This window comes from Pseudomonas sp. RIT-PI-q, assembly GCF_001297125.1.
Taxonomy (GTDB): domain Bacteria; phylum Pseudomonadota; class Gammaproteobacteria; order Pseudomonadales; family Pseudomonadaceae; genus Aquipseudomonas.
Window position 1 is genome coordinate 57,672 of record NZ_LHPC01000023.1, and the last position, 57,348, is coordinate 115,019.

The following is a 57,348-nucleotide window of genomic DNA, read 5'->3' on the forward strand; positions in this document are numbered from 1 at the left end:
ATAAGCGAGGCCGGTGACCAGTGAAAACGCAATCAGCAGCGTAAACGCCGGACGCAGCAGAGATGCCATGACAGTGCTCCCTCAAGTCAGACCGACAGCGGATAACGCCATGTCGATCACCTTGATGCCAATGAATGGAACGATGACCCCACCCAGCCCATAGATCAACAGGTTACGCCGCAACAGCAGGGCGGCACCGACCGGGCGGTACTTCACGCCTTTGAGCGCCAGGGGGATCAGGAAAATGATAATCAGCGCATTGAAAATCACCGCCGACAGCACGGCGGAATTCGGGCTCGCCAGGCCCATGATGTTAAGCGCCGCGAGTTGCGGGTAGGTGGTGACAAAGGCCGCCGGGACGATCGCGAAATACTTGGCGATGTCGTTGGCGATCGAAAAGGTGGTCAGCGAGCCTCGGGTCATCAGCATCTGTTTGCCGGTTTCGACCACCTCGATCAACTTCGTCGGGTTGCTGTCGAGGTCGACCATGTTGCCGGCCTCCTTGGCCGCCTGAGTGCCCGAGTTCATCGCCACGGCGACATCCGCCTGCGCCAGCGCCGGGGCGTCGTTGGTGCCGTCGCCGGTCATGGCCACCAGCCGGCCTTCGCCCTGGTAGGTGCGGATCAGTTCGAGTTTTTGTTCGGGTGTGGCCTCGGCCAGAAAGTCATCGACACCCGCTTCGGCGGCAATGGCGGCGGCGGTTACGCGGTTGTCGCCGGTCACCATGACCGTCTTGATGCCCATGCGGCGCAGTTCGACGAAGCGCTCCTTGATTCCGCCTTTGACGATGTCCTTGAGTTCGATGACCCCCAGCACTTTGGCGCCGTCGGCGACCACCAGCGGCGTGCTGCCCCGGCGTGCCACCTCTTCGATGCTGGTCTGCACGGCTTCCGGAAATTGCCCGCCCAGGCTCTGCACGTGCTTGAGAATGGCCTCGCCAGCGCCCTTGCGAATTTGCCGCTCGCCCAGGTTGACCCCGCTCATGCGCGTTTGCGCCGAGAAATGCACGAAGTGCGCATCAAGTGCGGCGATGTCGCGTTCGCGCAGATTGAACCGCTGTTTGGCCAGGACCACGATGCTGCGGCCCTCAGGCGTTTCGTCGGCCAGCGACGCGAGCTGCGCGACGTCCACCAGTTCCGCTTCCTTGACACCGGGCGCGGGTAGAAACGCCGAGGCGTGACGGTTGCCGAGGGTGATGGTCCCGGTCTTGTCGAGCAGCAGCACATCCACATCACCGGCAGCCTCTACAGCGCGGCCGGACGTGGCGATGACATTGGCCTCCATCATACGGCTCATGCCCGCCACACCGACGGCGGACAGCAGGCCGGCAATGGTCGTGGGAATCAGGCACACCAGCAACGAGATCAGCACGGTGATCGAGACCGGCGCCCCGGAGTTGGCCACCGCGACCCCGAACAGCGAGAAGGGCAGCAGCGTCACGGTCACGCCGAGGAATACGATCGTCAGCGCCACCAACAAAATCGACAGGGCAATTTCATTCGGGGTCTTTTGCCGCTTGGCGTTTTCAACCATGGCGATCATCCGGTCGACGAAGGTTTCGCCAGGGTTGGTAGTCACGCGGATGACGATCCAGTCCGACAGCACCCGGGTGCCGCCGGTCACGGCGGAGAAGTCGCCGCCACATTCGCGAATCACCGGGGCCGCTTCGCCGGTAATGGCCGACTCATCCACCGAGGCGGCACCTTCGATGACTTCGCCGTCGGCGGGGATCAACGAGTCCCCAAGGTCGCCGGCTTCAACCACCACCACATCGCCTTTGCACAGACCACTCGACTGCGCCAATTGCCATTCGGAGCCGTAGTGAGGCTCGCGGAGTTTTTTCGCCCAGGTTTCCTTTTTCAGGTTGCGCAGGGACGCCGCCTGGGCCTTGCTGCGACCTTCGGCCAGGGCCTCGGCAAAATTGGCGAACAGCACGGTGAACCACAACCACAAGGCGATGGCGAGGATGAACCCGCTGCCGGCCTCACCCTGGCCACGCAGGGCCTGGCCCCAGAGCGCGGTGGTGATAATCGCACCGATGTAGACGACGAACATCACCGGGTTACGCCACTGGATCCTCGGGCTGAGTTTGCGCACGGACTCGCCGATGGCGGGCGCTATCAGTTTGGGATCGAACAAGGAGAACGCTTTGCGGGTCATGTTCGTGGTCTCACTTGATCAGGACGAGGTGTTCGACGACGGGCCCCAGGGCGAGCGCCGGGACATAGTTGAGCAAGCCGACCAGCAACACCGTGCCGATCAGCAGCACAACGAACAGCATCCCGTGGGTGGGCATCGTGCCGCCGGTCACGGCCAGGCGTTTCTTCGCGGCCAGGCTGCCGGCGACGGCGAGCACCGGGACGATCACGCCGAAGCGGCCAAACCAGGCGACGATCGCCAGCATCGTGTTGTAGAACGGCGTGTTCGCCGACAGTCCGGCGAATGCACTGCCGTTGTTATTGGCGGCCGAGGAGAAGGCGTAGAGGATTTCCGTAAACCCATGGGCACCCGGGTTGGCAATCCCCAGCCTGCCGGCCTCGGCCATGACAGCGATAGCAGTACCAAACAACACCAGCAATGGCGTCACCAGAATCGCGATGGCGACCATTTTCATCTCGTAGGCTTCGATCTTCTTGCCGAGATATTCAGGCGTGCGCCCGATCATTAGGCCGGCGATAAACACCGCCAGGAGGGCAAACACCAGCATGCCGTACAGACCTGAGCCGGTGCCGCCGAACACCACCTCGCCGAGTTGCATCAGCACCAGCGGCACCGCGCCGCCCATTGGCGTGAACGAGTCGTGCATCGCATTGACCGCGCCGCATGACGCCGCGGTGGTCACGGCGGCGAACAGGCTCGATGCGCTGATGCCGAAACGCAGCTCCTTGCCTTCCATGTTGCCCGCTGCCGTGTCGATGCCCAGCGCTGAAAACTGTGGGTTGCCCAGTTGTTCGTAGTGGGTGACGGCAACCACCGCGATCACGAAGATGATCGTCATCGCCGCCAGCAGCGCCCAACCTTGGCGCATGTCACCAACGATGGGGCCGAAGACGAAACACAGCGCGGCGGGGATCAGGAAGATCGCGATCAACTGAAGGCAGTTGGTGACGGCGGTAGGGTTCTCGGAGGGGTGCGCCGAGTTGGCGTTGAAGAATCCACCGCCGTTGGTGCCGAGCATCTTGATCGCCTCTTGCGAGGCAACGGGGCCCATGGCGATGGTCTGTTTGTGGGTAGTGCTGGCCTGGGTCACTGGCGCACCCTGGGCATCGAGGGTCGGCTGGCCGGCGTCGTTTTGCACCGGGGCCTGGTACTGCATGACCTCCATCGTGGTGATTTCTTTATAGGGGTCAAGATTCTGGATCGCACCCTGGCTGACGAAGAACAACGCGAATATCAGCGACAGCGGCAGCAGCACCCACAAGGTGATGCGCGTCAGGTCGGTCCAGGCATTGCCGATGCTGGCGGCACTGTGGCGGGCGAACCCGCGAATCAGGGCCACGGCCACCACGATGCCGGTGGCGGCTGACAGGAAGTTCTGCACCGTCAGCGCAAGCATCTGCGTCAGGTAACTCATCGTCGACTCACCGCCATAGCCTTGCCAGTCGGTGTTGGTGACGAAACTGGCCGCGGTATTGAACGAAGAATCGGGCGACACGGCGCCGAACCCTTGCGGGTTGAACGGCAGAACACCTTGCAGCCGTTGCAGCGCGTAGACGGCGAGTAACCCCAGCGCGTTGAACAGGATCAGGGCGAGGGCGTATTGCAGCCAGCTCATTTGCGCTTCAGGCGTGACGCCGGCCAGGCGATACAGCGGCGACTCGATGCGTGAGCCGAAGCTAAATCGACCCTCCATCACCAAGGTCAGCCAACGTCCAAGCGGCCAGGCCAACACACCCAGCACCAGCAGAAAGGCCCCGAGGAGAACCCAGGCTTGAGTCGTCATAGGAAGTCCTCCGGAAACAGCAGCGCGGCGACCAGGTAAACCAGCAAGCCGACAGCAATGAGGCTGCCGAACAAATAGAAGCCCGTCATGACCGTCTACTGTTCAGCGCCGCACAGCCGCGCGCCAGGCCGACCAGGCTGATGAAAAACACGGCACCGAGCACCAAAAAGATGAAGTCCATGGCATTTCCTCCCGCGATGAGGAAAGCCTAAGTGGATGCCTGGAAAGTTGTTAACAGGATTGGGGGCAAGAGAATAAAGATCTTATAAAGAGTCCTGCACGGCTGCTGTCGCTGCTCCTGGCCGGGGATCCCGATTCGGGCCTGAATGCCAGTCGGAGGTGCCGATAGGTTGTTTACTTCGCTTACTCAGATACAAGCATCTGAGATTGGGGATGTTAGGTATTTTTACTCCGTTCTAATAATGAGCCACCGCCGCTCAGAGGATTCATGAGTCGCTGTCGACCCCGTATAGACGGTTGAAAAATTCCAAATAGAACTGATTCCTGAGTGGAGGGTTTTCTGGGGAAGTGTGCCTGACAAAAAACAAGCCTCGATAGATAATTATAATCTGACTTGTTTCGGTTTCACTATTTGCATTCTGCTTAGCTGGATAATAAAAGCGGCGCCTAAGTAACTTTAAATTATTGGGCGTTATAAAATCTTCTATAGCTCAGAGTCTAAAAATGAACCTTTACGAAATAATCGGTTATGACCGCGATGGAACTGTTCGCGAGTTGAATACGGCTCTTAACAAGGCAACGCTCAATACCAGGGATGTCACTTTTTCGGCGCTTGGATTCAATGCGCCAGGCTGGATCGCGGCGTCTTCGATGTCGATTCTTTACTCCATATCCGGCCACCATGCGCCGTTGGCTATTTTGATTGCGTATTTCTTTCCGATGTTGGTAATGGCCTTCTGCATGATCTCGCTTACTCGACAGGCGCCGTCAGCGGGTGGGATTTTCACATTTACCACGCGATTCCTACACCCCGGTGTCGGCACTGTTCTCGGCTGGGCGTATGCGGTTGCCTGCACGGCGGTAATGGCAATGTGCGCAATCATAGGAACGGAATATATACAGGCGCTGATCCCGGCAGTGGGGGGATCGCTTAACTCTAAAATGATCGGGACGGGCCTGATCCTGATCTTCCTGGTCATTTCCTGTAAGGGCGTCAATGCCACCGCCAAAGTGGCCAGCGTCTTCCTGGTCTTTGAAATCAGCGTTGTCGCGGGACTCGGGTTGATGGGGCTGATCAATCCACACGTGCAGGATTTATCAATCACCTCCATGTATTCGCTGGAGGGCGCCGGAGGCTTGTCGGCGATTGGACCGGGTGTGCTGTTCGGCGTATGGATGCTCGCCAACTTCGACTCGGCGATCAACTATATTGAAGAGTCGCGCATTCCCGTTCGCACTGTGCAACGCTCTATGTTGCTCGTTCTGACTTCAGCATTCCTCATTTACAGCCTCGCGGCTATCGGCTGGCAGTTCGCAGTGCCCGTAGAGACATTGGCGGCGATCATCGAGGACGGTAATGGTGGACCGATCGCCGCTGTCGCCAATGTCTACTTGCCCCCGGCTATGGCCTGGATCGCCTTGTTCGTGGTAATCACATCGGCATGCGCCGGATTGCAGATTTCCTCTAGTGCGGCGGCTCGTACGCTTTACCGAATGAGCGAGGAAGGGCATCTGCCTGTAGCGCTGCGATCAGTCAACAAGTCGAGATCTCCCTGGCTGGCCAGCGTTATCGTTTCGGCCGTCGCCATTGCGCTGCTCTGGTGGAAACCGCTGGACAAGATCTCGTGGTACTACGACGTAGTGACCATCACGTTGGTGATGTCCTACATGGCCGCCATCGCAGCGTTCATTGCGATGACCTGGCGACGTCACAGTTTCGGATTGTCATTGGCACTGTCGATCCCGGCGTCTCTTGCAATCCTTGTGCTGGGATATATCGGTTATACCGCTGGGGCGAATCCGGTTTCTCCGGAAGATCAGTACACCGCTTGGTATCTTGGAGCGCTGACGATCTTGTCTGGCGTATTGATCCTGATATGGCGCTCGACTATCTCCAAGCGAACTGTGCTTGCTCAGGCGCAAGACCCATCGTGATGCTGAGGTTAATCAGGCATTTAATTTCACGATCAGCATTAGTTACTTACTTTGATACTAAGTCTTCGCACAGAACATGGGTGGCTTTAGTTATGCCCGCTATTAGCAGGTCACTTTAATTAAAGATAGGTGAGCTTATGAAGCGTGTTGTAGTCATCACTGGGGCCGGGAAGGGTATCGGGCTGGCAACCGCCAAGCGCTTTGCTGCAAATGGCGATCATTTGGTACTGAACTACTTCGATTCCGATGATCAACTGGAAGCGGTGATCGCAATTGCGCAAGAGAACGGTGGAGATGGATTCACTGTTCAAGCGGATGTCAGTAACCCTGAGGCCGCAGCCGGAATCATCCGGGAGGCAGAGCGTCGGTATGGGCGGGTCGACATTCTTGTCAACAATGCCGGGCGGCTGGTTTCGGCCACAGTTGCACAGACCACCTGGGCCCAGTGGGAGCAGATGATCAGCACCAATCTGGGAGGTACGTGGGCGTGTATGCAGGCGGTATTGCCCGGCATGCTGGCGCGCGGTCAAGGGCGGATTATCAACATCAGCTCTGAGTTGGGGCTGATTGGATTTCCTACCTACGCAGCCTATTGCGCATCCAAGGGCGGGGTGATTGCGCTCACAAAAGCGGTCGCAAAAGAGGTCGCTTCGTCAGGCGTGTTGGTCAACTCGGTGGCGCCGGGCCCGATCGAGACGGACATGTTGATCAAGGACACCATCGAATACAACGATGAGACGCGCGAGACGGTTCCGTTAAAGCGCTTTGGAAAGCCGGATGAAATTGCGGCCATGGTTGAAGCACTGGCCGGACCCGCGGGCGATTACATGGTGGGACAGGTGGTCAGCCCCAATGGCGGAACCGCGATCTAAGAGATTGAGTTTCAGCGAGCCCACAGTTCTCCCGATTAAATAAGCGACGCTACTATAACTACAACAAGAGGAATGCTATATGAGCGCTGTAATGATTACCGGCGGCCTGGGTTATGTGGGGCGCTACCTCACTCAGAAACTCAGTGAGCAGGGTGTTCACGTGGTGAGTTATAACCGTGACTACTCAGAGGCCAAGTCAGAATTCATGACGGCCGTACAAGGTGAGTTGTTCGATATTCCGAAAATCGTCAGAACCATCCAGAAGTTCGGGGTTGATCGTGTCATTCATACGGCGGCCATGTCGCATCCCGATTTGTCCATAGAACTTCCAATCACTACGGTGGCGGCGAATATCGACGGCACCATTCATTTGCTTGAAGCGATGCGTATGGCGGGGATTAAAAAGCTGGTTAATTTCTCTTCCGAGGCTGTCTATGGACATGTCGAAGGTGTGGTAAATGAACAGGCCCCAGCCAACCCGACGACACCTTACGGTGTCACCAAACTTGCCACCGAACATTTTGGCAGGGTTTATAACGAGCTCTATGGTATGGAAGTGGTCTCGTTGCGGATTGCGGAAGTGTATGGCCCTGAAAACAAAATGCCGCAAATTCTCAGGGATATCCTTAAAACGGTTCATCGTGGTGAGAAGTTCACGCTGTCCAGCGGGGGAGATCACCGCTTTCATTATATTCATGTGGAAGACGTTGTACGTGCGGTACTGATAGCGGCTGAAGCCAAGGATATCAAAGGCAGTGTATTCAATATTGCCGGTGATCGTCCCTGGAGGCTGCATGAGGCCGTGGATATCATCAGAAAACTGATACCGGGTGCCCATATTGAAATCGGCGGTGGGTATTGGCATTTGGATCGGCAGGGGGGGGGGGGTCTCAGTGCGGCGGGGGGGGGATTGGGGTATCGAGCGGGGGGGACGCTTGAACGAGGCATGTCACATTATTCCGATTGGCTAATCGATCACGAATATTGATATCGGTGTCAGGTAACTGTTGCATACGCCTTATTGGTAATTAATGCAGGCAGGAGTGATCAAGCATGATTAGCAACCCGATTGTTTGGCCAAACGGCGCACGCTGTGCCGTAGCTTTTACTTTTGATATGGACGCGGACAGTATTCTGCATGTGGCACACCCCAAAGACTCAGCGACACGTGTTGCCAGCATTTCAATGCTGCAATACGGTCCTGACGTGGCGGTTCCAAGGATTGTGGAAACGTATCGACGTTTTGAGATCAAACAAACGTTCTTTATCCCGGCCTGGTGTATCGAGCAGTACCCCAAAGCCATTGAGGCCATCGTCGAAGGTGGTCATGAGATTGCCCATCATGGCTACATACATGAACATCCAAACGAACTGAGCCGAGAAGAGGAGGCCTATTGGCTTGATCGCGGTTGCGACACCATCAAGCGCTTTACTGGCCAGGCTCCTCGGGGATGGCGGGCGCCGCTCTACAACATGTCAGAGCACTCTGCTGACTTGTTGATTGAACGAGGCTTCAGTTACGACGCTTCTTTGATGGGGGATGATATTCCTTATGTGTTGCGTACCTCTGCTGGCGAGTTGGTAGAACTGCCTTCAAGCTGGGCCCTGGATGACTGGCCGCAGTATATGCACAGTATCGACCTTGATTTTCAGATGCCGATTCAATCGCCTCAGCGCGCTGTCGAGGTTTTTAAGGCCGAGTTTGATGCGGCATGGGAGTACGGCGGTCTATTCATACCGGTTTGGCACCCATTCCTTTCCGGTCGTCTGGCACGATGGCATGAGGTTACCAAACTGATCGAATACATGATGTCGAAAGGCGGTGTCTGGTTTGCTCGCATGGACGAGATCGCGGCTCATGTTCAGAAAAGTGTCGCTAAGGGTGACTACAAACCGCGTATTGATAATCTGCCTTACTATCAAGGGGCGGTGAGCGCGAATAAATAGCCTGTTCCAAGAACAGGTTGTTCTGGTGTTGAAGGGTTGTATTAGTTCATTAATTTGCGATTCAAGTGTATTGAGAGCGGCCATCTTTGGATGGCCGCTACTCGTGCGATGAAATCCCGGAAGTAATAACAAGGGTTGGTGATAGCTGCATGTCGAAGGGCTGCAATAAGCGGTCATCGAGAAGGGACCGATGGGATACGCTAAACCTGTTCGCGCTGCGTCCGTCCCTGGAGTGCTCAATGCCGCCCATCACCACGCGCCCGGTGGCGCTGTTTGTTCTTTGCCTGACGCTTGTAATGGCCGCCCGGGCCAGCGCCTGCCCGGCGGGTGAAAAAGAAATCTGCCTGGACAGTTGCATCTGCCTGCCCGACCTGGGACAGGTGCTCGGCGGCCCGCTGCCTGATGGCCTCTACCAGATCGCGGCACCTGCCTTGGCGCTTTGGCTGACCCAGGCCCGCGCTGAAGCCGCCAGTGCCGGCATCCAACCGATTCCCCCGCACATCCGGGAGCAACTGCTGCGCTGGTACGCCCCCAGCGTCCTCGATACCGCGCGCTACAAAGTGAGCGACAGCAGCCAGTTCAGCGCCGCCACGGCCATGCTGCAAAACCCCGATGTCGGTGCCGTGACGCTGATCGACATCATCCTCTTCCGGGACGCTCAAAGTGCAGAGCAGGACACCGCGCTCTGGGCTCACGAACTCAAGCATGTGCAGCAGTATCAGGAATGGGGGGTAGAAGGTTTTGCCCAGCGCTATACGCAAGATTTCAATGCTGTGGAGGCACCGGCTTACGCCATACAGGCTGAGGTCAGACGGTGGGTGCGGGAAGGGACTGACTGAGGGGTAACTGCCTGTGATGACAGGCAGTTAGCCTTCGTTTTATTGAGAAACCATCGTCAGGCATCGAATCCGGCCTAGTCCAGGAAGGTATTGGCTTGCAGCACGAAGTCGTTGGCATATTGGAATAATGCACCGTGCCCCGAGTTTGGATAGATGAGCAACTTGGCGTTCGGAATATGCTGTTGCAGCGTGTACGAATTCTCGGTGGGCACCATCACGTCATTGCTGCCGTTAACCACCAAGGTTGGCTGGGTAATCTTGCTCAATTGCGAAAAAGTGCCATCACCGGGAGCGCTCCACTTGCCCCGTGCCGTGCCTTGGGCCGCGATGACCTTCATCGAACTAAGCTTATCGAGGCCTTCCGTGCGCTGGTGGCGCCTTTCCCAGAATTCCCGGGCGGCCAATTGGCTTGACGGCGCCGGATCGAAGAACAGGTAAGCGGTCTCTTCCTGCGTGGCGATCGATTCGCGCAACGCGATCCCGGGCACCCGTGGATCATGTCCCGAGACACCGCCGCGCGGCGATGTTCCTGCCAGGATCAGCCGACGCACCAGTTGCGGATGGCGCAACGCAACTTCCTGCGCCACCATGCCGCCGATTGAAAAGCCCAGCACGTCGACCTGTGTCAACCCGCGGGCTCGGGCAAATGCGGCAACGTGGTCGGCCATGCGTTCGAACGTATCGGGTGTTTCGCCGCTGCTAAGGCCCACGCCAGCATTGTCGAACAGGTAGACCGGCCGCTGCTTTGCCAGGCCATCGGTCACTGCCGGGTCCCAGTAATCCATATTGCCGCGAAAGTGCTGTAGCAAGATGACAGGAACGCCTGTCTGCGCCCCGAACTGGCGATAGGCATAACGCACGCCGTCAGCTTCCACGAATTGATTGGGGGCGCTGTTATGCGTGGCCGCCGGGGCCGCGATGGCGCCGCTTACTGCGATGACTGAGAAGGCAGCCCCGAGGGCCAGTCGCTGGAAGAAGTTCATGGTGTGCTCCTTATGCGACGGCTTCGGGATTCAGATAAGCCGCTTGCTCAGTAGACAGGCTGGCTTTTATGGCGCGTGTGCCTTTGTCTGCGAGCACCTCTTTGAGGTCCGCTTCCACGCCGTCCAGCGACTGGATCACGACTTCGGATGGCTGGACTTTCGGCACGTCAAAACCATGGGTCAGGTCGGTGTCGATAAAGCCCACGTGCAACCCTTGCACGCTGGTGCCCTGGCCCTGGAGTTCGATTCGCAGCGAATTGGTAAAACTCCACGCCGCCGCTTTCGATGCCGCATACGCGGACACGAAGGGCAAGGCAACCCAAGTCGCATCCGACAGTACATTGACAATCGCGCCGCCGCCGTTGGCTTTAAGTACAGGTGCAAAGGCCAGGCTGACGTGCATGACGCCGTAATAATTGGTTTCGAAGATTTCGCGGGCGATTTCCACCAGGCCAGGTTCAAGCATGGAGGGCAGCAAGCGGGCAATGCCTGCATTGTTGACCAGTAGCGTCACGTCGCCCGCCTGGGCCACCGCAGCGGCGACCGACGCCGGGTCGCTGACATCAAGGCGAATGGCGATCACGCCTGGAATGTCGACGCCTTCGGGATTGCGCACTCCTGCGTAGACCTTGCTCGCGCCACGCGCCACAAGTTCTTTTGCGAAAGCAAGGCCGAGACCACGGTTGGCGCCGGTTACAAATGCTACGGAATTTTTTATTTTCATGGGGGTGTGCTCTGGTTGGGTGTGCGAATCGTGGTTTTATGATTGCGACCGCAATCATGGAATTAATAATGGTGGTGACAATTATTAAAGTCAAGACAAAATAAAATGTAAACTGGATGCCAGTGGTGATATGGCTTATCATTGATTGTGATCGCAACTATATTATGCAAGATGCAACGCGAAGGAGCTTCACTATGAAAATCTCGAAAGAAAAAGCAGAAGCCAATCGCGCCGCACTGGTGGAGACGGCGAGCCGCCTGTTTCAGCAGAGAGGGATCGACGGGGTGGGCGTTGCCGAAATCAGCAAATCAGCCGGATTGACCCATGGCGCGCTGTACGCGCACTTCCCATCCAAGGAAGCCCTGGCAGCCGAGGCGCTGGCGTGGAGCCTGGAACAGGGGAATGCCAAGCTCTATACGGGCACGGTTGATGGCGAACCGGACCTCGATCGTTTTCTGTCCGACTACCTATCCCTCGACAAGCGCGACGACTACGCCGAACACTGCGCAATGGCGGCGTCTGCCAGCGAAATCGGGCGCCAGGATACTGCGATCAGCGCAACGTTTACCGAGGGTTATATGGTGCTGGTACGGGCGTTTGAGCGCAGGGTCGCTGCCAACAATCCCAACGTCGATGCGCTTGCCACCGCCATGGGCATCGTTGCGGCAATGATTGGCGCCCTCTCGGTTGCGCGAGCCACGGCAAAGGCCAGGCCTGAGGTGTCGGCCCAGGTCCTGCAGGGCGTGCGTTTCATGATTGACGCCGCGCTGGGTAAGCCGGTTTAGAAGCCGACAACTGTGAAAGTTTTTGATGGCTAATCAAAGGTTGATGTGTGGGCCAACTTCACTCAGGAATGAAAATTTGTTTTTGCTAGTGTGGGACCTGAAGAGGGGAGCAAGACATCGCGCAGAGTCAGTCAGGAGTTGCCATGAGTGAACAACACATGATCCGCCAGGCAGGTGCAGAAGATGAGGTCGCCGTTCGCGCTTGTGCCGAGCAAGCGTACGTTCCGTATGTTGGCGTGATAGGACGAAAGCCCGCACCGATGTTGGCGGATTTCAGGGCACAGATTGCAGCGGGCCATGTGTACCTTTGCACTGGAGAGCACGGCGAACTGCAAGGTTTCATCGTCTTCTTTGCGGTGGATCAGCACATGTTTCTCGAAAACGTGGCCGTGTCCAAGGCAGGGCGTGGAAAAGGTATCGGCAAATCACTTATACAATTTTGCGAGGCCCAGGCGGTGCGCTTGGGCCTTGGTAGCGTTCATCTCTATACGAATGCAAAGATGACCGACAATCTATCAATTTATCCCCGACTCGGTTACGTCGAAGTGCAGCGACGCTCGGAGGACGGATTTGATCGCGTCTACTTTGAAAAACACTTGGGTTGAGACGTTTCTTCTCGATCGAAGGTGTCTCAACTCGATGCATTCATCAACTGAGCCAGTTTTTTACGTAAATCCCCATGCGTTTCCTCTGAGTAAGGAATAGCGGTTTTCCAGTCATAAAACCATGCGGGCATCTTGCGATTCTGTTCTGGTTCTGAGCAATAGCGTGGAAAAATGTGGCAATGCAGCTCGGGCTCTGAGTTGCCTAAAATTTCATAGTTCATGCGAAGGGCTCCGGTTGCCTGCAAAACGGCATCACCCATGCGGGCCATGTCGAGTAGGTAGGTTGTTCTGGCCTCAACATCTAGATCATTCAGGCTCGGCACGACGGGGTCGGGCAGCAATAGGCAGTAACCCGGTAGAAATTGCACGTCGCCCATGACCGCCCAACCTGATGCCATTCGGCAAATTACCTTATCGTTAGCTCCGTTGCGTGCCAGTTCTACACGTTGCGAGATCAGCGGCATACATAGTCCTTGATGATGTTGTGCATGGCGTTACAGCAATTCTGCCTCCATCAGCCTGCGTGTCGCGCGGATAAATTGCGTTTAGATGTATTCAGTTATTTCGCCATTCCGGGATCGGCGCTGAGCTGCGAAAAAATACGCTACGCATCATTGCCGTGCCTGACGCACAGACGTTGAGCAGTTCCTGCGATGACTCTTTCTCCCGCGCAGGCTTAAGACCTGCCTTAGCTCGGCGCGGATGCAACATTGTGAAATAGAGGAAGTGTCTGGCCGCCATAAAAGAGTTTTCCTACATCAACCCGCCCAACACCTTGTTAGCGTTATTTCGGTAACGGCTGCCGGGGTTATGGGGGCCACTAGCGGGCGAAGTGTCAGGGAGACATTCGAATGTTTTTATGGAACGTCGTGCCCACGTGGTACGAGATAGAAGACCGCATGCGGCATGAGATGGGTTACCAGGGAAGCGCCAGCTTTCGCACGCATCTCAACGAAGTTGTCCCTTCCTTATCTCTCAATATCCGTCGTATCAGTAGTGTCAGGTCTGCGTTCAACCGGGCTGAGTGGGAAGCTGGCCGTTTGTTGAGGCAGCGCTTTTCTGATCTCGACATCTCCAGCATCCTCAACGAGTTGCTCGACGTCGTCACGCAAATGGCGATGATCGTCGCGGGCAGTGTGTTGACCGGAGGGGCCATCGGGGCGGGTGTAGGCGCATTTTTCGCAGGCGCAGGTGCCATTCCCATGGGTGCCGCTGGCGCCGCAATGGGGTTGCACGTCAGCACCTGGATATTGGGAGTACTCGGCCTGACGTCCATCGCCGAGTTTTTTGTCGAGGGCTTGCCGCGCATTGGCGAGTATTACCTGACAGGCATCAACATCGCATGGGAAGGCCCTCGCGGCGATCCCGGGCTGAACCCGTTCAGCCAGGACGATCCTTTCGCTCAGGACAGAGCCGTCCACCACATCGCACTGGGGCATGTAGAGGTTATCGTCCTGCTGCTGGGAGCCATCGTTGAATACATTACGCGCGGTCGAGGCAATGCCAATGTCCTCGCCCAGGAAATGCGAGCGAGTTCCAAAGGGGCGCGGGTAGGCGAATGGATGCTCAGGCATGAAGATGCACTGAGAAAACGCCCCGATCTGCAACCGCCTGAGCGGAGTAAAAGTCCATTTGGTCAGCAGGAGTCAGCACCGCCAGCACATCGTCCATCAGGAAAAGACAAAGATTCCCCGCGTGACAAACCGAACGCCATGCCGCTGCATAAAGTCGAATGTTTCAAAGCGGACAAGATGCCAGCGTCTAAAATCGGGGAGTTCGAGCGGCAGTTGAAGGGGCAAGAGGACGGGCTGAATCGGCTGACGGTTGATGAGTATCTGGAGAATATTGCTAATCCTGTGAAGCGTAATAGAGCTGCTGCAAGTCAGGCTCGAGAAGCCTTGGAAGCTCAACTGCAAAAGCGTTTTCAAGGTGAATTTTCGCAATCCATGGACGCATTCGACGCTGAAGACGCAGCCATCAAAAAAGCCAAGGAGACGATGTCAAACCTTGCAGGACTGCATAATCCCGATCTGCGCGCTGGGGGCAAGGATATCATTGCGGATTTCGGTGATCGACAAGTCAACTCTAGTATCGGCCCTCAGTGGAGACCGAAAATTGCAAACTTGAAGACTGCGGCTGAAAGCGTTCCCCCATCAATGCGAAAATCAACCTTCCTCAATGTAAAATTACATAAGTGCTAATTAAAAGGAGGCATGGCGTGGATAAAATATTTGCAAGATTTGTAGAAAAATTTGGTGGGGCAGTTGATCGGCAGGAAGTACCGGTATCAAGTATCGAACGTTATAAAGACAAACTGCCTAATCAGTTATTGGAATACTGGGCCGAGCACGGCTGGTGCGGATATGGTGATGGGATTTTCTGGATCGTGAATCCTCAGGAATATCAGGGGGTGGTAGCGTCATGGATTGAAGGTACGAAATTTGAAGCGCTTGACAACTACCATCTTATTGCTCGCAGTGCCTTTGGCCACTTGCATCTTTGGGGTGAAAAAACGGGTGCCTCGCTTACTATTACGAGCTGCCTTTCTCGATATACAACCCATACCTCCTTATTTGCAGGGGAGCAATTGAATAAAGAGCTGCAAAATTTTCTGCTTTCCACGGAAATTAGGTACAACAATTATGGCGACCTGTTCAAGCCAGCAAAGAAAAAGCTCGGCACACTGCGTCACGACGAAATGTACGGCTTCGTTCCAGCGCTGATGTTCGGCGGCCCGGATACCCTTGAACATCTAGAGAAGGTGAAAGCGGTGGAGCATCTGACCCTGCTATCTCAGATCGCCGAGCTTCAGCCCTATAGCTTTACAGACCTCTAAGGCAGGCTTTAGTAGAAAAACAGATTGTTCCCATGCTCCGCGTCGCGCGCCACACTTGGAGCTGAAGAAAACACAAATAAGAAGAGGCATTGCGTGGATAAGGTATTTGCCAGGTTTTTAGAGAAATTTGGGGGGCCTGTTGATCGGCAGGAAGTCCCAGTGTCAAGTATCGAGCGCTATAGAGGCAAGCTACCCAATCAGTTGCTGGAATACTGGGCTGAGCATGGATGGAGTGGTTACGGCGACGGCATTTTTTGGATACTCAATCCCCAAGAATATGAGGGGGTGGTGGCATCGTGGATTGGCGGGACGAAACTTGAAGAGCGTGATACCTACCACCTGATTGCCCGAAGCGCCTTTGGGGATTTGTATCTCTGGGGTGAAAAAACAGGATTTTCACTTAAGATAACCAGCGTCCTTTCTCGATGTGTTATCCATAACTTTGAACTTAGGATTGAAGAAATGGATCGGGAGTTTCAAGACTTTTTGCTATCCACGGATGTGGACTCTAACGATTATGGCGATCTGTTCAAGCCAGCGAAGAAAAAGCTCGGCACCCTGCGCCACGACGAAATGTACGGCTTCGTTCCTGCACTGATGTTCGGCGGCCCGGACACCCTAGATCATCTAGAGAAAGTGAAAGCGGTGGAGCATCTAATCCTGCTATCTCAACTCGCCGAACTTCAGCCCTACAGTTTTTCAGACCTGTAAGGCAGGCCCGGACGCATACCCCGAACCAGTTTTCGCACCCGCCCCTGTATCCCGCAAATGCACAGCATCTGTGTCTATCGGCCCCATCACCAGATTGATACGGTCCGCATTCACTGTATCTCGATGAGGCAACAATGGATCTCACGGCTATCCCGTTTGGAACTACCGACTGGTCGACTATCGAACCCGTAACGCATCCCGGCCAAACAGGCACAGCCTATTGGCGAACCTGTCAGTTTGGTTCGACGCGTGTGCGGATGGTTGAGTACAGTCCCGGATACCTGGCCGATCATTGGTGCTGGAGAGGTCACATCCTGTTGTGCCTGGAAGGCCAGTTGCACACTGAACTGGAGGATGGCCGTCAATTCACGCTGACGGCCGGGATGAGCTATCAGGTGGGCAACAATGCTGAAGGGCACCGGTCGTTTACGACCACCGGCGCGAAGTTGTTTGTGGTGGATTAGCGCCGTGGAGCTGCCACCTACCGCGTTTTCTTTCTCACACATGAAGAGGCTGTGCCGGAATTCACGAATCCGTAACTATTTTGCTGGTTGCATTGCGCAAGTCTTACAGAACGGTAAAGTAACCCCGCACCTCGGTGTGAAGACGGCTGGCCGCGCTTCAACTTAGACTGGTTCTGGGGCTTCACATGTATGCCTGTGTTTTCACAATCCCAAAAAACCGGGAAGAACCCGGTCAGTAACCGCATTCCGACCAAGGCACGCATGGGCAGGCTGTCGCTGACCATGGCCTGGTGGGCGGCCTGCAGCGCGGTGTTTTATATCGTGGTCGGTGCTTCACTGGCCCTGTCGTACGGTGCCCGCAATGCACTGATCGGCATGGTGTTGTCGGTCATCAGTTACGGGCTGATCAACAGTGTGCTCAGCCGTTTCGCGATCCGTAGCGGTTTGTCGGTCGCGTTGTTTTCGCGGCTGTTGTTCGGCAGCGTGGGTGCCAGCCTGGCGACCCTGATTTTCTTTTCTTCAGCGATCTACTACGCGGTGTTTGAGGGTTCGGTGATCGCCGTGGCGCTCAATTATCTGTACCCGGAAATGACCTATCCGCTGGCGGCGTTGGTGGTGGTGTTGTACAGCGTGCCGTTGATATTGGGCAGCGTGCAACACTGGTTAAGTAAGCTTAACGGCCTGCTGTTGCCGGTGTATCTGGGGGGGTTATTGATCGCGATAGGGTTGTCGATTAATCGTGATGGCTACCAACCACACTGGCTGGACTTCGGTCCGACAGCCCCCAGCGTGTATGGCTGGTGGGATTGCTTTGTCGCGTACATGGGCGTCTGGGTGCTGATGTTGTTTACCTTCGACTATGCACGTCTCGGTAAGCCTGAGGACGCCGCCTATCACGGTCGCTGGAACTTCGGCATACCCTTTTACACAGTGGCCTTTTTGCTGAATGGTGCGGCAGGAATTTATCTGGTCAGCAGCATTCGCCACGAAGGTGGACTGAACGAAGCATCGGTGGTGATCGCGATTCTGCAGTTGATGGGTTTGTGGGGATTGCTGTTTATCTGGGCCACGCAAACCCGTATCAACACCGCCAATTACTATTTGGCGACGATGAACATGCAGGTATTCTTCAGACGTTTTGGTTTACACAGTTCCTACGTGATGTGGGCAATTGTCGTCGGGTTTATCGTTTACGGCTTGATGCTTGCTGATGTGTTTGCCTACTTGCTCAAGGCATTGGCGTATCAGGGGATTTTCGTAGTGGCCTGGGTCGGTGTGGCGCTGGCGCAGATTCTCTGCGAACCCTATGACGCAACGGCGCTCGACCGCGTGACCGCGTTCAATTCGGTGGGCTTGACCGCCTGGTTTGGCGCCACTGCGCTGGGGCTTGCATTGATGCTTTTCGGTGACGGTCTGAGCAGCTTTTCCGCCCCTTCAACCGTGCTGTTTGCGTTTTCATTGCAGGCTGGTCTGGCCTATCGAAGTCGTTCACAAGGTGTTCAGGACTGATCCAGGCATCAGCCTGATTGCCAGACCATTCGGCTTGAAGTTGTTCCCGTAGATACATCAGTTGAGCTGAGTACACGGTCAGTTTTTAGGAGCATTCCTATATTTGGCGCCGAGCGCTGTCTCTACACTTCGCCTCGCAACAACACATGGGTTCTCTCATTAATGGGGACTCACAACCAGGCGTAAAAAAGACAGTTTCATCGGAGTTGCCTCATGAATTACAAAGCCCGCGTACTCGCTGTATTAGTTGCTGCATCCAGTGCTCCTTTCGCCATGGCGTCGGATGGCACGATCAACTTCACTGGTCAGCTGCTGGCTGCCACTTGCGCTATTAACGTCAACGGTGCCGTCAGCCCGGCGGCCGCTACCGTAACCTTGCCATCCATCACGGCGAGTTCGCTGAGCGCAGCAGGTAAAGTCGCTGGTCAAACCAATTTCATCATTAAATTGACAGGCTGTACCGGCACCGCAACGACCGCCGCGGCCTTTTTCGAAGCCGGCGGCGGCGTGGATCCGGTGAGTGGCAATTTAAAAAACACCGGCACGGCGACCAACGTCCAACTGCAACTGGTTGACGCCACCAGTGGCCTGGCGATAAAAGCCGGTGATGCTGCGCAGTTGACTGGCAACAGCCGCGTCACCATCGCTTCCAATGCCGCGAACTTGCCGTACGCCGTGCAGTATTACGCCACCGGCCTCGCTACCTCGGGCACCGTACTCGGCACCGTGACCTACTCCGTCAACTACCAGTAAGTCGCACGCTCTGGACACACGCCCTTATCCGGAAAGGACGGGCGTGCTTCCAGACTGCAACGGGATATTTTCATGTCGTGTGCACGTCCATTCAAACAATTGCTACTGACAGGTCTTGCGCTATTGGCTTGTTCGCAGGCCATGGCGGGTGTGGTGATTACCGGGACTCGCTTGATCTACCTCGCAGGCCAGCAAGAAATCACCGTCAAGCTCAACAATAACGGTAGCCAGCCAGCGTTGATGCAGGCATGGGTCGACACCGGCAATGCCGATTCCACACCGACCAGCTCCAAGGCGCCTTTTGTACTGTCGCCGCCGCTGGCTCGTATTGATCCAGGCAAGGGCCAGAGCGTGCGGCTGATGTTCACCGGCCCGGCGCTGCCGGTGAACCAGGAGTCGGTGTTCTGGTTCAACCTGCTGGAAATTCCACCCAAATCCCAGGCGGATGCGGACCTCAACACGCTGCAAATGGCATTTCGCTCGCGCATCAAGATCTTTTACCGACCCGATGCGTTGCCGGGCACGCCCACCGAGGCGATCGGGCAGGTGCAATGGAAGGTCGTGCCGGCCAGTGGCGGTCAGGGGTTTGCCTTGCAGGCCTACAACCCTTCGGCCTTTCACGTCTCGCTGGTCGAGTTGAAGTTGGTGGCCGGGGCACAACGTTGGCTCAGTGAGGATGGCATGGTTGCGCCTGGCCAGACTCGGCAATTCGCCTTGCCGACACTCAAGTCGATGCCGGGTGCTGGTGCTCGGGTTGAGTTCAGCGCGATCAACGATTACGGCGCTGTGCTGCCGACCGAGCAATCGCTCAAACCTTGATTTGTAGCCGACGTTTTCACACGCGCGAGTAATTTATGACGCCTTCTTCCAACTCCAGGGCTTCCCTGCGGGTACAGCCTTGCTTCGTCTTGAATTTGCTCTCGGCGTTGATCCGCAAGGCGCTGGCTATCGCTCCGTGCGTATTCGTCATCAATAGCGCACTGGCGGAAGATGTGCAGTTCAACGATGCGTTTCTGCCCGCAGATTCGCGGAACCTGGACCTGGGTGCTTACCAGAACGGCAACCCGGTGATGCCAGGTGAATATCGGGCGGACGTGGTGCTAAACGGCAATTTAAGCAGTCGTCAGGACATTCGTATCGAGGGTCCAAAAGACGGCAGCAAGCCGGTGATCTGCGTCTCTCGCGCGCTGCTCGAGCGTATCGGTATGGACATGACGCACCTGTCGACCGAGGTCAATCTGGCGCTCGACAGTGAGCATTGTCCGACCCTGGCCAGCGTGGTTCCGGGGGCGACGGCGAGCTTCTCGCCAGAGGATCAGCGCCTCGAAATCAGCATTCCTCAGGCGGCGCTACGACGTAACGCCCGCGGTTATGTCAGCCCCGAACTGTGGGATCGCGGCGTGACGGCTGCAATGCTCAGCTACAGCTTCAACGGTAACCACAATCAAACCCAAACCGGTCACTACGACTCGGCTTATCTGGGGCTGAACGCCGGTCTCAACCTGGGTGACTGGCGCCTGCGTCACGACGGCTCGATGAGCTGGCAGCCAGTGTTGGGTAACAAATACCAGGCCCTGGACAGCTACGCCCAACGCGATGTCACCTCATTAAAAAGCCAGCTGACGGTGGGCGAATCCAACACCAGCGGCGACATCTTCGACACGGTGTCTTACCGGGGTGTGCAGCTGGCCAGTGACGATCGCATGTTGCCGGACTCCCTGCGGGGTTATGCCCCGGTGATCCGCGGTATCGCTCGCACCAATGCCCGGGTGACGGTGAGCCAGGCAGGTAATGTGTTGCTTGAAACGACCGTGGCCCCCGGCGCCTTCGTGATCGACGACCTGTACTCCACGGGTTATGGCGGCGATCTGAGCGTGGTCGTTCACGAGGCGGACGGGACCGAGCAGAGCTTTATCGTACCCTATGCTTCGGTCAGCCAATTACTGCGCCCCGGCACTTCGCGTTACAGCCTGACCGTCGGTGAAACCCGCGACAATTACGTCGACAAACAGGCGAAGGTATTGCAGGGCACGCTGCAGTACGGTCTGAACAATACCTTCACCGGCTACGGTGGGGTGCAGTCGAGCGAAGACTACATGGCGGTGCTCACCGGTTTGGCCTTCGGAACTCCGATCGGCGCGCTGGCGCTGGACGTGACCCATGCCCAGACCGACCTGGCCGCAGGTGCCTCCAAAGGCCAAAGTATGCGGGTGTCCTACAGCAAGAACATCCTCAGCACCGGCAGTAACTTTTCAGTGGCCGCCTACCGCTTTTCCACCAGCGGTTACCTGGATTTCAGTAACGCCGTGCAAATGCTCGATGCCGAGAGAAACGGCTATGACACCCATGTGTGGGGGCGGCCGCGCAGTCGCCTGTCAGTGACTGCCGACCAGGACCTGGGGCGCTGGGGGCGGTTCGCTGTCAGCGGTTTTACCCAGAATTATTGGAACCTCCCGGGCAGCGACCTGCAGTATCAACTCAGCTACAGCAAACAGATCAATCGCGTGTCTTTCAGCGTCAACGCCGTGCGCAGTCGAGCGGGCCTGGGCGAGATGCAGGACACCTTGCTGTTTACCCTGAGCATGCCGCTGGAGTTCGGCAGCCAGGGTAACAGCCCGCAATTGAGCGCTCAGTTCAGGCGCGACGCCCAGGGCAACTACAGCCAGCAGGCGAGCATCAGTGGCAGTGCTGGTGAGGATCGCCAGTACGGCTATGGCGCGAATTTCGGCCACGACGGTGCGGGTAATACCAATACGACGTCGCTCAATGGTCAATACACGGGGGCTAGCGCCATGTTGAGCGCCGCTCTGGATCGTGGCGAGGGTTACACCAGCACGTCTGTGGGCGCCAGCGGCACAGTGGTTGCCCATGCCAATGGTGTGACCTTGACGCCGTATCGCGGCGATACCATGGCTATCGTCACCGCCGAGGGCGCTGAAGGGGCCAAAGTGGGCGGGTACGCGGGGTTGCGAATCGATAGCCAGGGTAACGCAGTGGTGCCCTATCTGCGTCCGTATGAACTCAATGATGTGGCCATCGATCCGCTGGGCAGTTCGATGGATGTTGAGTTGAGCGAAACCAGCCAGCAAGTGGCGCCGCGCGCCGGCGCCGTGGTGCACCTGACCTACGGCACCCACCATGGGCGCGCGATAGTGTTCAACGTGCGTCTGGAGGATGGCAGCGCCTTGCCGTTTGGTGCCGGCGTAGTGGACGGCGAAGGCACGTCGGTAGGGATGGTGGGGCAGGGTGGTCAGCTGTACGCACGCATCAAGCCAGAGATGCATCAGTTGTTAATCAATTGGGGCGGTAAAGCCAGTCAGCAATGCGCGCTGGTCATTCCTCCTGCGCCAGACAATGGCCAGCAACTTCAACAAGTGGACGCGATCTGCACGACAGGCAAGCAGGTGGCCGATAGAGCGCCCTCTGCCAACACTCAAAAGGTAAAGCTATGAACATGTTTCTGTCGTGTGAGTTACTCAGGAGATCATTTGGCATCCTGATCGTGTGTGCCGCCGGCTGTGCCGGGTTGATCTTTAGTACGTCGGCACATGCGGAGGTGGCGCCCTGCACGATTAGTTCCGCAGTGATCACCTTCGGTTCGGTGGCGGTGCCGCGTAATGCCTCGGTGGGCACGCCGATCGGTTCGCCGGTGACGTCGACGGGGACGTGGAACTGTCTGTCGAATCCTATCACGGGGCCGACGTCGAACACCGGCGGCTTCAACCTGGGCTTTACCGAGCGATTGACCCCAAGCTCGGTGGCCGGTGTGTGGGATACTGGCACTCCGGGGATTGGCATCAAAGTGACCAACGAGACCTACACCGGTTCCTTCAACGGTGTGATCTCCAAGAATACGCAAGTCGGCACGTGGGTGTACTTCATCGATCCGCAACAGACAACCTTTCCTGGTCCAACCAACACCGGCCGCACGTCGAGTGGCTCCTTCACGTTCACCTATCAACTGATCGTTACGGGGCCGGTAACGGCGGGCGATTTACCCAGCATATTGGTGGGAAATCTGGGTAGCAGTAATCCTGTGTCGGGTTCGACGATAACGTCAACGGCGACAATTACACTGAGCAACACGAAGATCGTCTCGACGACTTGCGGGGTGACGACACCGTTGATCAACGTGGTGTTGCCAACCGTCACCCCGAACTCATTGAGTCCGGTCGGCAAGACGGCGGGCAATACCCCCTTCAACATTGAATTATCTTGCCAGGCCGGCGCGAACGTCTACATCACGCTGACCGACGTTACCAACACCAGCAACACCACCAATAATCTGACACTCGCTAGCGGATCGACCGCAACCGGCGTGAAGCTACGCGTGTTGAACAGCAGTGGTTTGCCGGTGAGCTACGGACCGTCCTCGCCGAACGCAGGTAATCCGAATCAGTGGCTGGTCGGCGCGTCGGCGAGCACGACAAGCATCCCGTTGACGGTGCAATACATCTCGACGGGAACGGTGGGCCCCGGTGTGGTGAAGGGGACCGCGACGTTCATGATGAGCTATCAGTGAGTATCTTAAGTCGTCACCACACCCAAAGGCCTAGGTGTGCGGTTGACCGACAGTAGTCATCCACCGATTAACCCAGCGCGTCTGTAACGTTCACCTTCACTTGCCAGTGAATCCGTAAAAGGCAATTAAATCCGCTCAAATGCATGATTGCTTGAATCACGCGGCGCCACTGCGCGCACAGAAGTTGCCGCCCCAGCACGATATTTCCTTTTTAGTCCCAGTCCTATTTGCTTCATTTTTGGCGCTGATAAGCTTCTCCACGAAGAAACATTCCGGAGTCACTTTGTCATGTTTGCAAACGTTGTTGTGCCCCACGAGTTCAGTGCATTGAGCGTAATCACGCTGGCCCCTGACGCATTTTGTGCGAACCGGCTTGCCTCCTCGTTGCATGGCATGGGTGTCACTGCGCTGGAAAATTTCGACTCTCTGAGCGCCGTGACCGCCCGATTGGGTGAAGCCCATGTCGATGTCATCGTCTGCGAGATTCGCGCTGAATGCGGTGACGGTCTGATGTTGCCCAGCCTGCTCAAGAGTCTGCATGAGGCTGGCACGCTGAGCCGATTTCCACGTGTCTTCTGGACCGGTGAGACCACGCTGGATCCAGCGCCAGTATTGATCGATGGCACAGCGTCACGGCCGCACCACTCGGTTTGCGCCAAACACTGGATAAAACGCATGGGGGGCGTGCCTATCAGTTCGCTCGAGTCTCATGCGCGATTGGCCCGGGCCGCCGGAATTGTGGTGGAGATCCTGCGCGAGGGTGGTGCTATGGATTTGTGTGATGCCCTGCGTGCGCTGGTGGATGGACAGTCGAAAAAGAAAGAGCAGGCGGACACGGCAACGTTTGACGCCTTGGCCGAGGATGATGTGATCAGTGCCTTGACCACCGGCAAGGGGCTTCGTTTTGTGTACCAGCCCCAGCACGATTTGTTGACCCGGCGCGTAGTGGGCGCCGAAGCATTCGTGCGTTGGCACCACCCGAAGCACGGAGATGTTCCACCTTCGGTGCTGATACCTTTGGTTCATCGCTTGGGGTTGGACCTGCTGCTGTTCAGTCTGGTGGAGGCCTGGACGATCAAGGTATTGCTGGCATTGAAAAAGGCGCACATAGAGATTCCGATCGCAGTCAACGCCTCGGCCCAGACCATCTGCACACCGAATTTCGCTGAGCGTTTAGCGGCGCGAATGCGCGAGGCTGGGCTCCCGGCCAAATTGATGAAAATCGAGCTCACCGAAGATGTGCCGGCAGCGGACGAGTTGCATTTGTCCGCCTCATTGACCGCCATTCGTTCCAAGGGGTTTCTGGTCTCGATGGATGATTTTGGTACGGGTTCAGCGACGCTGAAGCTGTTGACGAATCTGTCATTCGACGAGATGAAAATCGATGGCTCGTTTGTTCGCGAAATTCAGCAGGCGCCTTCGTCGCGCAAAGTGATTGCCGGCATTGTCAGCTGGGCCCGGTTGCTCAATCTGAATCTGGTCGCCGAAGGTATCGAGGATGAGCAGACCATTGCGTTGTTGTATCGCCTGGGCTGTCGGGTGGGGCAGGGTTACGCCTTGGCGCGACCGATGGAAATGGACGATTTTTTTGATTTTCTGGTCCGGGAAGATAACGTTGAGCCAAATGCCGATGTGAAGGGCACTGCCTGAAATAGCGGTGTTATTGACAACTTAAAGTGACGGTCGATTGGTGTTTTTATGTTGAATAATTAATGTTCGATTCGATTTCGCGGGTCATGCTTTTGGTGCGCGGGTCTTTTTACAGTTGACGGGTTAGTTGATTGTTCATTGATGCAAGTTCTTCCCGATTTTTGTCATTTGGATTTTTTTGCTTATACTTTTTGAGACTGGAATGCGCCCTGTGCGTTTCGTCGAATGGATTTGTGCGCTATGAAAAGCATCCGCATCGCGTTATTGGATGACCACGCTATCGTGCGCCATGGACTGGTGAACAGCCTCACGGCAGAAAAGGGATTTGAGGTGGTCGGCATCTATGAAAGAAGCCGTGACCTGATCGCCGGACTGGCCAAAACGCCCGCCGATCTTTTGCTGCTGGACTTCGCGCTTGGCCCGGATGAGTTGGATGGTGTGTCGCTGATCCGCGCGTTGCGGATCAAGTTTGCGGACTGTCACATACTGGTACTGTCGACCCATCACGACCCGTCCACCGTGGCCTTGGCCATGCGGGTTGGTGCCAGGGGATTTGTTGGTAAAGGGGAAAAGATCGAGCAATTGATCAAGGCCATCCGTACGGTTGCCGGGGGTGCGGCGTATTTGAGCCCCGACATGTCCTATCGAGTGGCCGAGGCCGTTGTGTGCGCCACCGCCGTGGGTGATGGTCAGGTAGCGGACCCGATGCAGCAGGCAGATCTGACCGCTCGTGAACAGGAAGTGATCCGTTGTTTTCTCGCGGGCATGACGGTCACCGACATTGCCGAAAAATTCAATCGCAGCATCAAGACCATCAGCACACAGAAGGCCTCGGCATTTCGTAAATTGGGGGTGACCTCCAATAACGAACTGTTCAAGCTAAAGAAAATAATAGGCCAGTCATGAGCAGGCTGGCCCGGCTTGCGGCACCTCTTCTGGTGTTGCTGGTTTGGGGCTTGCCGTTTGGGGTGCAGGAATCTGTAGCGTCAGTCGAACTGACTCCCGAGGAGCAGGAATGGATCAAGCAGCAACCGCCGCTGCGAGTGGGGGTGGTCGAGAAGCTGATTCCGTTCGAATACATGAGCGAGTCGACGCTGTATGGGCTGTCGGCGCAGTACCTGGATTTCGTTGCCCGCGAAACTGGCCTTCAATTCATTTATGTTCCTGGCAGCACGCCGAAAACGCGTATCAAAGCATTGCTGGAAGGGCAGGTGGACCTGCTGTCTTTCTATCCTGACAACTCGGATGCGCGGACACCTGCGGTCCGGGCACTGCCCCCCTATCGCACCGGCTCGGTGATCATTGTCACTCGAGTCGGTAGCCCCGAGGTCCTCGAGTTCAAGCAATTAGCGGGCAAGACCGTGGTGATTCCTGATGTGGAGCGCTACCAAGCCATGTTCAATGAGCAGGCAGTCAAGGCTCGCCTGATCAAGAGCAACTCCTCTCTGGAAATGCTGACATTGGTGAAGAACGGTACTGCGGATGCGGCCGTTGATTCAGAAACCTTCTTGATGCCTTATCTGTACCGGCAGTTTCAGGGCATCCTGCATGCGTCGGGCGTCGTCGGCAACGAGCAAGTGGCCGTGGGGATGGCCGTGCGTGCGGATCAGTTGATGCTGTATTCGATTCTCGACAAGACCCTGGAGGCTATTACCGCTGAGCAACGCAAGGAGATCTATCGAAAGTGGTTTCGTGAGCTTGACCTGGATATCCCTTCGATGCAGACCATCACCCGGAGTTATTTGCATGTACTCATTCTGGGTGGAGTGGCGTTGATCATACTGTTTGTACTGGTCTACCAGAGTCATCGCCAGCGTCGACTGGCCGTGCGTAGCGAGCAGGAAAAGGTCATGTTTCTGGCGGTGATGAGCTATGAAATCCGCTCACCCATGAATGCCGTGCTGGCCGCAGTGGAGTTGCTCGGGAACACCTCGCTCGATGAGCAACAACGGCGTTACACGCAACTGGCCAACAGCTGCGCCAATTCCTTGTTGCGGTTGCTGGACGATGTGCTGGATGTGTCCAGGCTGGAGGCGGGGCAATTGAGCCTCAGCGTTGAACCGGTCGATATTCAGGCACTGATCCAGGACGTGGTAGACCTGCATTGGTTGCATGCACGGGGAAAAAACCTGCAACTGAAAGTCAGCACCAAAGCAGATCTGCCTCTGTTACTGATGGATGGCACACGCTTGGCGCAGACCTTCCATAACCTGATTTCCAATGCCATCAAGTTCACCGATGCCGGCGGCATCGAGATCAGCCTTGACCTGATGGAGGCGAAGATCGGTCAAGACCGGCAATTGGTGATCGAGGTACGGGACACCGGCATTGGTATTTCGGCATCGGTTCAGGCGTCTCTATTCCGCCCCTATGCGCAAGCCAGCCAATCCTACAAGCGCTCAGGCGGGACCGGTCTGGGTCTGGTCATCTGCCGCCAACTGGTGAGCTTGATGCAGGGCAAGCTGGAGCTCGACAGTGAGCCCGGGATTGGTACGACGGTGACGATCAGCTTGCCGGTGGCGCTCGCGCAGGAACCCAACTCGGGGCTTGTCGATGAGGCCCTACTGGCGCAACCGTTGGCGTCGACCCACAGTGGCTTACGCATTCTGGTGGTGGACGATTCCCTCGCCAATCAGGAAATGCTGCGCGCGCAGCTCAGTAGTTTCGGCTGCCGGCCGGTGGTGGCTGCGAACGCCACTCAAGCGCTGGCGCTGTTCAGTGAGACCCCCTTCAACCTGGTGTTGATGAACTGCGTTTTGCCGGACCAGGACGGTTATAGCCTGGCCCGCGAACTGCGCAACGTCGAACGGCAACTGCACCATTCACATTGCCCGATGGTTGCCCTTTCGGCCCTGACCGGTGTCCAGCATTTTGAACGTTGTTTCGATGCGGGGATGGATGGCGTCTTGAGCACGCCCCTGCGCGCGGCCAAATTGCGAGACGTCATCGAATTGTGGTGCGAAGTGACGCTGGTGGTTCCTGGCGAGGCTTCGTTAGAGGTGGTGCTCGACCAGGCAGCCGTGACCCGGGAAATGGCCCGTGACCTGGGCAGCCTGATCAAGGCCAGCGCGTTGCGTGATTGCCCGGCGGCCTTGCACGCTGTTATTCGCCTGCACAGCGCTGCGCTGATCCTGGACTGTACTGAATTGGCCACAGCCGGAGAAACCCTTGAAGGCTTGTTGCGGGCTGACATTTGCGGGGACGACCCAGGTTATCTGCAAGCACTGAAGGCGTTGGTACAACACTGGCAGGTTCTGGGCGGCGATCAGTCTTTTGATGCCTTGCCACGGTACAGGCCATGAGTGGTAGCTGCGCGGTGAGCATGGTTTATCGCGGCGTGTTGATGGTACTCCTGCTCCTGTGCTTCTTGCTGGGTGGTTCTCCATCGTTGAATGCGGACGAACTGCCAGAGCTGTCGTTGACCCAAGAGGAGCGCGACTGGATTGCCACCCACCCGGTGTTGCGTGTTGCGGTATTCAATAATCTTGTGCCGTTCGAATACATGAGCGGCAGCAGGTTGCATGGACTGTCTTCCAAATACCTGAAGGTGATTGCATCGAGGACAGGGTTGAGTTTTATTTTCGTCGCGGACCCCGAAGACAGTGTTCATATGGACTCGTTGACGAACGGCGAAGTCGACCTGGTGTCCTCCGCTCGCAATACGCATAACAAGGCGGACGCTCCGGGGCTGTTGTTGACCACGCCTTATCACACCACTTCGGCGATCGTTGTCACCCGGGTCGGTGATGCCCGCATCGTTGACCTTGGACAATTGGCCGGCAAAACCGTAGTCGTTCCGGGGTTTACGCGATACTTGACCGTGCTACGCGATCGAGCACCTGGCGTGAAGATCATCAGCATCCGGGATTCAGTCAAGATGCTGACGATGGTCAAGGATGGCAGCGCTGACGCAGCACTGGCTTCCGAGGGATTGCTGATTCCCTATCTGTACCGGCGGTTTCAGGGCGAGTTGCAAATTTCCGCAGGAGTACCGGCGTTACATACCGATATCGGTATGGCCGTGCGTGCGGATCAGGTGATCCTGCTGTCTGTTTTACAGAAGGCGTTGAGCTCCATCAGTTTGGATGAAAACAAGGCGATCTATGACAGCTGGTTTGCTGACATGGACCTGGATGGTCCGTCCATGGAACAAGTCGCCGACTATTTCGACCGCGAATTGCTGCTGCTGATGGTGGTGATTGTGCTGTTGTTGGCGGTGGCCTGGCAAAATCGCCAACAGCGTCGCCGGGCCATACGCAACGAGCGGGAAAAAGCCATGTTTTTGGCGGTCATGAGCCATGAAATCCGTTCACCCATGAATGCTGTGCTGGCCGCTGTAGAGTTGCTGGGGCACACCCCGCTCGATGAGCAACAACGACATTTCACCGACCTGGCTAACCACGGTGCCAATGCCTTGCTACGGTTGCTTGACGATGTACTGGATATTTCCAGGCTCGAAGCCGGACAGCTCAAGCTCAACCTGGAGCCCGTGGACGTGCTCGCATTGGTTCAAAACGTGGTGGCCCTCAATCAACTGCGCGCCACGGAAAAAGGTTTGGCGCTGAACATTACCGGCGAGCGAGCCATACCGGCGTTGTTGCTGGATGACACACGTCTGGCTCAGGTCCTGCACAACCTTGTTTCCAATGCGATCAAGTTCACGGAATCGGGCGGGGTCGAGGTCGATTTGCAACTGCTCAAGGACCAGGCAGGCAGTCCGCAGCAGCTGGTAATCCGTGTCATTGACAGCGGCATCGGTCTGTCTGAAAGCGCGCAAATTTCGTTGTTTCAACCCAATGCCCGCGCCGGACACTTTGACAAGCACACGGGTGATACCGGCCTGGGCTTGGCGATCTGCTGTGAGCTGGTCAAGTTAATGCACGGCGAACTGACCCTGAGGAGCAAACCTGGTGCAGGCACCACCGTCGAGGTTTCTTTGCGGGTCGCCATGGCGCCGGATCTCGATGTGCCGGTGGTGGACGAAGCGGTTTCCCCTACCACTGAAACACCTGTAGTCGACAGCGGCCCGCGAATTCTGGTGGTGGAAGATACCCTGGCTAACCTGGAAGTGCTGCGCGCGCAGATTCAGGGTTTTGGTTGCGAGGCGTTGCTGGCGGCCGATGGCGCCCAAGGGCTGGCGCTGTTCACTGCGAATCGGGTCGATCTGGTGTTGATGGACTGTAACCTGCCGGATCAGGACGGCTACAGCCTGACCAGTGAATTTCGTGATCTGGAGCTGACTCATCACTGGCCTCACTGCCCGATAATTGCCATTTCGGCGCTTACCGGCAATGAGCATCTTGAGCGTTGTTTTGACGCCGGGATGGATGGAGCGTTGAGTAAGCCAATCCGGCTGAGCCAACTGCAGGAAGTTATTGAACTGTGGTGCAACGTGGCCGTGGTTCAGCAGGTACAACCGGTGATTCCCCAAGTGCTGGAACTGTCAGTCGTGCATGAAGAGGTGCATAAGGACTTGAACAACCTGCTCACGGCTATGGCGTTACGTGAAGGCGATCTCGCATTGCGTGCTGCGCATCGGCTGCACGGTGCGACGCTGGTTCTGAAATGGACGAACATGGCTCAATCCGCCGAAGCCCTGGAACAGCTCTTGCGCGAGCAGGTCGATTGGAGTGACGAAGCATACGCCCGGGTACTTGGGGTTCTGATAGAACACTGGTACGACCTGACTGACGCGCCCATTCAAGAGAGGTTGCCCCGCTAGTTATTGAGTGCCAAGCCTGCACCCGGCACCTGTCGTGCTCATGTTTTCAGGAAGAGAGCAGAGGCTTCAAATGGCTTCTTTACCGAGACGGGATTTCGGCGAATTCGGAGTCTTCCTGCAGACCTCAGTCAGTAGCTCCAGTGTCACCAGATTATCAGCCGCTCTTGTGAAGTATTTGTCCCGCCCTCCAGGTTTTAAAACAGTCGGGCTTGTGCTTGAGCCAACATAACGCACCGTTGAGTCTCTGCAATTGAACTCCTGTGTTATGTACATCGAGAAACCACCAAAGTCTCTTTTTGTGACGACAATTCGAAGGGGGTCCGCTCGGCCGATTGAAACAATCGAGTATTTGTGGGTGGGAGAGGGCGGGACAGCTATTTCGGCCCCATGGGCGGTTGAGCAGCACGCTATGACACAAGCAATAAGTAAGCGTCTCACAGTAATTCCTCCACAGGTGATTTCGCATCAGAACCGACTTCCGTAATGCGTGTATTTAGGAGGAATCTGATATCGGCGTGGCATCCGAGACAGGAGGGTATGGCGTTAAAAATCAGAACAGTCTTAAAGCTGAAGCGGGCCTGAGCCGTTACGATTGCCCAGTCCGCCCACGCAGGGGAGCATGGCGCACGGGATTGGGCCGCAGTGGGCGGACACCTGATTTTCTGTCCTGCAATCTCCATCGATTGCAGATATTGCGCATTCACAACGGTGGCCAGACGGGCAGCCGAATTAGTGAGGTTCGTATGCAAACTCGTGGCGAGATTTTTTTTAATTTTTTTGCCAAATACCCCGAGGCGGAGTGTCACGACTTCCAGCATAAGAACGGCAAGAGCTCGACCATCGCGATCGGCTTGTTTCAAGGATTGGTAGATGAAGGCTTCGTCGGTGTGTACGACGCTGACGGCCGTTCGCTTGCCGAGGCGAGGCTCGGCGAAGAGGCTTTAGCGAAGTCTGTTGGAAAAAACCGAGTCGGCTATGCAGACGCTTTTGAGTTTCTCAAATCACATGCAGTCGGTCGTGCCACTCGTGGCTAAGGCATGCTCAACGTAACGAGGTACATCCCGGAACGTACCGGCCTGTCGGCACCATCCACCAACACATACTGCTGATTGTCGTAGTGATCCTTCTGACCACTGTCCACCAGAAGTTTGACATTGATGCTCGAGTGCCCCGGAGCGCTGACGCTAGAGACCGGCTTTATGTTGCTTACACTCATCGCTGCGGCGCGGCCAAGGGGAGGGCAGCCGCTCAGCTCAAACTTGGCGTGAATACTCGTGTGCGACGTACAGCCCTGCTCGACAATGCTGCCATGAAACTGGACGGTGCCGGGTGTCAGGGCGGCCGCCAGGCACGTACCCTTCAGTGCGAAGAAAAGGCTGATGCAAACCGACATACGTTTACCGTTCATGTCTTACGTTCCTTGGATAGTCAGGACTACGTCGACAAAAAATGGCGAAACTTGAGGCTGAAGGTTCACCTGATGTCTATTTTCCAGCTATTTCGCCAAACCTCCTTGCTTGATATCCCCGCAAAAAATATCGACGTTACCGCTGTCCGGTGCACTTCGCACGACCACGGAATACTCACCGGAAAGCAGAACCTGCATTGCGACAGGTGCGCTTCTAGAGAAGGCCCAGCCGCGTATGGCTTGGCGTTCGGTGTTCACATGATCATTCATTGCAAAGGCGACGGGCCCGGGTTGCTGGCAACTGCCTTTATTGATGAAGGTATAGAGGCGCAAGGGCAGGGATGCTCCGCTCGGAACACCGCTGATGAAAAAACTGAATCCGGTTTTGTTGTCCCAGTCAGCCAACGTTACATTGCCGATCTGACCGGTGTTATGCCGCGTAGCCACCAAAGGAATGCTCACGCCATGGTCCGTTGAAGTGGTGCAGCCGGCGAGGCTTGCGATGACCATTAGCGCTGCCAGTGAGTTTCCAGGCTTCATTGCCAACCTCCAAAGAACTGCAAAGGGAGATTAGCGGGTATAGCTCATTAATCGCCTCCTTGGAGTTGCACGTGCGAAATTCTCTGTGCAGGGGAAGTGGAGAGCGCTCCAGGCGGCTGCTTTTGGCAAATCCAGCCTGACCAAGTGTCTGGATAATGGGTGTGACATCCTCAACATTGAGTTTGCGAAGACCCGCCCGATCAGCTCGACCACCTTGACCAAATTGCCTCCCGGACTGGCTCACCTTCTGGATGCAACTGGTTCCGGGATAGATGATACTGGTGGCTCTTGAAATGGCTAAAACCGTCACTATCTCGCCCGTCGTAGGGCCATGGCGCGGGCTCCATGGCCATGAACTGGAGGATTCGTCCATGGCGAAGCGCGGGCTATCAGAACCAGACTCCTCTTTTAAACGTTTCCGGGTGCAATGGGCGCTGATGAATGCTTATGAGAGGTTCGAGCAGCTAATCGTTTTCGCCCTGAGCCTTATCATCGCCAGTGTGATCCTCATGGCGATGCTCCAGCTCTGTCGGCGCCTGCTTCCCATGTTGATATCGGGGACAATCGATCCGCTCGACCATGAAGTGTTCCAGTCGATTTTTGGCTCGATTTTTACCGTCCTGATTGCGCTGGAATTCAAGCATTCGATAGTTCGCCCAGCGCTACGACGTGACAGCATCGTCCAGGTGAAAACTGTTCTGCTGATCGCTCTGTTGGCGCTCAGTCGCAAATTCGTGATTCTGGATTCGATGACTACACCAGCCATTACTATTGCCGCGCTGGGTTTCGCTACACTTGTGCTGGGCATCGTGTGCTGGCTTCTCGGCAAACAGGGTGGCGATTCAACGGTTGATGGGGAATAAATAGAGACGCGCTTACCCGATTGACCAGCTAAAGCTGAACGGAGGCATTCACAACGGGTGTCTGCCTTCGCAGGTTCCAGTCTTGATATGGATTTGAGTGCACACCGTGGCGTGACCTTTCTGTCAGGGCACAATCAATCCCGACGAGTGATGAATCAATGCGCCTGCAACGGGTTTGTGCGCGGAACCCGCATCAATCTCAATTCACTATTTCGGCTGCTGAAATGATGTGTTTGTTCGCCAGTGCTTTAGTCGTGTCGTTCTTGCCAGTCATTGGCGACCCAGTTGACGAAGGCTTCTGCGACCGGTGATGGATGCATCGCCCGGGATTGGGCCAGAACCACTCGCTGAGGTGATACGTCTTCGATGACCGGGAGGCATGTCAGGGGCGTGCCGTCATAACAATGATCGCCGACAGGCCGGGTGCAAGACAGCGCCACGCCGTACCCGTGAGCCACCAGACCTCGCTGCATTTCGAAGGTCTGGGTGTACTGCTGGGTGCGCGGCTGAAGGTCATGGGCCCAGAACAGGGACAGGAAATACTCGCGAGTCTGGGCGATGTCCTCAAGAATCAGGCATTCCTTGGCAAGCTCATGGAGCGAAACGGCATCGTGCGTGGCCAATCGATGATCCTTCGATAACAACGCATAGGGTGTCAGTTCCGCCAGCACTTTGCGGGGGAGGAGTGGATCCAGCCCCAGGTCGTACGTGAGCGCCAGTTCCGCCTTCCCTGCGGTGATGCTCCTGTGAACGCCCGCCAGATCCGTTTCGAACAACGTGACCTCAACTTCAGGATGCGCCTTTCTGAACCCCGACAGCAGGCGCGGAGCGTAGTACGGCCCCAAATCCTGAAAGCAGATCAGCGACAGGTTTCCGCGCAGCACTTGAGGCTGAGAGTCAGCTTGAACGCTCATTTTCGCGGCCATGCCAAGGATATCTCTCGCCTGACTGAGCAAGCGTGTACCAGCGGGCGTCAACTCCAGCCCTCGACTGACCTGGCGCCGGAACAATCGGTCATTCACAGCATCCTCCAGTTGCGAGATGGCGATGGAAACGGACGGCTGCGAGACATGCCGCGCCCTGGCGGCCGCGCTGATGCTTCCATGCTCGGCCGCTGCCACGAAGTACTCGAGTTGTCTGAACGAGAAGCCTATCAATTTATTTTATACTCAAGAATAGGAAATATATTCTTTTCCTATTGAAGGCGAAAAGCAATACTGCGATCACGTTAAAGCAACGCGGTTACCGATCGGAAAGAGTCATGACTACTTCCAAAACGACTGCGAATTTGAAGTTTCGCCGGTTTTTCGGATCAACCGCAAGTTTGCATCGCTGAGCTGAGTTGGCTACGTAATGTTTTAACAGCGGGCAGGGATGCACTGACGGCGAAGGCAGTGATGATGCAGTCGCGAAAGAGCGGCCATTAGATTGATCGACAACCAAAAATAACAATTAAAAGAGAGGCGGATATGGCCATTTTTACACACGTTAGTGTCGGTACTAATGATTTGAATAAAGCCCGTGACTTCTATGATGAAGTCTTGAGCAAGTTGAATCTCAAGCGCATTGCCGACCTTGATGATAACGGTTCGATCTGGGGTGAAGCTGCACCTTCCTTCTTCGTCCTCAAACCTGCCAATGGTGCGTCTGCCAGTGTAGGGAACGGTGTGACCGTTAGTTTCGAAGCACCGAATCGCGCTTCGATTGATGCATTCCACAGGGCTGCCCTGGCTGCTGGCGGTATCTGTGAAGGCGCGCCAGGTCCTCGCGGTTGGGCGCCACATGCCTACGCCGCTTACGCTCGTGATCTGGACGGCAACAAGCTGGCCGCTTACTGCTTCAGGCCCGTCTGAGCCCTCGAAGTGCAGTAGGGTCGAGTGACTGTTCGCTCGGCCTGCATGAGTGCGATGTCGGCAGGTAATTGAGTTCTGTCGACGGTCGCGCTGTCACCAGCGCGAGAGATGACTATGGAACTTATTTCCAGCAATAAAACCTTTGGCGGCCATTTAAACAAGTACAGGCATGCGTCTAGCGTCGTGGCGTGCGAGATGACCTTTTCCGTATTTCTCCCTGCGCAGGCTGACGTTGGTGTTCGCCTCCCTGTTCTTTATTGGCTGGCAGGGCTGACGGGCAATGAAGATACCTTCGTTCAAAAAGCGGGTGCGCTTCGTGTCGCAGCGGACTTGGGCCTGATCATTGTCGCCCCTGATACCAGCCCTCGCGGCAGCGAAGTTCCTGATTCGGCTCCCGAAGAGTGGACGTGCGGGCAAAGCGCCGGTTTCTACGTCAACGCAACCGAAAAACCCTGGTCAGATCATTACAACATGTACGACTACGTTGTGAATGAGCTTCCCGAGCTGATCGACAGCCATTTCCCGACGTCGGGTCGATGTGGCATTTCCGGTCACTCGATGGGCGGTCACGGAGCATTGGTCTGTGCATTGAGAAACCCGCAGAAGTATCTCTCGATATCGGCGTTTGAACCGATCTGCAATCCCGCCAGGTCTCCCTGGGGGATCCAGGCTTTTTCGGGTTACCTGGGTGCCGATCGACAATCCTGGCTTTCTTGGGACGCCTCTGAGTTATTAGCGAGTTGCCAGTCGAATTTATCGATCCTCGTTGAGTTTGGCGGCGCCGACGAATACTTCGATGAAGAACTTAAGCCGGGCACGTTGCTGGGGGCGATGAGCAACAGTCGTTGCGAACTCGAGATCAGGGTGCGTCAGGGTTATGACCATAGTCACTACTTCATCGCTTCTTTTATAGAAGACCATCTTCGTTATCACTACAACAAACTCGTGAGTTAAACACTATAAGTGGGTGAAGTTTGTTTTAACGGCCTGTCGACAGTGTGAGTTGGGCGGTGGCGTGGCGGCGAATGAACATTGAACTTTCATTTAACAAGTAACGTATTTGCTTAGAGGTGCCTTATGGAAAAAGTCTCAGCATTTAAACTTCCCGCCGGAACGGAGGAGGCGTTTCAACGTGATGGTGCAGTCTGTGTTCGCCAACTGTTCTCTCCAGAAGAAGTGGCGTTGCTGGAAACCGGAATCGAGCAAAATCTCAGGCACCCAAGCGCTCGCGCCAAGGTCGCCAGCCGCCCGGATGATCCTGGCTGGTTTTTCGAGGACTTCTGCAATTGGGAAGACATCGATGCCTACAAGACCTTCATCTTCGAAAGCCGGGTCGGTCATGTTGCCGCGCAACTGATGGGCAGTGACACCGCCAGGCTTTATCACGACCACCTGCTGGTTAAGGAAGCGAACACGCGTCAACGCACCCCTTGGCACCAGGACCAGCCGTACTACAACGTCGATGGCCGTCAGAACTGCAGCATGTGGATGCCGATTGACCCGGTCGCCCGCGAGTCGACGCTGGAGTTTGTCGCCGGATCGCATCTGGGGCCCTGGCTGATGCCCCGTAGCTTCATGGACAGTCAGGCCCAGTGGTTTCCCGAGGGCACTTTGAGCGACCTGCCTGACATCGAAGCGGATCGGAGTGCATGGAACATTCTGGGTTGGGAGCTCAACCCGGGCGATGTCGTGTTTTTCCACATGCTCACATTGCATGCCTCTGGTGGGGTGGGGGGCAACAGACGTCGGCGCGCGTTCTCGGTGCGTTTCATCGGTGATGACGTTACTCATGCGCCACGGCAGTGGAAAACATCCCCCGACTTCCCGGGGCTCGAAGCTGAACTCGCGGCCGGGGCCAGGATGGAACACGCACGGTTTCCGTTGCTCTGGTCCAAGCCATGATCCGAGGCGCGAGTGTGAGGATGGCCGGCTATTTGGAGGATGAGGAGGCGAATGGCAGGCACCGTCTGTGTGTGATCGAAGAACGTTAATCCCATGTAAAAACCATTGATTAGCTATGCAGGATAAAAATATGAAAAAGATTGTGTTAGCTACGGTATTGGCTGTCGTTTCGTCCGGTGTCATGGCCAGGGACCTGACGGAAATCAAGTTCGGTGTGGACCCGACCTTCGCGCCTTTCGAGTCCAAGGCGCCTGACGGCGGCCTCGTGGGTTTCGATATCGATCTCGGTAATGCCATCTGCGCCCAGCTCAAAGCGAAATGTGTATGGGTCGAAACGTCGTTCGACAGCATCATTCCGGCGCTGCGTGCGAAGAAGTTCGACGGGATCATGTCCGCACTGTCGATCAACGAAAAACGTAAAGCGCAGATCGATTTTTCCGATCGTCTTTATAACTCCCCGACCAAGCTCATCGTCAAAAAGGGCAGCGAGCTCGATGCAACGGTCGAGTCGCTGAAAGGCAGGCGCGTGGGGGTGACGCAAGGCACTACGCAGGAGGCTTACATGAAATCGGCCTGGGCCCCAGGTGGTGTTGTCATCAGGTCTTATCAGACCCAGGATCTGGTGTATCAAGACCTGATGTCTGGCCGCCTGGATGCCACGCTGACGGACGCACCCGTGGCGGATATCGGGTTTATCCAGACGCCCAAAGGCGCGGGCTACACCTTCTCAAAGACAGAAGTGAAAGACGAAAAGATCTTGGGCGAAGGCATTGCGATCGGGCTGCGCAAGGGAGACGAGGAGCTCGAGATTGCCATCAACGGGGCGCTCAAGGCGTTGCATGAAAACGGCACGTACAAACAGCTGGCCGACAAGTATTTCTCGTTCGACATCTACAACTGAGTTCACGGTTTTTGCTGAATTCAACGATGGGCCCCCGAGCTTTTCCTGGGCCCCCATCACGCACGATCATTTCATATAGGAACGAGTGCCATGTTTCTAGAAGGGTTCGGGTCGATGATCCTCGACGGGACAATATCCACGATCAAACTGGCATTACTGTCCATGCTGTTCTCGGTCGTGCTGGGCTTGATAGGCGCATCTGCCAAACTTTCAAAGAGTCGAACGCTACGAAATCTGGCGACGGCGTATACCACGCTGATCCGCAGCGTGCCTGATCTGGTGATCATGCTGCTGTTGTTTTACAGCCTGCAAATGGGGCTGAACAACATCACCGAGGCACTCGGTTTTAATCAGATCGACATCAACCCGTTTCTGGCAGGGGTCATCACGCTCGGTTTCATTTACGGCGCTTACTTCACCGAGACGTTTCGTGGGGCGTATCAGTCCGTTCACGCAGGTCAACACGAAGCCGCGATCGCTTATGGCCTCACGCCGGCGACGGCGTTCCGCAGAGTCATGTTCCCGCAAATGATGCGTTACGCACTACCGGGCATTGGCAACAACTGGCAGGTGGTCGTCAAGGCGACCGCTTTGGTCTCCATCATCGGTTTAACAGACATCGTAAAAGTGACCCAGGACGCCGGTAAAAGCTCGATGCAGCTTTTTTACTTCAGTCTGGTAGGGGGGCTGATTTACCTGGCGATTACCACCGTTTCCAACGGTGTTCTCGTCTGGCTGCAGATTCATTATTCGGCGGGCGTGAGGAAGGCGGACCTATGAACATGCATGAGTTCATTGCCCAATACTGGAAAGCGTACCTGTGGACGGACGGCTACCAGCTGTCCGGCGTTACCATGACGCTATGGCTGTTGGTCGCCACGATCGCCATCGGTTTCCTGCTTTCGATTCCCATGTCGGTGGCGCGGGTGGCGAAGAACCCGTTCATTCGCGTGCCGGTGTGGTTCTACACCTATGTCTTTAGAGGTACGCCGCTCTATATCCAATTGCTTGTTCTATACACCGGCGTCTACAGCCTGAGCTATGTACGTGACCAGCCTTTGCTGGATGCTTTCTTCCGAGAGGGCTTCAACTGCACGTTACTGGCGTTTGCGTTGAACACCTGTGCCTACACGACCGAGATCTTCGCAGGGGCCATCCGGGCCACGCCCTATGGGGAAATCGAAGCCGCCCGGGCTTACGGCCTGTCGCCGTTCAAGGTCTACAAACGGGTGATTCTGCCCTCGGCGTTGAGGCGAGCGCTGCCGGCCTACAGTAATGAAGTCATCCTCATGCTGCACTCCACGACCCTGGCGTTCACCGCCACCGTGCCCGACCTCTTGAAAGTGGCTAGAGACGTCAACGCTGAAACCTATGCAACCTTCGAAGCATTCGGCATCGCTGCGGTGCTCTATGCCGTGATGGTTTTTGGGCTGGTCTGGTTGTTCCGTAAGGGTGAGTCCCGTTGGCTCGCGTTTTTGAAGCCTCAAACACATTGATGGAGAGGACGATGTACAAACTGAACGTAGAAAACCTCCACAAAAAATATGGCCCTCACGAGGTGTTGAAAGGCGTCTCTCTGAATGCGAAAGCCGGCGATGTGATCAGCATCATCGGTTCCAGCGGTTCAGGTAAAAGCACCTTCCTGCGTTGCATCAATTTTCTTGAGCAGCCCTGTGCCGGGAAAATCACCGTGAGCGGCGAGGAAATCAGGACCCGACTGGACATGTCAGGTTCGATGATCGTGGCGGACCCCAGGCAGCTTCAGAAGGTGAGAACCAAGCTGGCGATGGTGTTTCAACACTTCAACCTCTGGCAGCACATGACGGTGCTGGAAAACGTCATCGAGGCGCCCATCCATGCGCTGGGGCTGAGCCGAAAAGACGCAGAGGAACGGGCTCGCAAATACCTGGAAAAAGTGGGCCTTGCCGCGAGCGTTGAAAACAAATACCCATCCCACATGTCTGGCGGACAACAGCAACGGGTCGCGATCGCCCGAGCCCTCGCCATGGAACCTGAGGTGATGCTCTTCGACGAACCCACGTCCGCGCTTGATCCCGAACTGGTCGGTGAGGTCCTCAAGGTCATGCAAGCGCTGGCCGAAGAAGGGCGAACCATGGTCGTGGTCACCCACGAAATGGGGTTCGCTCGACATGTCTCCAATCACGTCATGTTTTTGCATCAGGGCCTGGTGGAAGAAGAGGGTAACCCTGCCGAGGTATTGACCAATCCCCGGAGTGAGCGTCTGGGCCAGTTCCTGTCGGGGCGGTTGAAATAGCCGTGGCGTATGTGAGTGCGCTGAACCTGGCGCCCCCGCGGCCTTTGCAGCCCTTTATTTTCCTAGCGTTTGTCCAGTAGGAGCACGCCAATGTCCTCACCCATACCTGAACTGCTTGAAGTTCAAGATGAAATTCAGCAGATACGCCATTTGATTCACTCCCGTCCAGAGTTGGGCTACGAGGAGTACCTGACCAGCGATCTGGTGGCGGAACGGCTGACCTCATGGGGTTACGAAGTGACCCGAGGGATCGCCAAGACCGGCGTCGTCGCGGTGCTGACCCGAGGAAGCGGAACTCGCAAGATCGGGCTGCGTGCCGACATGGATGCCTTACCGATCCATGAAGACACGCACCTTCCCTATCGCAGCCAGGTCGACGGAAAAATGCATGCCTGTGGCCATGATGGCCATACGGCGATGCTGCTGGGGGCTGCCTATGCCCTGGCAAAGCGAAGTCTCTTCGATGGCACGCTCACCTTGATTTTTCAACCCGCGGAAGAAGGCTTGGCCGGGGCGCGCCAGATGATCAGGGAAGGCGTACTCGAGCAGTTTCCCTGTGACGCACTGTTCGCCCTGCATAACATGCCGGGCTACAAGACCGGGACCTTCGGTTTTCGTCCGGGCGCCTTCATGGCATCGGCCGATCAGGTCGATGTGACCATTCGGGGGAAGGGCGGGCATGGTGCGATGCCCCATCTGACCGTCGACCCGATCGTGGTGTGCGCAAGCATCATCATGGCCTTGCAGACGTTGGTCTCCAGAACCGTCTCTCCTCAGGAGATGAGTGTCATCACCGTGGGCGCGATCCATGCTGGTCGGGCGTCCAATGTGATCCCGGACAGCGCGCACATGCTCATCTCGGTGCGCGCGCTGAATCAGCAAGTTCGCGATCAGCTCGAGATCGATATCACTCGCGTGATCGAGTCGCAAGCGACCAGTTACGGCGCCACCGCAGAGATCAAATACAGCGCGGATTATCCCTTGCTGGTGAACGATCCCGCCGCGACGGCATTTGCCGCAAGCGTGGCGCGGGACTGGCTGGGCGATGCCGAGGTCCTGGAAAACGTCACCCCCTTTAACGGCAGCGAAGACTTCGCTTATTTCCTGCAGGAGCGGCCGGGCTGTTACCTGATTCTGGGCAATGGAGACGGGGAAGGGGGCTGCATGATCCATGATCCCCGATACGACTTTAACGACGAAATACTCATGCGCGGCGCGGAATATTGGGTCCGTCTGGCCGAGTGCTTTCTTAATAAAGATTCATGAAATATCAACCCCGTAGAGCGAGGCTTTGACATGAACAAGAAAGTTGCATCAGCACTTACCCTGGCATCCCTCTTCGTTGCACTCGGCGCCGAAGCCGAGCCCACTCTGAGGTTCGGTGTAGACCCAAGCTATCCGCCTTTCGAGAAGAAGATGCCTGATGGGTCCCTGAGTGGATTCGACATCGATCTCGGGGAGGCCATCTGCGCGAACCTGCAAGTCAAGTGCGTATGGGTCGAGCAGAACTTTGACTCCATGATCCCTGCGTTGAAGGCCAAGAAGTTCGACGCCATTCTCTCGGCATTCAGCGCTACGCCCGTGCGCCGTCAGCAGGTGGACTTCACCAACAAGATTTACGTGGCCCCGTCTGCATTGATTGCAAAAACCGATTCCGGGATTCTGCCGGATGACGACTCGTTGAAAGGCAAGTCGGTCGGGGTCATCCAGGGTTCATTGCAGGAAGCGTACGCAAAAAGCGTGTGGGCCCCGAAAGGCGCTCAAATTCAGTCTTACCAAACTCAGGATCAGATCTTTCAGGACCTGATCACAGGTCGCCTGCAAGCCTCTTTCCAGGCGGCGGTTCAAGGCGATATCGGTTTACTGCAAACGCCTCGAGGCACTGGTTACGCGTTTGCCGGGCCACCGATAACGGACAAGAGCATTATCGGAGACGGTGTCGCGATCGGCGTGCGAAAAGGTCAGGACGACCTGGTGCAGAAAATCAACGCGTCGATCGTCGCGATCCGGCAGTCAGGTGAATACGACAAAATCGCCAGCAGATACTTCAGCTTCAATGTCTACGGCGACTGATCCTGTCGCGCAAGAGCAGGCGGATATCCGGATGTTCGCCTGTTCCAGTTCCTCACCCATTGCTGAAACGGTATCGAAACGCGCCGCGTCGTGCGAGCAATCAGGCCTGCGCCTCGCCTGGGAACGCCGGCAGCCCGTACGTCAACGCAAGTTCCAAGGCCGGTTACAAGGGGTATAACTATCAGAACAAAAGGCGGGTCACCCAGAGTAGGCCCTTCAACGGCAGCGCCCGGGCCAGGCGCCCCAGGCCTGATCGGCGCCTGCGGCGCGGGAGCGATGTAATGAGTTCCAGAGCATGGCGATGGGCTCGCAAGAGCCTTCTTGGCTGCATGGAGCTGGCCTTGCTGGTCGCTCCACTGTGCGCCAGCGCCATGTTCAAGTGCCAAGCCAGGGACGGAGCCATCAGCTACACCAGCCAAGCCATCGCCAGCGCCCGCTGCACTCGCCTGAATGGCATGGCGGGCGCCGGTGTCGGCGGCGCCAACGCAATGGCCCTGCCACGGGTTGTGCAGGACGACAACTCAGGCGCGGTGCGGATTCGGGTGTGGACCTTCATCCACAAGGGTATTCGTCAATATGTGAGCCGGCGCCCCGTCGGGATCTCCGCACGGGTCGATGTCCTTGAGCTCTATTACATCAAGGGCTGCTATCTGTGCATGGCGCCGAAGGATTTCAAGGTCACCTCACTGCGCCTGGACACCCAATCCTATCGGCGGGAGATCGAAGCCGCTTCGAGTCAATATGGTGTCGACCGGGCGCTGGTCCGCGCCGTGATACATGCCGAATCGGCGTTTCGCCCCAATGCCATTTCCGAAGCCGGCGCCCAGGGGCTGAGGCAGTTGATGCCCGCCACTGCCGAGCGCTTCGCCGTGGACGATCCGTTTGACGCACGACAGAATATTCGTGGCGGCGTGCGCTACCTGGCCTGGCTCCTCAAGCGCTTCAACGGCAACCAGATGCTGGCGTTGGCAGGTTACAACGCCGGAGAAGCGTCCGTGGTCGAGTACAACGGGGTGCCTCCCTACGCCGAGACGCAATCCTACGTCACCCTCGTGCAGTCCTTGACCGAACGCTACCGCAACCATCGCTAGTACCGTAGGGCGCATAACCCACAATAGGTAATACGCCGGCCCCTCCACGGCGGATACCGCTGGCGCGTTATCCGCCCAACGAAAGCAATCAGGTTCCGCGCTCGATCAATACGCCGGGCGGGGAATGGCTCAACCGAACTTCCATGCTCACCGGTTGAATCCACAACCCATTGCTGCCGGTGGCGACATCGAAGGCATACAGCGTGAGAAAGCTAGGGCGTAAAGCCCTAGCGGATAGCAGATATCACTTTTTCTTTTTCGCCGGCTTGTCTGCCTTGTCTGATTTCTTGGCCTTTTCTGGCTTGCTATCAGCTTTTTTTGCAGATTTCTTTGGCTCGACATCTTTTTTCTTGTCTTTCTTGTCGGAAGATTTCGAAAGAGCCGACGCCGCCGCTGATTTCTTGACCGGTGATGACTTTTTGTCTTTCAAATCCTTGCTGGCTTTTGAAGACACACCTTTGCTTTGCTTCTCGTCTTTAGCCATGTTGACCACCTCTTGGAGTCTGCCGGTATTGGCACATTGCCTGTGGGAATCTCCACACGCTGATCATTAGGCGAGCGCGTCCAAAAGCCGTTCAAACTTTTTTGATGCGTCGAGATGGGTTTCGGCTGATACGTCGACAGGTACTGAAGGTTGGACGGTCTATTTCGCTGTCTGACCGAGGTTTTTAAATTTGGATGTTCGGAAAGTGGACATCGAACGTCGTGCCTTCCTCGGCGCTTGAGCTGACCGCCACGTCCCCGCCATGTGACCTGGCGATTTCCCTCACGATGAACAACCCGAGTCCTACGCTACGGGCGTCGCTGTCGGTCGTGCCACGGGTCATAGGCTCGAATAAGGTGGCCATCAGCGACGCTGGGATAACCGCACCTTGGTTATGCACCCACACAACGGCTTGATCCTCTTCGATACGTGAAGTAACGATGATCGGCTGTTTCAAATCACCATAAGCCACGCTGTTAGCCACCAGATTGCCAATAATCTGCTGCGCCCGATCCGCATCAAGGTAAGCACTGCCCGAGCCAACGCGTTGATGCAGCAATGTGGCCTCAGGAAACGTAATGCGCAGTTCGTCGACACTCAGGCTGACGAATGCGTGCAGGTCAACCGAAGCAGGCGTGATCGCAATCCCTCGTCCGACTCTGGCCAAGGTGAAGTCCAACAAGTCGGCAATCATCCGTTCGGCGCGGCTGGCCGACTGGCTGATGTGGCCGAGCATTTTGACGTGTTTGGCAGTGTGTTCGCCTCGGGCAAGGATGTCAGAGGCCATTTTTATCGCGGTCAGCGGGTTTTTCAGGTCGTGGCTGACGATGGCGACCATTTGTTCGGCGAACGTGGCACGACGTTTGGCTTTTTCGTAGGCCGTGTTCAGTTCGCGCTGGGCTTGCTGGAGCGCCGTTTCGGCGGCGGTTTTCTCCCGCAACAAGTCTTCGGCGATTTTTCGGGCACTGAGCAGTTCACGCTCGTACTTGTCGCGATCGGTGGTTCCGAACAGCGCCAACTCATAAAAGGCGCCGCTGGCATGCTCGCGTCTTACACCATTGAGCAGCATGGTCACGGAATGTTTGTCTTTGTGCACCAGATCGAGTTTCACCTCGGCCACAGAGCCTTGCATACGCATGAGTGGCGCCCAGTGGGTTTGATGAAAAATGCGGCCGCCCATGGTCAGCAGGTCCTGGAAACGCCGGCCGATCAACGCGTCGGAGTCGAAGCCTATCCAGTAACTGAACGTCAGGTTGGCGCGCAGGATCGTGCCGTCCTCTTTCGTCACCACCAGGCCGCAAGGAGCACCTTCAAATAGCGTTTGCGGGTCGGGCAGTGGCGGTTCATCAGTCGACATCAGTGCCCACCCACGGCGACAGGAAGCTGTCCATGGCTTCGGAACAGGCGCTCGGTGCGCTCATGTGTGGGCAATGACCGACGTTGGCCACTAAGCAGAGCGTGCTGTTGGGGAGTACAGCCTGCAAGTATTCACCCACGGCGACGGGCGCGATGAGATCGTCGGTGGATTGCAGGATCAGGGTGGGTGTGATCAGGCCCGCGACGTCCTTGCGGTTGTCCGACATGAATGTCACACGCGCGAATTGCTTGGCGATCTCGGGTTCGGTACGACAGAAACTGTTGGTCAGTTCTTCGCCCAGCGCCGGTTGCCCGGGCGCACCCATGATCACGGGGGCCATGGTGCTGGACCAGCCGAGGTAGTTGCTGTCGAGGGTGTCGAGCAGGGAATGGATGTCTTCGAGTTTGAATCCGCCCACGTAGTCGTCGGCGTCGATGTAGCAGGGCGAAGGGCCAATCATCACGTGAGCGGCAATTTTTCCGGGGGACTGGCGGTCCACCAAGGCACCAATCATGGCGCTAACGGAGTGGCCAACCAGAATGACCTCGCCAGTGCCGAACTCATCGATGATTTCGCCCAGGTCATGGGCATACCCGGCCAACGAGTTATATTTTTCCCGATCATACGCGTCCAGATCTGACTGGCCCGCACCGACAAGGTCATACAGTACAACCTTGAAGCGAGGGGTGAAGTGGTCGAGCAGATAACGCCACATGGTCTGATCGCAGCCAAAGCCGTGGGAAAAGATCAGTGTCGAAGGACCTTCACCCAGCACTTTTATGTTGTTGCGAGATTGAAGGTTCATGCGTGTCATCCCGGGCGTGCCGAAGGTGTTTTGGCTATCTTCGGCAGTGTAGATAGTGAGGGGGTGTGGTCACGTAGAATAGCTGGATGGGTATTCAACGTACATTGGCGAACAGAATGCCAACGCTGCTCGGCACTAAAGTCACTTCCAAGGGTCAGTAAATCCTGCGCGACCGTCAGGTCGTCCTGCACTGCGCGGACCAACTCCGCACCGGCAATCTGATCAAGGACAGTGAAAGCATGCTCGCCGCCATATAAACAGCAACCACCTCCAGAAGGTTCCGTGAATCGGGACTCGCCGTACGTTTATCCCTCAATCAAATTCGAAGACTTAAAGCATGCACCTACGCAAAATTGCAGTTGGGCTGTCGGCCCTTGTTTTGCTCTCGACCGGGGCCGAAGCCCGCAGTCTGCTGGATCTCCTGAAGCCGCCCGCCCAGCATCATGAACAAGCATCCCGTTCAGGCTCGATCAGCCAGAACGCGGCCTTGGACCTCTATTCAAACAAACAGAAACAGGCCTCGTTTGACGGCTGCGCGGATTTGTTTCCGGCAGCCAAACCGATCAACACGGCCACTGTGCCTGCAACCATGAAACCCCTTGCCCTGTGTTCCGATAACTTCGCGGTGCTGTACTCGCAAACCAGCAAGACGCCGCTGGTGGTGGTCGAACGCCTTAATGCAGCGCAACTGCAGGATGCCAAAGGGGAGGAGCGCACCAATCAATTCTATCCGGACCCACGCATCCCCAAGAGTGGGCGGGCAGAGTTGAGCGACTACCGTAGCCAGCATCCGGCCGTGGACCGTGGCCATCAATCCCCGGCGGCCGATGCACCGAACCCCAATGCGATGGCGCAATCCTTTGCGCTGTCGAACATGGTGCCGCAAGACCCGACCAACAATCGCAAGATCTGGAGCAAGGTCGAGTCTGATGTCAGGAAGTTTGCCAAGCGCGCCGATGGCAATGTGTTTGTCTTTACCGGCCCACTCTTTGACTCAGGCCACAACACCATTGGCGACAACAAGGTCTGGGTGCCGACCCGCCTGTTCAAGCTGGTTTACGACGCCTCGTCCCAACGGGCCTGGGCCTACGTATTGCCCAACGCAGAAACCCGTATTGAGAAACCGATGGACTACGACGCTTTCGTGAAAAGTACCGGGCTCAAATTGCTCGGGAATCTACCGGTCACGGGTTCCGTCGGGCGCTCTTGAGGGCGTCACTCCTCGAATGTCCTGCATTCATCGCTCCGGCCCGGACGCGATTCGCAAGCCCCTGACACCTTGGTATTTGCGCTCATCGTGGCCGGACGATGAGCTCTAAAAATTAATGACGTAAACATCAATATTGAAATTCGTCTCAATATTGAATACCTTGACCCTGCCTGACGCTGAGACCTGCGCGCCTCACGACTTCAATCACAACAAGGGCTCGAGATGAACAACAACAAGAAAGTTTCCCAATTGCCTCCCTCCGTCGTCGACGTGCTGGTCGTCGGTAACGGGCCGGTAGGTGCAACAATCGCGGCGCTGCTCGGCCGCTATGGGGTAACGACCCTGGTGCTGGACAAGGCCCACGAGGTCGTACTGATGCCTCGCGCCATTGCCCTGGACAACGAGGCGCTGCGTATCCTGCAACTCGCCGGTTTGTCGGAAGACGCTTTCGAGAAAATCGTTATCCCTGAAGTGAAAATGCACTCCCCGGTACTCGGGCAGTTCGGTCGCGCCAATACTGAGGGGTGCATCGACGGCCATCCGAAACTGGTGACGTTCTATCAACCCGACCTCGAACACGCGATGCGCAGTCAGGTCTCCCGGCTGAAGTCAGTGACCAGTCTTGGTGGTTTCGAGCTTGAGAGCCTGGTCGAGGAGCCGGATGGCGTCGTCGCCTCCGTGCGGGATCAGAATGGGCAATCGCATGCTGTTCGCGCCCAGTATATGGTCGGTGCGGATGGCGCAAGCTCCAGGGTCAGGGCACTGATTGGCCAGGAGTTCGAAGGGCAGACCTATGCGGAGGATTGGCTGATTGTCGATGTCATGAATCGGCATCAATCAGCGATTGATCACATTGAGTTTCTCTGCAATCCGCGGCGCCCGACGCCGCACATGCCGGCGCCCGGCGGCAGGGAGCGTTGGGAGTTCATGCTGCAACCCGGTGAATCCCGGGAAGAGCTGGAAAGCCCGGAAAGCATCGCCCGGTTAATCGCACCATGGATCAACCCGCAGGAGTTGCAAATCGAGCGCAAGGCGGTGTATCGATTCCACGCGCGCTGTTGCAATAGATTCAGCAAGGGACGCGTCTTCCTCGCCGGCGACGCGGCGCACATCACCCCACCCTTTGTCGGGCAAGGCCTCGTCGCGGGACTTCGCGACGGTGCCAACCTTGCCTGGAAACTGGCCTGGGTCCTTCGCGGTCATGCCGCGCCGGCAATACTCGATACCTATGACGTAGAGCGCCGCCCCCATGCCCAGGCGATGATCAATCTGGCGAAACTCATGGGCCGAATGGTGATGCCCAAGAACAAGCTCGCCGCGTTCTTTATCCACGGCCTGATGCGCACGCTGGCGTTGACTGCCGCTACCAGGAAGTACTTCGAACAGTTGGACATCAAGCCGAAGAACACTTTCAAGCACGGTCTATTCGTGCAGCATCGTCGGGGCGACACGCTGGTACGTGGCAGCCTGTTTCCCCAAACCTGGATTCGCAACATGCAAAAGCAGATCAAACTGAGCGACGATGCACTGGGAGACAACCTGACCCTGGTTGGATTCGGCGTTGACCCGTTGTCACTGTTAACCACTGATCAGATCGTTTCCTGGGAAAAGATGGGCGGTCACTTCCTGGAAGTCAGAACACGCGGACAACGCTCCGGCGGCCGCTGTGACTTCATCGAAGACATGAACCATGACATCCTGCCGCTGGCCCCTAAAGGAACGCTCGTCGCGGTTCGCCCCGACCGTATCATCATGCACCACGCCCCTGGCGCAGAGGCAGCCAGTCTCCTGCGTGACTGCCGGGCGCTGCTGGTTAGCGAAGACACCACGCCTGACAGCGTTTCCGTTACCATCAACGAGCCCACTCGATTACGAGCTTGATCATGCATTCCCCCAATCTTCCTTTAGAAGCGACTGCGCCAGAACCTCTCACGAGAGGCCACAAGAAACGTGAGCGCACCCGCCGCGGCCTGGTGGACGCGGCATTGCGACTTGTCGCACGTAAGGAAGTGGGGGAGATCGCATTGCTCGAGGTCGCCGCGGAAGCCGCGGTGTCCAACGGCACCATCTACAACTATTTTCGAACGCGCGACGAAGTACTGGAAGCGGTGGGCATCGCCATGGCCGCCGAGTTTTCTGACGCCATTTCTGTCTTGAACGCGGACGTACAGTGTGGCGCGCAGCGGCTTTCGATTGGCGTACGCATGTTTGTGTGCCGGGCCGCCGCTGACCATCAGTGGGCCAATGCGCTGCTGCGCATCATCCATTTCGACCAGGCAATGCGCTCGCGTCTGGCTGGCCATGTACTGGGCGATCTGCGTGACGGGCTGCGTGCGGGCATTTTTGCTTACGTGGACGAAGGGGTGGCCTTGGACATGGTATTGTCATGCACCACCGGCGCCATGCGCGCTGTTGTCGAGGGGCGTGCAGTGGCGGAGCACGATCTGCGGATCGCCGAAATGGTTCTCCAGGCGCTGGGCGTAACACCTGCCAAAGCCAGGAAAATCGCCGGAAAACCGCTACCCGCCTGATCCCCGCGACCTCCTTTTTGCACACGCCACCGGTGCCCATCGGTGGCCCTGTGCGCCATTTCGACAGGTTATTGAACACTAGTGTTCATTTATGATGGTGCGCCGATCCCGCGATTGATCCTGCCATGCCCGTAAAAGAATCAAAATATAACGGTTTCAATCGAAATTAGCCGACTCGATCAAAAAAACGCTGTTGACTAAAAATGAACACGCGTGTTCAATTGACCCATGAGGTAATCCTGGAGAGAGAACCGTGCAATCCCTGAATCCAACACAGCGCCGCATTCATCAAGCCGCCTTTCGCCTGTTCGCTGAGAGAGGCACCTCGCAAGTGAACATTCTCGACCTCGCACAAGAGGCCGGCGTGGCGCGCGGAACGGTCTATAGCAACATCGAGAGCATGGAAAACCTGTTCGAGACGGTCGCCAGCCATCTGGCGAGGGAGATGCATGAGCGCGTCAACAAGAGCTTCAATGCCCTCTCTGATCCGGCTCAGCGCCTTGCCAATGGCATTCGATTCTTCATTCGTCGAGCGCACGAAGACTCTCAGTGGGGCGCATTCATCCATAAATTCGCCATGAGCAATGCTTCGTTGCGCGAGATGTTCAGCAGCCAGGCGACGGCGGATCTTCTGAGCGGGCTTTCCACTGGGCGCTACACCTTTCAGCAGGAGCAATTGCTCTCGGTACTGACGTTGATATCGAGCAGCGTGCTGGGCTCTATTTTCCTGGTACTGGAAGGTCACCGAACGTGGCGTGAATCGGGCTCTGACACCGCCGAGCTGATATTGCGGGCATTGGGTGTATCACCAGAAGAGGCGCGTGCGCTGGCGACCAACGAGTTGCCGGCACTTCCGTCTCTCGACTGAATTCGTAACTGACTCAACTAGACAAGCCCCTGATTTTTTCAGGGGTTCGGGACCGCTTTGCCCTAAAAACCCGGATAACAAGAACAATGAACAACAAAAACGAATTGCACCGGTTGGCGACACCACAACCCGCGCGGCATTTGCAGCCGACGGTGAAGGCCCAGGACCTGACTCACCTGATCTTTCAACGCCCGGACTTGAATGAGGCGGCGCGCTTCCTGACCGACTTCGGCCTGACGGTCAGTCGGCAGGACGCCGATACGCTCTATCTACGAGCCACTGATGCCACGTCCTATTGCTACCGTGTGCATCGTGCCGATTCTGCACGTTTTATCGGGTTCGGACTTGCCGTGCCGTCTCTGGACGATCTGGAAAAACTCACTCGAATCCCGGGTGCGTCATCGATAGAAAAGTCGGAGCATCCTGGCAAAGGGTACTACGTCAGATTGACCGATCCGTCCGGCTTCATTGTGGAAGCCGTTTGCGACCAGACGCCAGGCAAGACGCTGGCCCATAGAGCGCCTCTGCACTGGAATCTGGCGCACGAGCAACCGCGAATCAACGCCACGCAACGCCCGCCGATTGCTCCCCCTGAAGTTCTCAGACTGGGCCATATCGTCATTGAAGTGGCCGACTACCAGGCGACCTGTGCCTGGTATACCCAGCATTTCGGGTTTATTCCCAGCGATGTGCAGGTGCTTCCCGATGGCACGCCTATCGTCACTTTCATGCGCCTCGATCTCGGTGACAGGCCGGCTGATCACCACACATTGGCGATAGCGCAAGGGTTCATGGCGACCTACAGCCATAGCGCCTATGAGGTCGTCGATGCCGACGCAGTGGGCATGGGGCAGCGGGTCCTGCGAGAGCGGGGCTGGGAGCACTCATGGGGAATCGGCCGGCACATCCTGGGCAGTCAGATCTTCGATTATTGGCAAGACCCATGGGGCGATAAGCACGAGCATTACTGCGACGGCGATATTTTCACGGCCACTCGGCCGACGGGCATCCATCCCGTGAGCCCCGAAGCAATGGCGCAGTGGGGGCAGCGCATGCCCAAGCGTTTTACAAAACCCAAGATGAGCTTCAACAACCTGCGAGCGCTGATCCTCAACCTGCGCCGCAGCCCCGACTTGACCATTCGCAAGTTGATAACACTCATGCGGATGTTCGGGTAGAGCTGCCGCCATGTCGGGCAACTCAACCCAGTATGGCCGGCGGGATGTGCTTAAAGCCGGCGCCGTGATCGCCGGCGGCTCGTTGGTTTACAGCATTGCCAGCCCCCCCGCAGAACAACACCACAGTTCCCACGCCACCGAACGCGGGACAAACGCCGCTCCAGGAGTCCCTTCAATGTCTGCTGTACACGTAGTCCGCTTTGAATTTGAGAACGGTATCCACTGGGGCGTGCTTCGCCAGGGCCGTATCACGGTCATCCCCGGTGTTTTTGAAACCACCGGTGATTTCATTCGCCAGAACAGTATCGACGACCTCGCTGTATTGAAAGGCTCGGAGCTTGCGGAGGGCGAAGTCAAACTGCTGTCGCCGGTGACCCGTAACCAGCAGTTCGTCTGCCAGGGTGCCAACTACCGTCAGCACATGATCGAGTCCGGCATGGACCCGGATGCGAAGAAATTCAACATGATCTTCACCAAGGCGACCAGTTGCCTGGTGGCGGCTGACAGCGACCTGATCAAGCCGCGCCACGTGCGCTTCCTTGACTACGAAATCGAACTGGGGCTTGTGATGAAGCGCCCGATCACTGGCGCGATTGCTGTCACCGACGCCAATCTGCACGAGTTCATTGCCGGCGTCGTCATTGTCAATGACTACTCGGCGCGTGACATTCAGATTCCCCAGATGCAGTTCTACAAGGGCAAGAGCTATCGCACGTTCGGCCCGGTCGGCCCGTACCTCTGCCTTCTGGATGCCAAGGACATGCATTACCTCAAGGCACTGCAGCTGAAGTTGACGGTCAACGGCCAGGTGCGACAAGAGGACAGCACGGCCAACCTGGTTTACGGCCCCGCTGAAACCCTTATCGAGCTTTCCGCTTTGCAAGATCTCGACGCTGGAGACCTGATCGCTACCGGTACGCCTGCGGGATGCGCGCTGACCATCCCTTCGCCTGCTAAACAGCGCATTGCGGCCCTGATGCCAGAAGCCACCAAGTGGAAGCTTTTCCTCAAGGCGCAAGAGGGCCGGACGCAGTACCTCAAGGCCGGTGACGTGGTCGAGGCGCGCATTCGTAGCACCGATGGCGTGATCGATCTCGGCGTGCAACGCAACCGAGTCGTAGAGGAAGCCTGACGATGAGCGTGCGATCGCTGAACGACATTGAACATATCGAGCGGGTCCCGTTGGCGGAGCGTGGCTTGGCATCAAGCACCTATGAAGCGCTGACACGGACTGCCGAGCTTAGCCCCAACGCGCCTGCACTGAGTTTCTTCGCCGACGCCACGAGCTTCACAAACACTCACCACTGGACCTACTCCGAACTCGTCGAAGAGATCACCCGCGCGGCGAATGCCTTCCACGACTTGGGCATCAACCCGGCTGAAGTGCTGGCCTTCATCTTGCCCAACTTGCCGGAAACCCACTTCACCATCTGGGGGGGAGAAGCGGCGGGGATCGTCCTGGCGGTCAATCCGCTGCAAGAGGGCAAGCAGAAAGCGGCCCTGTTGCGCGCCGCCAAAGCCAGCGGGGGGGGGGCGCTCGCACCGACGCCGGGCAGCGACCTGTGGCCCAAACTGGCCTCGCAGCTGGATCAGCTTCCCGAGATCAAGCACGTGGTCTGGGTTGGCATGGAACCCTATGTTGATGTTGCTCAACGTGAATACCTTGAGTCCCTGGCAGAGAAAGAACGAGGGTTGCACAGGGGGGCCACGATTCACCCATTACGCACGTTGATGGACGCTCAGCCAGGCACGCATTTGAAGAGTGCCCGGCTGTTCCGCCCTGAGGATCGTTCCTCTTACTTCTGCACTGGCGGTACTACCGGGCTGCCCAAGATTGCGATGCGTACCCATGGGGCGGAAGTCTTCAACGCGTGGGCCATGGCCGCGCACATGCAACCCCGTGGCAGTGGCCAGGTCATTTTCTGTGGGCTGCCGCTGTTCCACGTCAATGCACAGCTGGTGACAGGCCTGATGCCTTGGACCCAAGGTGATCATGTCATTCTCGGCACGCCGCAGGGTTATCGCGGTGAGGGTGTGCTCCCACGCTTCTGGGAGATGGTCGAGCACTTCGGCATCAACTTCTTCTCCGGCGTTCCAACCGTGTTTTCCGCACTGTTGCAAAACGAGCTGGAAGGCCGCGACCTGTCCAGCCTTCGATATGCCATGTGTGGTGCCGCGCCGATGCCGGTCGAACTTTTCCGGGAGTTCGAAGGCCGGACCGGGGTGAAGATCCTCGAAGGCTATGGACTCACGGAAGGCGCATGCGTCTCCTCGGTTAACCCGCCCCATGGCGAGCGCTACATCGGCTCCATCGGGTTACGGATTGCCTACCAGGACATGCGCGCCGTCATGCTCGATGAAACGGGAGAGTACCTGCGCGACGCCGACATCAACGAAATTGGCCTGATCACCATCACGGGTCCGAACCTGTTCGAGGGTTACGTTGAACAAAGCCACAACCGGGGCCTGTGGATCAACATCAACGGTCAGCGCTGGCTGAATACAGGGGATCTGGGGCGCCAGGATGAAAAGGGCTATTTCTGGCTGACCGGGCGCAAAAAGGAGCTGATCATCCGCGGTGGCCACAATATCGATCCCAAGCAAATCGAGGAGGCTTTGCAGGCCCATCCAGCGGTGGCGTTGGCGGCGGCCATCGGCAGCCCGGACGCCTATTCGGGTGAAGTGCCGGTCGCCTACGTGCAACTGCGCCCCGGCCACGTCAGCACCATTGAAGAACTTGAGCAGTTTGCTCAGCGCCACATCAGTGAGCGGGCGGCCATTCCCAAGCGGATCGAAATCCTCGAAGCACTGCCATTGACGGCGGTCGGCAAAATCTTCAAGCCCGCCTTGCAGCAGCGCGAGGTGTCCCGAGTAGTTCGCCAGGAAGTGGAACGCATGTGTCTGAAAGACATTGCGGTCGAGGTGATTCAGCATGAACAACGTGGGTTAGTCGCGTGCATTCGGGCCGGGAGAGATCAAGAGTCCCTGGCCCTTCTTCTTGGTCGCTATAGCTTTCAAGTGGAGTGGCTCAAATGATCCTGACTTCGTAAGTTCGGCACCTCAGCCCTGGTAGTTGTCAGCCAGGGCCTTTTTCACAACTTCGATCAACTTCAGCCGGCACTGCCAAGTGCACCGGAAGGCAAAGCTTTGCCTGCGCACCAATCAATAAAAACAATACGAGGTGGGAAATGAAACTGAGCAACCGTGCAACCCCGTGTCTCTTCGCTGTGCGAGAAATGTCTTCCTGGATCACATTCGCAGGGGCCGCGGCAATACTCAGCGCCTCCACCAGCGCGGGCGCCAATGGCATTGCCTTGAACGAACAAAGTGCAAGCAGTGCGGGAACTGCTTATGCGGGAAGGTCGTCTTCCGCGCTGGACGCCAGCACTATCTTTGGCAACCCGGCGGGCTTGACCAAATTGAAGCGTAGTGAGATTTCCGGCGGCGCCGCGATCGTCTCGGTGAGCGACGACATCAGTGATGCGCAGAGCAGTGCCCCAGGAACGAATAAAGGGGACTCAGTCCCTCTGGGGGTTGTGCCTTTCGCCTATATGTCGACGCCGCTTGATGATCGTTTTTCGATTGGCCTGGGTCTCTATGCGCCGAGTGGTCTGATCAATGATTACGAGAGCAGATTTCAGGGCCGTTACCATGGTTCCTATAGCACGACCAAGGAAATAACCCTTCAGCCCACCATTGCCTGGCGGATCAATGATTACGTGTCCATTGGTGGTGGGCCGACCCTGAACCGTTTTAACGCAAAACTTCAGAATTACCTGGCCACCGGCGCCCTGAACAACGGTGAGGACACACTCGTCACCATCAAAGGCGATGACACGGCACTTGGCTACAACGTCGGCATCTTGATTGACTTTACTGAGGCAACGAGTTGGGGGATTAACTATCACTCGAAGGTGGACTATGAACTTCAAGGGCATACCGAAGTTTCCGGCTCCCCGAGTGTTATCCCGCTGGACGGAAAATATGACAACAAGATAGACCTCACCATGCCCGAATCCGTGGACACCTCTATCACCCATCATTTCAACAGTCGCTGGACGGGCTACCTGGGGACCACCTGGAAACGCTGGAGCCGGATCCAGAAGGTCGAGGCCGTCAACAGCGGTCTTTCCCCGGTGGGCCAGGCGGCAGGTATGGGAAGTGTGATCGAAGAAATGAACTGGCGTGACACGTGGAGCACCGCCGTTGGCGCCGCCTATCAAGTGAACCCACAATGGCTGCTGCGCGCAGGCTACGCCTATGATCCGTCGCCCATTAGAAATGCCGATCGCAGCGTGCGCATTCCGGTCGGGAATCGACAAGCCGTGACGTTGGGCGGCGCTTATTCGCCGAGTTCCGATCTGACGATAGACTTCGCTTACGGTTATCTCTGGGATTCCAAAGTCTCGGTAAAACAGGCGAACAACTCCGGGATTCAACCGGAATACAGTGCCCAATACGATAACAGCGCGAATGGAATTTCAGTGCAGGCAACCTATCGGTACTGATCGGGACGACTCCCATTTTACGCTGAAGACTTTGCCGATCAGCTTATGGCCAAGGAGGGGTCCTAAGCTGATCGGGGAATTTATTCAAGACAGCCACCAGACGTCGCGGACAAACTATCGAGAAATTCGCCAATCTGCCGGGGACCGCGCAAGTGCACCACAGGAATCTGCGGGCCTGTCGCCAGGCGCACCGCTTCGATTCCCGGGCGGTAGCCACGATCGAAAGTCCACACGAAGTTCAGGAAGGTCAGGAACGCTCGATCGAGCTTTTCTGTACAACCGATGGCAAGGTCAGGCCGAGGACGGTTCATGACACTGCGCATGATCACTCGGGTGAAACAGGTGAGCCGTGGCGTGTCGAGCCAGATGATCAAGTCGGCGCGGGGCAGGCGAAGGTCGAAGGTGCGCCGGGCATAGTTGCCTTCACACACCCAGGTCGCCGGTGCGATGGCTTCGCGGACCCGCGCGCGGAATTGCTCGGCGTCGGGTTCGACCCAGCCGGGCTCCCAGAACAGTGTGTC

General features: G+C 56.7%; 54 protein-coding genes (2 of these 54 running past the window's edge). 40 read left to right on the top strand and 14 right to left on the bottom strand.

The window, feature by feature from the left end; all coding sequences use genetic code 11:
- The 4 genes in view from kdpC to kdpF are tightly spaced (at most 12 nt apart) and all read right to left on the bottom strand, a layout consistent with a single transcriptional unit that may run on beyond the window.
- Positions 1 to 69, bottom strand: the 5' portion of a protein-coding gene (kdpC, locus tag AEQ67_RS09165) for a potassium-transporting ATPase subunit KdpC (protein ID WP_059403563.1). The gene continues 504 nt to the left of window position 1, outside the view; the window shows 69 of its 573 coding nt (coding positions 1–69); it begins with the start codon at positions 67 to 69; the stop codon falls past the left edge of the window.
- Between the two features lie 12 nt (positions 70 to 81).
- Complete coding sequence (gene kdpB / locus AEQ67_RS09170) at positions 82 to 2,160, bottom strand: potassium-transporting ATPase subunit KdpB (RefSeq protein ID WP_059403564.1); 2,079 nt, start codon at positions 2,158 to 2,160, stop codon at positions 82 to 84.
- A gap of 10 nt (positions 2,161 to 2,170) precedes the next feature.
- On the bottom strand, positions 2,171 to 3,943 hold the full coding sequence (gene kdpA, locus AEQ67_RS09175) for a potassium-transporting ATPase subunit KdpA (protein ID WP_059403565.1): 1,773 nt from the start codon (positions 3,941 to 3,943) through the stop codon (positions 2,171 to 2,173).
- On the bottom strand, positions 3,940 to 4,032 hold the full coding sequence (gene kdpF, locus AEQ67_RS09180; RefSeq protein WP_059403566.1) for a K(+)-transporting ATPase subunit F: 93 nt from the start codon (positions 4,030 to 4,032) through the stop codon (positions 3,940 to 3,942). Before kdpF ends, kdpA begins: the two co-directional genes overlap by 4 nt.
- Before the next feature lie 595 nt (positions 4,033 to 4,627).
- Here kdpF and AEQ67_RS09185 point away from each other — a divergent pair.
- From AEQ67_RS09185 to AEQ67_RS09205, 5 genes are all read left to right on the top strand, one after another.
- Positions 4,628 to 6,058, top strand: a complete 1,431-nt coding sequence (locus AEQ67_RS09185) for an APC family permease (RefSeq protein ID WP_059403567.1) — start codon at positions 4,628 to 4,630, stop codon at positions 6,056 to 6,058.
- Between the two features lie 137 nt (positions 6,059 to 6,195).
- The gene (locus tag AEQ67_RS09190; protein WP_059403568.1) at positions 6,196 to 6,930 is read left to right on the top strand and encodes an SDR family NAD(P)-dependent oxidoreductase; all 735 of its coding nucleotides are present in this window, start codon (positions 6,196 to 6,198) and stop codon (positions 6,928 to 6,930) included.
- Positions 6,931 to 7,009: 79 nt separating this feature from the next.
- Entirely contained in the window at positions 7,010 to 7,918 is a 909-nt protein-coding gene (locus AEQ67_RS09195) for an NAD-dependent epimerase/dehydratase family protein (protein WP_059403569.1), read from the top strand.
- A 65-nt stretch (positions 7,919 to 7,983) separates the two neighbouring features.
- Positions 7,984 to 8,877 carry a polysaccharide deacetylase family protein gene (locus AEQ67_RS09200; protein WP_059403570.1) on the top strand — a complete coding sequence of 298 codons (894 nt, stop codon included), beginning with the start codon at positions 7,984 to 7,986 and terminating at the stop codon, positions 8,875 to 8,877.
- A 239-nt stretch (positions 8,878 to 9,116) separates the two neighbouring features.
- Positions 9,117 to 9,716: an eCIS core domain-containing protein gene (locus AEQ67_RS09205; RefSeq protein WP_059403571.1), complete on the top strand. Its 600-nt coding sequence runs from the start codon at positions 9,117 to 9,119 to the stop codon at positions 9,714 to 9,716.
- Positions 9,717 to 9,790: 74 nt separating this feature from the next.
- Here the strand turns inward: AEQ67_RS09205 and AEQ67_RS09210 are convergent, their stop codons facing one another.
- The gene (locus AEQ67_RS09210; protein WP_177333637.1) at positions 9,791 to 10,699 is read right to left on the bottom strand and encodes an alpha/beta fold hydrolase; all 909 of its coding nucleotides are present in this window, start codon (positions 10,697 to 10,699) and stop codon (positions 9,791 to 9,793) included.
- A gap of 10 nt (positions 10,700 to 10,709) precedes the next feature.
- A complete protein-coding gene (locus tag AEQ67_RS09215; protein ID WP_059403572.1) occupies positions 10,710 to 11,423 on the bottom strand; it encodes an SDR family oxidoreductase in 714 nt (237 codons plus the stop codon).
- 194 nt (positions 11,424 to 11,617) lie between these two features.
- Between AEQ67_RS09215 and AEQ67_RS09220 the strand changes: the two genes are divergently transcribed.
- Both AEQ67_RS09220 and AEQ67_RS09225 read left to right on the top strand, forming a co-directional pair.
- A complete protein-coding gene (locus tag AEQ67_RS09220; RefSeq protein ID WP_059403573.1) occupies positions 11,618 to 12,208 on the top strand; it encodes a TetR/AcrR family transcriptional regulator in 591 nt (196 codons plus the stop codon).
- Between the two features lie 143 nt (positions 12,209 to 12,351).
- On the top strand, positions 12,352 to 12,813 hold the full coding sequence (locus AEQ67_RS09225) for a GNAT family N-acetyltransferase (RefSeq protein WP_059403574.1): 462 nt from the start codon (positions 12,352 to 12,354) through the stop codon (positions 12,811 to 12,813).
- A 26-nt stretch (positions 12,814 to 12,839) separates the two neighbouring features.
- On the opposite strand, the gene AEQ67_RS09230 is transcribed toward AEQ67_RS09225, so the two are convergent.
- Complete coding sequence (locus AEQ67_RS09230) at positions 12,840 to 13,277, bottom strand: HIT family protein (protein ID WP_059403575.1); 438 nt, start codon at positions 13,275 to 13,277, stop codon at positions 12,840 to 12,842.
- Between the two features lie 387 nt (positions 13,278 to 13,664).
- Between AEQ67_RS09230 and AEQ67_RS09235 the strand changes: the two genes are divergently transcribed.
- From AEQ67_RS09235 to AEQ67_RS09300, 14 genes are all read left to right on the top strand, one after another.
- Complete coding sequence (locus tag AEQ67_RS09235; RefSeq protein WP_059403576.1) at positions 13,665 to 15,014, top strand: DUF6861 domain-containing protein; 1,350 nt, start codon at positions 13,665 to 13,667, stop codon at positions 15,012 to 15,014.
- A gap of 17 nt (positions 15,015 to 15,031) precedes the next feature.
- Positions 15,032 to 15,649: a GAD-like domain-containing protein gene (locus AEQ67_RS09240; protein ID WP_059403577.1), complete on the top strand. Its 618-nt coding sequence runs from the start codon at positions 15,032 to 15,034 to the stop codon at positions 15,647 to 15,649.
- A gap of 93 nt (positions 15,650 to 15,742) precedes the next feature.
- Positions 15,743 to 16,360: a GAD-like domain-containing protein gene (locus AEQ67_RS09245; RefSeq protein WP_059403578.1), complete on the top strand. Its 618-nt coding sequence runs from the start codon at positions 15,743 to 15,745 to the stop codon at positions 16,358 to 16,360.
- 134 nt (positions 16,361 to 16,494) lie between these two features.
- Positions 16,495 to 16,824, top strand: a complete 330-nt coding sequence (locus AEQ67_RS09250; RefSeq protein ID WP_059403579.1) for a DHCW motif cupin fold protein — start codon at positions 16,495 to 16,497, stop codon at positions 16,822 to 16,824.
- Positions 16,825 to 17,013: 189 nt separating this feature from the next.
- The gene (locus AEQ67_RS09255; RefSeq protein WP_059403580.1) at positions 17,014 to 18,333 is read left to right on the top strand and encodes a purine-cytosine permease family protein; all 1,320 of its coding nucleotides are present in this window, start codon (positions 17,014 to 17,016) and stop codon (positions 18,331 to 18,333) included.
- A gap of 213 nt (positions 18,334 to 18,546) precedes the next feature.
- Complete coding sequence (locus AEQ67_RS09260) at positions 18,547 to 19,086, top strand: fimbrial protein (RefSeq protein WP_059403581.1); 540 nt, start codon at positions 18,547 to 18,549, stop codon at positions 19,084 to 19,086.
- A 72-nt stretch (positions 19,087 to 19,158) separates the two neighbouring features.
- Positions 19,159 to 19,905: a fimbrial biogenesis chaperone gene (locus AEQ67_RS09265; protein ID WP_059403582.1), complete on the top strand. Its 747-nt coding sequence runs from the start codon at positions 19,159 to 19,161 to the stop codon at positions 19,903 to 19,905.
- 35 nt (positions 19,906 to 19,940) lie between these two features.
- The gene (locus tag AEQ67_RS09270; protein WP_063854427.1) at positions 19,941 to 22,538 is read left to right on the top strand and encodes a fimbria/pilus outer membrane usher protein; all 2,598 of its coding nucleotides are present in this window, start codon (positions 19,941 to 19,943) and stop codon (positions 22,536 to 22,538) included.
- Positions 22,535 to 23,608 (top strand): fimbrial protein, encoded by a 1,074-nt coding sequence (locus AEQ67_RS33645; protein ID WP_082377801.1) that lies wholly within the window; start codon positions 22,535 to 22,537, stop codon positions 23,606 to 23,608. Before AEQ67_RS09270 ends, AEQ67_RS33645 begins: the two co-directional genes overlap by 4 nt.
- A 288-nt stretch (positions 23,609 to 23,896) precedes the next feature.
- Positions 23,897 to 25,258: an EAL domain-containing protein gene (locus AEQ67_RS09280; protein WP_059403584.1), complete on the top strand. Its 1,362-nt coding sequence runs from the start codon at positions 23,897 to 23,899 to the stop codon at positions 25,256 to 25,258.
- Between the two features lie 240 nt (positions 25,259 to 25,498).
- Entirely contained in the window at positions 25,499 to 26,164 is a 666-nt protein-coding gene (locus AEQ67_RS09285) for a response regulator transcription factor (protein ID WP_059403585.1), read from the top strand.
- Positions 26,161 to 28,560 carry an ATP-binding protein gene (locus AEQ67_RS09290; RefSeq protein WP_082377802.1) on the top strand — a complete coding sequence of 800 codons (2,400 nt, stop codon included), beginning with the start codon at positions 26,161 to 26,163 and terminating at the stop codon, positions 28,558 to 28,560. The genes AEQ67_RS09285 and AEQ67_RS09290 overlap by 4 nt, the downstream gene beginning before the upstream one ends.
- Positions 28,557 to 30,980: an ATP-binding protein gene (locus AEQ67_RS09295; RefSeq protein ID WP_152974820.1), complete on the top strand. Its 2,424-nt coding sequence runs from the start codon at positions 28,557 to 28,559 to the stop codon at positions 30,978 to 30,980. The genes AEQ67_RS09290 and AEQ67_RS09295 overlap by 4 nt, the downstream gene beginning before the upstream one ends.
- 743 nt (positions 30,981 to 31,723) lie before the next feature.
- Positions 31,724 to 32,014 (top strand): hypothetical protein, encoded by a 291-nt coding sequence (locus tag AEQ67_RS09300; protein WP_059403587.1) that lies wholly within the window; start codon positions 31,724 to 31,726, stop codon positions 32,012 to 32,014.
- Here the strand turns inward: AEQ67_RS09300 and AEQ67_RS09305 are convergent.
- Both AEQ67_RS09305 and AEQ67_RS09310 read right to left on the bottom strand, forming a co-directional pair.
- Positions 32,011 to 32,388 (bottom strand): type 1 fimbrial protein, encoded by a 378-nt coding sequence (locus tag AEQ67_RS09305; RefSeq protein WP_059403588.1) that lies wholly within the window; start codon positions 32,386 to 32,388, stop codon positions 32,011 to 32,013. The genes AEQ67_RS09300 and AEQ67_RS09305 overlap by 4 nt on opposite strands.
- 87 nt (positions 32,389 to 32,475) lie before the next feature.
- Complete coding sequence (locus AEQ67_RS09310; protein ID WP_059403589.1) at positions 32,476 to 32,928, bottom strand: hypothetical protein; 453 nt, start codon at positions 32,926 to 32,928, stop codon at positions 32,476 to 32,478.
- A gap of 371 nt (positions 32,929 to 33,299) precedes the next feature.
- Here AEQ67_RS09310 and AEQ67_RS09315 point away from each other — a divergent pair, with 371 nt between their 5' ends.
- Complete coding sequence (locus AEQ67_RS09315) at positions 33,300 to 33,791, top strand: phosphate-starvation-inducible PsiE family protein (protein WP_059403621.1); 492 nt, start codon at positions 33,300 to 33,302, stop codon at positions 33,789 to 33,791.
- Between the two features lie 248 nt (positions 33,792 to 34,039).
- Here AEQ67_RS09315 and AEQ67_RS09320 read toward each other — a convergent pair whose 3' ends face one another.
- Positions 34,040 to 34,948, bottom strand: a complete 909-nt coding sequence (locus tag AEQ67_RS09320; protein WP_059403590.1) for a LysR family transcriptional regulator — start codon at positions 34,946 to 34,948, stop codon at positions 34,040 to 34,042.
- A 312-nt stretch (positions 34,949 to 35,260) separates the two neighbouring features.
- Here AEQ67_RS09320 and AEQ67_RS09325 point away from each other — a divergent pair, with 312 nt between their 5' ends.
- From AEQ67_RS09325 to AEQ67_RS09370, 10 genes are all read left to right on the top strand, one after another.
- Positions 35,261 to 35,644, top strand: a complete 384-nt coding sequence (locus tag AEQ67_RS09325; RefSeq protein WP_059403591.1) for a VOC family protein — start codon at positions 35,261 to 35,263, stop codon at positions 35,642 to 35,644.
- Positions 35,645 to 35,752: 108 nt separating this feature from the next.
- Positions 35,753 to 36,598, top strand: a complete 846-nt coding sequence (fghA, locus tag AEQ67_RS09330) for an S-formylglutathione hydrolase (protein WP_059403592.1) — start codon at positions 35,753 to 35,755, stop codon at positions 36,596 to 36,598.
- 123 nt (positions 36,599 to 36,721) lie between these two features.
- A complete protein-coding gene (locus AEQ67_RS09335) occupies positions 36,722 to 37,546 on the top strand; it encodes a phytanoyl-CoA dioxygenase family protein (protein WP_059403593.1) in 825 nt (274 codons plus the stop codon).
- A 130-nt stretch (positions 37,547 to 37,676) separates the two neighbouring features.
- On the top strand, positions 37,677 to 38,447 hold the full coding sequence (locus AEQ67_RS09340) for an ABC transporter substrate-binding protein (protein WP_059403594.1): 771 nt from the start codon (positions 37,677 to 37,679) through the stop codon (positions 38,445 to 38,447).
- Between the two features lie 90 nt (positions 38,448 to 38,537).
- Positions 38,538 to 39,227 carry an ABC transporter permease gene (locus tag AEQ67_RS09345; RefSeq protein ID WP_059403595.1) on the top strand — a complete coding sequence of 230 codons (690 nt, stop codon included), beginning with the start codon at positions 38,538 to 38,540 and terminating at the stop codon, positions 39,225 to 39,227.
- A 2-nt stretch (positions 39,228 to 39,229) separates the two neighbouring features.
- Positions 39,230 to 39,943, top strand: coding sequence for an ABC transporter permease (locus AEQ67_RS09350; RefSeq protein ID WP_059403622.1), 714 nt, complete (start codon positions 39,230 to 39,232; stop codon positions 39,941 to 39,943).
- A gap of 11 nt (positions 39,944 to 39,954) precedes the next feature.
- The gene (locus AEQ67_RS09355) at positions 39,955 to 40,722 is read left to right on the top strand and encodes an ABC transporter ATP-binding protein (protein WP_059403596.1); all 768 of its coding nucleotides are present in this window, start codon (positions 39,955 to 39,957) and stop codon (positions 40,720 to 40,722) included.
- A 90-nt stretch (positions 40,723 to 40,812) separates the two neighbouring features.
- Positions 40,813 to 41,988, top strand: coding sequence for a M20 aminoacylase family protein (locus tag AEQ67_RS09360; RefSeq protein ID WP_059403597.1), 1,176 nt, complete (start codon positions 40,813 to 40,815; stop codon positions 41,986 to 41,988).
- A 30-nt stretch (positions 41,989 to 42,018) separates the two neighbouring features.
- The gene (locus tag AEQ67_RS09365) at positions 42,019 to 42,795 is read left to right on the top strand and encodes an ABC transporter substrate-binding protein (RefSeq protein ID WP_059403598.1); all 777 of its coding nucleotides are present in this window, start codon (positions 42,019 to 42,021) and stop codon (positions 42,793 to 42,795) included.
- A 281-nt stretch (positions 42,796 to 43,076) separates the two neighbouring features.
- Positions 43,077 to 43,886, top strand: coding sequence for a lytic transglycosylase domain-containing protein (locus AEQ67_RS09370; RefSeq protein ID WP_059403599.1), 810 nt, complete (start codon positions 43,077 to 43,079; stop codon positions 43,884 to 43,886).
- Positions 43,887 to 44,130: 244 nt separating this feature from the next.
- Here the strand turns inward: AEQ67_RS09370 and AEQ67_RS09375 are convergent, their stop codons facing one another.
- The 3 genes from AEQ67_RS09375 to AEQ67_RS09385 all read right to left on the bottom strand — a co-directional run bounded on the left by AEQ67_RS09375 (position 44,131) and on the right by AEQ67_RS09385 (position 46,532).
- A complete protein-coding gene (locus AEQ67_RS09375; RefSeq protein WP_082377803.1) occupies positions 44,131 to 44,379 on the bottom strand; it encodes a hypothetical protein in 249 nt (82 codons plus the stop codon).
- 175 nt (positions 44,380 to 44,554) lie between these two features.
- Complete coding sequence (locus tag AEQ67_RS09380; RefSeq protein ID WP_059403601.1) at positions 44,555 to 45,727, bottom strand: PAS domain-containing sensor histidine kinase; 1,173 nt, start codon at positions 45,725 to 45,727, stop codon at positions 44,555 to 44,557.
- On the bottom strand, positions 45,717 to 46,532 hold the full coding sequence (locus AEQ67_RS09385; protein ID WP_059403602.1) for an alpha/beta fold hydrolase: 816 nt from the start codon (positions 46,530 to 46,532) through the stop codon (positions 45,717 to 45,719). Before AEQ67_RS09385 ends, AEQ67_RS09380 begins: the two co-directional genes overlap by 11 nt.
- A gap of 337 nt (positions 46,533 to 46,869) precedes the next feature.
- On the opposite strand from AEQ67_RS09385, the gene AEQ67_RS09390 reads away from it, so the two are divergent.
- The 8 genes from AEQ67_RS09390 to AEQ67_RS09425 all read left to right on the top strand — a co-directional run bounded on the left by AEQ67_RS09390 (position 46,870) and on the right by AEQ67_RS09425 (position 56,827).
- Positions 46,870 to 47,742: a DNA/RNA non-specific endonuclease gene (locus tag AEQ67_RS09390; protein ID WP_059403603.1), complete on the top strand. Its 873-nt coding sequence runs from the start codon at positions 46,870 to 46,872 to the stop codon at positions 47,740 to 47,742.
- A gap of 222 nt (positions 47,743 to 47,964) precedes the next feature.
- Positions 47,965 to 49,623 (top strand): bifunctional 3-(3-hydroxy-phenyl)propionate/3-hydroxycinnamic acid hydroxylase MhpA, encoded by a 1,659-nt coding sequence (gene mhpA, locus AEQ67_RS09395; RefSeq protein ID WP_059403604.1) that lies wholly within the window; start codon positions 47,965 to 47,967, stop codon positions 49,621 to 49,623.
- Positions 49,624 to 49,625: 2 nt separating this feature from the next.
- A complete protein-coding gene (locus tag AEQ67_RS09400; protein WP_059403605.1) occupies positions 49,626 to 50,273 on the top strand; it encodes a TetR/AcrR family transcriptional regulator in 648 nt (215 codons plus the stop codon).
- Positions 50,274 to 50,526: 253 nt separating this feature from the next.
- Entirely contained in the window at positions 50,527 to 51,141 is a 615-nt protein-coding gene (locus tag AEQ67_RS09405) for a TetR/AcrR family transcriptional regulator (RefSeq protein ID WP_059403606.1), read from the top strand.
- 86 nt (positions 51,142 to 51,227) lie between these two features.
- Complete coding sequence (locus tag AEQ67_RS09410) at positions 51,228 to 52,319, top strand: VOC family protein (protein ID WP_059403607.1); 1,092 nt, start codon at positions 51,228 to 51,230, stop codon at positions 52,317 to 52,319.
- A 175-nt stretch (positions 52,320 to 52,494) separates the two neighbouring features.
- Positions 52,495 to 53,451 carry a fumarylacetoacetate hydrolase family protein gene (locus tag AEQ67_RS09415; protein WP_059403608.1) on the top strand — a complete coding sequence of 319 codons (957 nt, stop codon included), beginning with the start codon at positions 52,495 to 52,497 and terminating at the stop codon, positions 53,449 to 53,451.
- Between the two features lie 2 nt (positions 53,452 to 53,453).
- On the top strand, positions 53,454 to 55,355 hold the full coding sequence (locus tag AEQ67_RS09420; RefSeq protein WP_059403609.1) for an acyl-CoA synthetase: 1,902 nt from the start codon (positions 53,454 to 53,456) through the stop codon (positions 55,353 to 55,355).
- A gap of 152 nt (positions 55,356 to 55,507) precedes the next feature.
- Complete coding sequence (locus tag AEQ67_RS09425; RefSeq protein WP_059403610.1) at positions 55,508 to 56,827, top strand: outer membrane protein transport protein; 1,320 nt, start codon at positions 55,508 to 55,510, stop codon at positions 56,825 to 56,827.
- 80 nt (positions 56,828 to 56,907) lie between these two features.
- Here the strand turns inward: AEQ67_RS09425 and AEQ67_RS09430 are convergent, their stop codons facing one another.
- Positions 56,908 to 57,348 carry the 3' portion of an AAA family ATPase gene (locus AEQ67_RS09430; protein WP_059403611.1) on the bottom strand. The gene runs 96 nt beyond the window's last position, so 441 of the gene's 537 nt are visible here — the last part of the coding sequence; its start codon lies beyond the right edge, outside the window; its stop codon occupies positions 56,908 to 56,910.

Bases quoted from the DNA above. Each gene is read 5' to 3' on its own strand.
- AEQ67_RS09280 (WP_059403584.1), top strand. From the start codon at position 23,897: ATGTTTGCAAACGTTGTTGTGCCCCACGAGTTCAGTGCATTGAGCGTA.
- AEQ67_RS33645 (WP_082377801.1), top strand. From the start codon at position 22,535: ATGAACATGTTTCTGTCGTGTGAGTTACTCAGGAGATCATTTGGCATC.
- AEQ67_RS09350 (WP_059403622.1), top strand. From the start codon at position 39,230: ATGCATGAGTTCATTGCCCAATACTGGAAAGCGTACCTGTGGACGGAC.
- AEQ67_RS09400 (WP_059403605.1), top strand. From the start codon at position 49,626: ATGCATTCCCCCAATCTTCCTTTAGAAGCGACTGCGCCAGAACCTCTC.
- AEQ67_RS09380 (WP_059403601.1), bottom strand. From the start codon at position 45,727: ATGTCGACTGATGAACCGCCACTGCCCGACCCGCAAACGCTATTTGAA.
- AEQ67_RS09310 (WP_059403589.1), bottom strand. From the start codon at position 32,928: ATGAAGCCTGGAAACTCACTGGCAGCGCTAATGGTCATCGCAAGCCTC.
- AEQ67_RS09195 (WP_059403569.1), top strand. From the start codon at position 7,010: ATGAGCGCTGTAATGATTACCGGCGGCCTGGGTTATGTGGGGCGCTAC.
- AEQ67_RS09370 (WP_059403599.1), top strand. From the start codon at position 43,077: ATGAGTTCCAGAGCATGGCGATGGGCTCGCAAGAGCCTTCTTGGCTGC.
- AEQ67_RS09265 (WP_059403582.1), top strand. From the start codon at position 19,159: ATGTCGTGTGCACGTCCATTCAAACAATTGCTACTGACAGGTCTTGCG.
- fghA (WP_059403592.1), top strand. From the start codon at position 35,753: ATGACTATGGAACTTATTTCCAGCAATAAAACCTTTGGCGGCCATTTA.
- AEQ67_RS09300 (WP_059403587.1), top strand. From the start codon at position 31,724: ATGCAAACTCGTGGCGAGATTTTTTTTAATTTTTTTGCCAAATACCCC.
- AEQ67_RS09230 (WP_059403575.1), bottom strand. From the start codon at position 13,277: ATGCCGCTGATCTCGCAACGTGTAGAACTGGCACGCAACGGAGCTAAC.
- AEQ67_RS09385 (WP_059403602.1), bottom strand. From the start codon at position 46,532: ATGAACCTTCAATCTCGCAACAACATAAAAGTGCTGGGTGAAGGTCCT.
- AEQ67_RS09335 (WP_059403593.1), top strand. From the start codon at position 36,722: ATGGAAAAAGTCTCAGCATTTAAACTTCCCGCCGGAACGGAGGAGGCG.
- AEQ67_RS09360 (WP_059403597.1), top strand. From the start codon at position 40,813: ATGTCCTCACCCATACCTGAACTGCTTGAAGTTCAAGATGAAATTCAG.
- AEQ67_RS09260 (WP_059403581.1), top strand. From the start codon at position 18,547: ATGAATTACAAAGCCCGCGTACTCGCTGTATTAGTTGCTGCATCCAGT.
- AEQ67_RS09215 (WP_059403572.1), bottom strand. From the start codon at position 11,423: ATGAAAATAAAAAATTCCGTAGCATTTGTAACCGGCGCCAACCGTGGT.
- AEQ67_RS09190 (WP_059403568.1), top strand. From the start codon at position 6,196: ATGAAGCGTGTTGTAGTCATCACTGGGGCCGGGAAGGGTATCGGGCTG.
- AEQ67_RS09315 (WP_059403621.1), top strand. From the start codon at position 33,300: ATGGCGAAGCGCGGGCTATCAGAACCAGACTCCTCTTTTAAACGTTTC.
- AEQ67_RS09295 (WP_152974820.1), top strand. From the start codon at position 28,557: ATGAGTGGTAGCTGCGCGGTGAGCATGGTTTATCGCGGCGTGTTGATG.
- AEQ67_RS09340 (WP_059403594.1), top strand. From the start codon at position 37,677: ATGAAAAAGATTGTGTTAGCTACGGTATTGGCTGTCGTTTCGTCCGGT.
- AEQ67_RS09205 (WP_059403571.1), top strand. From the start codon at position 9,117: ATGCCGCCCATCACCACGCGCCCGGTGGCGCTGTTTGTTCTTTGCCTG.
- AEQ67_RS09290 (WP_082377802.1), top strand. From the start codon at position 26,161: ATGAGCAGGCTGGCCCGGCTTGCGGCACCTCTTCTGGTGTTGCTGGTT.
- AEQ67_RS09410 (WP_059403607.1), top strand. From the start codon at position 51,228: ATGAACAACAAAAACGAATTGCACCGGTTGGCGACACCACAACCCGCG.
- AEQ67_RS09270 (WP_063854427.1), top strand. From the start codon at position 19,941: ATGACGCCTTCTTCCAACTCCAGGGCTTCCCTGCGGGTACAGCCTTGC.
- AEQ67_RS09415 (WP_059403608.1), top strand. From the start codon at position 52,495: ATGTCTGCTGTACACGTAGTCCGCTTTGAATTTGAGAACGGTATCCAC.
- AEQ67_RS09285 (WP_059403585.1), top strand. From the start codon at position 25,499: ATGAAAAGCATCCGCATCGCGTTATTGGATGACCACGCTATCGTGCGC.
- AEQ67_RS09420 (WP_059403609.1), top strand. From the start codon at position 53,454: ATGAGCGTGCGATCGCTGAACGACATTGAACATATCGAGCGGGTCCCG.
- AEQ67_RS09210 (WP_177333637.1), bottom strand. From the start codon at position 10,699: ATGAACTTCTTCCAGCGACTGGCCCTCGGGGCTGCCTTCTCAGTCATC.
- AEQ67_RS09390 (WP_059403603.1), top strand. From the start codon at position 46,870: ATGCACCTACGCAAAATTGCAGTTGGGCTGTCGGCCCTTGTTTTGCTC.
- AEQ67_RS09365 (WP_059403598.1), top strand. From the start codon at position 42,019: ATGAACAAGAAAGTTGCATCAGCACTTACCCTGGCATCCCTCTTCGTT.
- kdpF (WP_059403566.1), bottom strand. From the start codon at position 4,032: ATGACGGGCTTCTATTTGTTCGGCAGCCTCATTGCTGTCGGCTTGCTG.
- kdpB (WP_059403564.1), bottom strand. From the start codon at position 2,160: ATGACCCGCAAAGCGTTCTCCTTGTTCGATCCCAAACTGATAGCGCCC.
- mhpA (WP_059403604.1), top strand. From the start codon at position 47,965: ATGAACAACAACAAGAAAGTTTCCCAATTGCCTCCCTCCGTCGTCGAC.
- AEQ67_RS09345 (WP_059403595.1), top strand. From the start codon at position 38,538: ATGTTTCTAGAAGGGTTCGGGTCGATGATCCTCGACGGGACAATATCC.
- AEQ67_RS09250 (WP_059403579.1), top strand. From the start codon at position 16,495: ATGGATCTCACGGCTATCCCGTTTGGAACTACCGACTGGTCGACTATC.
- AEQ67_RS09235 (WP_059403576.1), top strand. From the start codon at position 13,665: ATGTTTTTATGGAACGTCGTGCCCACGTGGTACGAGATAGAAGACCGC.
- AEQ67_RS09425 (WP_059403610.1), top strand. From the start codon at position 55,508: ATGAAACTGAGCAACCGTGCAACCCCGTGTCTCTTCGCTGTGCGAGAA.
- kdpA (WP_059403565.1), bottom strand. From the start codon at position 3,943: ATGACGACTCAAGCCTGGGTTCTCCTCGGGGCCTTTCTGCTGGTGCTG.
- AEQ67_RS09185 (WP_059403567.1), top strand. From the start codon at position 4,628: ATGAACCTTTACGAAATAATCGGTTATGACCGCGATGGAACTGTTCGC.
- AEQ67_RS09220 (WP_059403573.1), top strand. From the start codon at position 11,618: ATGAAAATCTCGAAAGAAAAAGCAGAAGCCAATCGCGCCGCACTGGTG.
- AEQ67_RS09355 (WP_059403596.1), top strand. From the start codon at position 39,955: ATGTACAAACTGAACGTAGAAAACCTCCACAAAAAATATGGCCCTCAC.
- AEQ67_RS09200 (WP_059403570.1), top strand. From the start codon at position 7,984: ATGATTAGCAACCCGATTGTTTGGCCAAACGGCGCACGCTGTGCCGTA.
- AEQ67_RS09325 (WP_059403591.1), top strand. From the start codon at position 35,261: ATGGCCATTTTTACACACGTTAGTGTCGGTACTAATGATTTGAATAAA.
- AEQ67_RS09225 (WP_059403574.1), top strand. From the start codon at position 12,352: ATGAGTGAACAACACATGATCCGCCAGGCAGGTGCAGAAGATGAGGTC.
- AEQ67_RS09255 (WP_059403580.1), top strand. From the start codon at position 17,014: ATGCCTGTGTTTTCACAATCCCAAAAAACCGGGAAGAACCCGGTCAGT.
- AEQ67_RS09305 (WP_059403588.1), bottom strand. From the start codon at position 32,388: ATGAACGGTAAACGTATGTCGGTTTGCATCAGCCTTTTCTTCGCACTG.